Source organism: Paracoccus saliphilus (assembly GCF_028553805.1).
Lineage (GTDB): Bacteria > Pseudomonadota > Alphaproteobacteria > Rhodobacterales > Rhodobacteraceae > Paracoccus > Paracoccus saliphilus.
In genome coordinates this window covers 2213640-2270747 of sequence record NZ_CP067140.1, presented here as the reverse complement: position 1 = coordinate 2270747, position 57108 = coordinate 2213640, and the positions used below count along the sequence as shown (strand labels likewise).

Annotated in this window: 55 protein-coding genes and 2 pseudogenes (2 of these 57 running past the window's edge); 38 read left to right on the top strand and 19 right to left on the bottom strand. The window is 56.9% G+C overall.

The window, feature by feature from the left end; translation table 11 throughout:
* The 4 genes from JHX88_RS10910 to JHX88_RS10895 all read left to right on the top strand — a co-directional run.
* Positions 1-286: the 3' portion of an MOSC domain-containing protein gene (locus tag JHX88_RS10910; protein ID WP_076523881.1), read on the top strand. It extends 224 nt beyond the left edge of the window; 286 of the gene's 510 nt are visible here — the last part of the coding sequence; its start codon lies off the left edge, out of view; the stop codon is at positions 284-286.
* Complete coding sequence (locus JHX88_RS10905; RefSeq protein WP_076523883.1) at positions 283-1236, top strand: PDR/VanB family oxidoreductase; 954 nt, start codon at positions 283-285, stop codon at positions 1234-1236. Before JHX88_RS10910 ends, JHX88_RS10905 begins: the two co-directional genes overlap by 4 nt.
* A gap of 178 nt (positions 1237-1414) precedes the next feature.
* Positions 1415-1903, top strand: coding sequence for a helix-turn-helix domain-containing protein (locus JHX88_RS10900; protein WP_272847994.1), 489 nt, complete (start codon positions 1415-1417; stop codon positions 1901-1903).
* Positions 1904-2135: 232 nt separating this feature from the next.
* On the top strand, positions 2136-2315 hold the full coding sequence (locus JHX88_RS10895; RefSeq protein WP_076523887.1) for a hypothetical protein: 180 nt from the start codon (positions 2136-2138) through the stop codon (positions 2313-2315).
* 12 nt (positions 2316-2327) lie between these two features.
* Here the strand turns inward: JHX88_RS10895 and JHX88_RS10890 are convergent, their stop codons facing one another.
* Positions 2328-2558 (bottom strand): hypothetical protein, encoded by a 231-nt coding sequence (locus JHX88_RS10890; protein WP_141225767.1) that lies wholly within the window; start codon positions 2556-2558, stop codon positions 2328-2330.
* A gap of 107 nt (positions 2559-2665) precedes the next feature.
* On the opposite strand from JHX88_RS10890, the gene mdeB reads away from it, so the two are divergent.
* The 3 genes from mdeB to lpdA are packed head-to-tail and all read left to right on the top strand — an operon-like array spanning position 2666 to position 8342.
* The gene (mdeB, locus tag JHX88_RS10885; protein WP_076523889.1) at positions 2666-5332 is read left to right on the top strand and encodes an alpha-ketoglutarate dehydrogenase; all 2667 of its coding nucleotides are present in this window, start codon (positions 2666-2668) and stop codon (positions 5330-5332) included.
* An 11-nt stretch (positions 5333-5343) separates the two neighbouring features.
* Entirely contained in the window at positions 5344-6645 is a 1302-nt protein-coding gene (locus JHX88_RS10880; RefSeq protein ID WP_076523892.1) for a 2-oxo acid dehydrogenase subunit E2, read from the top strand.
* Between the two features lie 11 nt (positions 6646-6656).
* A complete protein-coding gene (gene lpdA, locus JHX88_RS10875) occupies positions 6657-8342 on the top strand; it encodes a dihydrolipoyl dehydrogenase (protein ID WP_076523894.1) in 1686 nt (561 codons plus the stop codon).
* Between the two features lie 116 nt (positions 8343-8458).
* Here the strand turns inward: lpdA and JHX88_RS10870 are convergent.
* Positions 8459-8964, bottom strand: a pseudogene (locus JHX88_RS10870) (transposase); the annotation flags it as partial.
* A gap of 73 nt (positions 8965-9037) precedes the next feature.
* Positions 9038-9970, bottom strand: coding sequence for an IS5 family transposase (locus JHX88_RS10865; protein ID WP_076523896.1), 933 nt, complete (start codon positions 9968-9970; stop codon positions 9038-9040).
* Positions 9971-10475: 505 nt separating this feature from the next.
* Here JHX88_RS10865 and JHX88_RS10860 point away from each other — a divergent pair.
* The 5 genes from JHX88_RS10860 (at position 10476) to tnpB (ending at position 15449) form a co-directional block, all read left to right on the top strand.
* On the top strand, positions 10476-11504 hold the full coding sequence (locus JHX88_RS10860) for an amino acid ABC transporter substrate-binding protein (RefSeq protein ID WP_076523897.1): 1029 nt from the start codon (positions 10476-10478) through the stop codon (positions 11502-11504).
* 116 nt (positions 11505-11620) lie between these two features.
* A complete protein-coding gene (locus tag JHX88_RS10855; RefSeq protein WP_076523898.1) occupies positions 11621-12889 on the top strand; it encodes an amino acid ABC transporter permease in 1269 nt (422 codons plus the stop codon).
* 1 nt (position 12890) lies between these two features.
* Complete coding sequence (locus tag JHX88_RS10850) at positions 12891-14198, top strand: amino acid ABC transporter permease (protein ID WP_076523900.1); 1308 nt, start codon at positions 12891-12893, stop codon at positions 14196-14198.
* A 9-nt stretch (positions 14199-14207) separates the two neighbouring features.
* Positions 14208-14999: an amino acid ABC transporter ATP-binding protein gene (locus tag JHX88_RS10845; protein WP_076523902.1), complete on the top strand. Its 792-nt coding sequence runs from the start codon at positions 14208-14210 to the stop codon at positions 14997-14999.
* Positions 15000-15290: 291 nt separating this feature from the next.
* Entirely contained in the window at positions 15291-15449 is a 159-nt protein-coding gene (gene tnpB / locus JHX88_RS22325; RefSeq protein WP_141225769.1) for an IS66 family insertion sequence element accessory protein TnpB, read from the top strand.
* A gap of 30 nt (positions 15450-15479) precedes the next feature.
* Here tnpB and JHX88_RS10840 read toward each other — a convergent pair whose 3' ends face one another.
* The 4 genes from JHX88_RS10840 to JHX88_RS10825 all read right to left on the bottom strand — a co-directional run bounded on the left by JHX88_RS10840 (position 15480) and on the right by JHX88_RS10825 (position 18651).
* Complete coding sequence (locus tag JHX88_RS10840) at positions 15480-16094, bottom strand: glutathione S-transferase family protein (RefSeq protein WP_076523906.1); 615 nt, start codon at positions 16092-16094, stop codon at positions 15480-15482.
* On the bottom strand, positions 16087-16731 hold the full coding sequence (locus JHX88_RS10835; RefSeq protein WP_076523908.1) for a glutathione S-transferase family protein: 645 nt from the start codon (positions 16729-16731) through the stop codon (positions 16087-16089). The genes JHX88_RS10840 and JHX88_RS10835 overlap by 8 nt, the downstream gene beginning before the upstream one ends.
* Before the next feature lie 85 nt (positions 16732-16816).
* Complete coding sequence (locus JHX88_RS10830; RefSeq protein ID WP_076523910.1) at positions 16817-18016, bottom strand: trans-sulfuration enzyme family protein; 1200 nt, start codon at positions 18014-18016, stop codon at positions 16817-16819.
* A 170-nt stretch (positions 18017-18186) separates the two neighbouring features.
* Positions 18187-18651, bottom strand: a complete 465-nt coding sequence (locus JHX88_RS10825; RefSeq protein WP_076523912.1) for an Lrp/AsnC family transcriptional regulator — start codon at positions 18649-18651, stop codon at positions 18187-18189.
* A gap of 418 nt (positions 18652-19069) precedes the next feature.
* Here JHX88_RS10825 and JHX88_RS10820 point away from each other — a divergent pair, with 418 nt between their 5' ends.
* From JHX88_RS10820 to JHX88_RS10810, 3 genes are all read left to right on the top strand, one after another.
* Positions 19070-19639, top strand: coding sequence for a helix-turn-helix domain-containing protein (locus tag JHX88_RS10820; RefSeq protein WP_076523914.1), 570 nt, complete (start codon positions 19070-19072; stop codon positions 19637-19639).
* 507 nt (positions 19640-20146) lie between these two features.
* The gene (locus JHX88_RS10815; protein WP_076523919.1) at positions 20147-20638 is read left to right on the top strand and encodes a helix-turn-helix domain-containing protein; all 492 of its coding nucleotides are present in this window, start codon (positions 20147-20149) and stop codon (positions 20636-20638) included.
* A gap of 39 nt (positions 20639-20677) precedes the next feature.
* Positions 20678-21508, top strand: a complete 831-nt coding sequence (locus JHX88_RS10810) for an SDR family NAD(P)-dependent oxidoreductase (RefSeq protein WP_076523921.1) — start codon at positions 20678-20680, stop codon at positions 21506-21508.
* A 234-nt stretch (positions 21509-21742) separates the two neighbouring features.
* On the opposite strand, the gene JHX88_RS10805 is transcribed toward JHX88_RS10810, so the two are convergent.
* A complete protein-coding gene (locus tag JHX88_RS10805; protein ID WP_176011408.1) occupies positions 21743-22627 on the bottom strand; it encodes a LysR substrate-binding domain-containing protein in 885 nt (294 codons plus the stop codon).
* A 173-nt stretch (positions 22628-22800) separates the two neighbouring features.
* Here JHX88_RS10805 and JHX88_RS10800 point away from each other — a divergent pair, with 173 nt between their 5' ends.
* From JHX88_RS10800 to JHX88_RS10755, 10 genes are all read left to right on the top strand, one after another.
* Positions 22801-23757, top strand: a complete 957-nt coding sequence (locus JHX88_RS10800) for a tripartite tricarboxylate transporter substrate binding protein (protein WP_076523925.1) — start codon at positions 22801-22803, stop codon at positions 23755-23757.
* Between the two features lie 154 nt (positions 23758-23911).
* The gene (locus JHX88_RS10795) at positions 23912-25111 is read left to right on the top strand and encodes an L-talarate/galactarate dehydratase (protein ID WP_076523927.1); all 1200 of its coding nucleotides are present in this window, start codon (positions 23912-23914) and stop codon (positions 25109-25111) included.
* A 92-nt stretch (positions 25112-25203) separates the two neighbouring features.
* Entirely contained in the window at positions 25204-25728 is a 525-nt protein-coding gene (locus JHX88_RS10790; protein WP_076523930.1) for a tripartite tricarboxylate transporter TctB family protein, read from the top strand.
* A gap of 10 nt (positions 25729-25738) precedes the next feature.
* Positions 25739-27238 (top strand): tripartite tricarboxylate transporter permease, encoded by a 1500-nt coding sequence (locus tag JHX88_RS10785; protein ID WP_076523933.1) that lies wholly within the window; start codon positions 25739-25741, stop codon positions 27236-27238.
* A 237-nt stretch (positions 27239-27475) separates the two neighbouring features.
* A complete protein-coding gene (locus JHX88_RS10780; RefSeq protein WP_076523935.1) occupies positions 27476-28456 on the top strand; it encodes a C4-dicarboxylate TRAP transporter substrate-binding protein in 981 nt (326 codons plus the stop codon).
* Between the two features lie 70 nt (positions 28457-28526).
* On the top strand, positions 28527-29015 hold the full coding sequence (locus JHX88_RS10775) for a TRAP transporter small permease (protein WP_076523938.1): 489 nt from the start codon (positions 28527-28529) through the stop codon (positions 29013-29015).
* The gene (locus tag JHX88_RS10770) at positions 29015-30301 is read left to right on the top strand and encodes a TRAP transporter large permease (RefSeq protein WP_076523940.1); all 1287 of its coding nucleotides are present in this window, start codon (positions 29015-29017) and stop codon (positions 30299-30301) included. The genes JHX88_RS10775 and JHX88_RS10770 overlap by 1 nt, the downstream gene beginning before the upstream one ends.
* A 1-nt stretch (position 30302) precedes the next feature.
* Positions 30303-31121, top strand: a complete 819-nt coding sequence (locus JHX88_RS10765; protein WP_076523943.1) for an NAD-dependent epimerase/dehydratase family protein — start codon at positions 30303-30305, stop codon at positions 31119-31121.
* On the top strand, positions 31118-32215 hold the full coding sequence (locus tag JHX88_RS10760) for a mandelate racemase/muconate lactonizing enzyme family protein (protein WP_076523945.1): 1098 nt from the start codon (positions 31118-31120) through the stop codon (positions 32213-32215). The genes JHX88_RS10765 and JHX88_RS10760 overlap by 4 nt, the downstream gene beginning before the upstream one ends.
* Positions 32216-32226: 11 nt before the next feature.
* On the top strand, positions 32227-33045 hold the full coding sequence (locus JHX88_RS10755) for an aldose epimerase family protein (protein WP_176011409.1): 819 nt from the start codon (positions 32227-32229) through the stop codon (positions 33043-33045).
* A 12-nt stretch (positions 33046-33057) separates the two neighbouring features.
* On the opposite strand, the gene JHX88_RS10750 is transcribed toward JHX88_RS10755, so the two are convergent.
* Together JHX88_RS10750 and JHX88_RS22320 are read right to left on the bottom strand one after the other, a co-directional pair.
* A complete protein-coding gene (locus JHX88_RS10750; protein ID WP_141225770.1) occupies positions 33058-34470 on the bottom strand; it encodes an IclR family transcriptional regulator domain-containing protein in 1413 nt (470 codons plus the stop codon).
* A 27-nt stretch (positions 34471-34497) separates the two neighbouring features.
* A pseudogene (locus JHX88_RS22320) lies at positions 34498-34554 on the bottom strand (hypothetical protein); the annotation flags it as partial.
* Between the two features lie 304 nt (positions 34555-34858).
* On the opposite strand from JHX88_RS22320, the gene JHX88_RS10745 reads away from it, so the two are divergent.
* Genes JHX88_RS10745 through JHX88_RS10730 form a run of 4 tightly spaced genes read left to right on the top strand, consistent with a single transcriptional unit; the run spans position 34859 to position 37937 of the window.
* Entirely contained in the window at positions 34859-35596 is a 738-nt protein-coding gene (locus JHX88_RS10745; RefSeq protein WP_076523951.1) for a ribonuclease activity regulator RraA, read from the top strand.
* Entirely contained in the window at positions 35593-36057 is a 465-nt protein-coding gene (locus tag JHX88_RS10740; protein ID WP_076523953.1) for a nuclear transport factor 2 family protein, read from the top strand. Before JHX88_RS10745 ends, JHX88_RS10740 begins: the two co-directional genes overlap by 4 nt.
* Entirely contained in the window at positions 36057-36359 is a 303-nt protein-coding gene (locus tag JHX88_RS10735) for a YciI family protein (RefSeq protein WP_076523955.1), read from the top strand. The genes JHX88_RS10740 and JHX88_RS10735 overlap by 1 nt, the downstream gene beginning before the upstream one ends.
* 42 nt (positions 36360-36401) lie before the next feature.
* Positions 36402-37937 (top strand): aldehyde dehydrogenase (NADP(+)), encoded by a 1536-nt coding sequence (locus tag JHX88_RS10730; protein ID WP_076523958.1) that lies wholly within the window; start codon positions 36402-36404, stop codon positions 37935-37937.
* 228 nt (positions 37938-38165) lie between these two features.
* On the opposite strand, the gene JHX88_RS10725 is transcribed toward JHX88_RS10730, so the two are convergent.
* The 8 genes from JHX88_RS10725 to JHX88_RS10690 form a co-directional block, all read right to left on the bottom strand.
* Complete coding sequence (locus JHX88_RS10725) at positions 38166-38813, bottom strand: 2-dehydro-3-deoxy-6-phosphogalactonate aldolase (RefSeq protein WP_084202911.1); 648 nt, start codon at positions 38811-38813, stop codon at positions 38166-38168.
* The gene (locus tag JHX88_RS10720; protein ID WP_076523960.1) at positions 38810-39739 is read right to left on the bottom strand and encodes a 2-dehydro-3-deoxygalactonokinase; all 930 of its coding nucleotides are present in this window, start codon (positions 39737-39739) and stop codon (positions 38810-38812) included. Before JHX88_RS10720 ends, JHX88_RS10725 begins: the two co-directional genes overlap by 4 nt.
* A 5-nt stretch (positions 39740-39744) precedes the next feature.
* The gene (locus tag JHX88_RS10715; protein WP_076523963.1) at positions 39745-40500 is read right to left on the bottom strand and encodes an SDR family oxidoreductase; all 756 of its coding nucleotides are present in this window, start codon (positions 40498-40500) and stop codon (positions 39745-39747) included.
* 37 nt (positions 40501-40537) lie between these two features.
* Complete coding sequence (locus JHX88_RS10710) at positions 40538-41725, bottom strand: enolase C-terminal domain-like protein (protein ID WP_076523966.1); 1188 nt, start codon at positions 41723-41725, stop codon at positions 40538-40540.
* Between the two features lie 64 nt (positions 41726-41789).
* Positions 41790-42806 carry a Zn-dependent oxidoreductase gene (locus JHX88_RS10705; RefSeq protein WP_076524496.1) on the bottom strand — a complete coding sequence of 339 codons (1017 nt, stop codon included), beginning with the start codon at positions 42804-42806 and terminating at the stop codon, positions 41790-41792.
* A 28-nt stretch (positions 42807-42834) separates the two neighbouring features.
* A complete protein-coding gene (locus JHX88_RS10700; protein ID WP_272848265.1) occupies positions 42835-44079 on the bottom strand; it encodes a TRAP transporter large permease in 1245 nt (414 codons plus the stop codon).
* 60 nt (positions 44080-44139) lie between these two features.
* Complete coding sequence (locus JHX88_RS10695; RefSeq protein ID WP_076523971.1) at positions 44140-44628, bottom strand: TRAP transporter small permease; 489 nt, start codon at positions 44626-44628, stop codon at positions 44140-44142.
* Between the two features lie 90 nt (positions 44629-44718).
* The gene (locus JHX88_RS10690) at positions 44719-45705 is read right to left on the bottom strand and encodes a C4-dicarboxylate TRAP transporter substrate-binding protein (RefSeq protein ID WP_076523974.1); all 987 of its coding nucleotides are present in this window, start codon (positions 45703-45705) and stop codon (positions 44719-44721) included.
* 211 nt (positions 45706-45916) lie between these two features.
* Between JHX88_RS10690 and JHX88_RS10685 the strand changes: the two genes are divergently transcribed.
* Together JHX88_RS10685 and JHX88_RS10680 are read left to right on the top strand one after the other, a co-directional pair.
* Positions 45917-46558, top strand: coding sequence for a GntR family transcriptional regulator (locus JHX88_RS10685; RefSeq protein WP_076523976.1), 642 nt, complete (start codon positions 45917-45919; stop codon positions 46556-46558).
* 113 nt (positions 46559-46671) lie between these two features.
* Entirely contained in the window at positions 46672-47973 is a 1302-nt protein-coding gene (locus JHX88_RS10680; protein WP_084202913.1) for an NAD(P)/FAD-dependent oxidoreductase, read from the top strand.
* A gap of 376 nt (positions 47974-48349) precedes the next feature.
* On the opposite strand, the gene JHX88_RS10675 is transcribed toward JHX88_RS10680, so the two are convergent.
* Positions 48350-48562 carry a hypothetical protein gene (locus tag JHX88_RS10675; RefSeq protein WP_076523979.1) on the bottom strand — a complete coding sequence of 71 codons (213 nt, stop codon included), beginning with the start codon at positions 48560-48562 and terminating at the stop codon, positions 48350-48352.
* Between the two features lie 390 nt (positions 48563-48952).
* Here JHX88_RS10675 and JHX88_RS10670 point away from each other — a divergent pair, with 390 nt between their 5' ends.
* From JHX88_RS10670 to JHX88_RS10640, 7 genes are all read left to right on the top strand, one after another.
* Positions 48953-50047: an ABC transporter ATP-binding protein gene (locus JHX88_RS10670; RefSeq protein WP_076523982.1), complete on the top strand. Its 1095-nt coding sequence runs from the start codon at positions 48953-48955 to the stop codon at positions 50045-50047.
* A 25-nt stretch (positions 50048-50072) separates the two neighbouring features.
* On the top strand, positions 50073-51110 hold the full coding sequence (locus tag JHX88_RS10665; RefSeq protein WP_076523984.1) for an ABC transporter substrate-binding protein: 1038 nt from the start codon (positions 50073-50075) through the stop codon (positions 51108-51110).
* A 106-nt stretch (positions 51111-51216) separates the two neighbouring features.
* The gene (locus JHX88_RS10660; protein WP_176011410.1) at positions 51217-52467 is read left to right on the top strand and encodes an ABC transporter permease; all 1251 of its coding nucleotides are present in this window, start codon (positions 51217-51219) and stop codon (positions 52465-52467) included.
* Complete coding sequence (locus JHX88_RS10655; protein ID WP_076523989.1) at positions 52467-53267, top strand: ABC transporter permease; 801 nt, start codon at positions 52467-52469, stop codon at positions 53265-53267. The genes JHX88_RS10660 and JHX88_RS10655 overlap by 1 nt, the downstream gene beginning before the upstream one ends.
* A 4-nt stretch (positions 53268-53271) precedes the next feature.
* Positions 53272-54639 carry an NAD(P)/FAD-dependent oxidoreductase gene (locus JHX88_RS10650; protein ID WP_084202917.1) on the top strand — a complete coding sequence of 456 codons (1368 nt, stop codon included), beginning with the start codon at positions 53272-53274 and terminating at the stop codon, positions 54637-54639.
* A 2-nt stretch (positions 54640-54641) separates the two neighbouring features.
* The gene (locus tag JHX88_RS10645; RefSeq protein WP_272847993.1) at positions 54642-55445 is read left to right on the top strand and encodes an IclR family transcriptional regulator; all 804 of its coding nucleotides are present in this window, start codon (positions 54642-54644) and stop codon (positions 55443-55445) included.
* Between the two features lie 204 nt (positions 55446-55649).
* Positions 55650-57108, top strand: the 5' portion of a protein-coding gene (locus tag JHX88_RS10640; RefSeq protein WP_076523993.1) for an aldehyde dehydrogenase. It continues 35 nt past the right edge of the window; the window shows 1459 of its 1494 coding nt (coding positions 1-1459); its start codon is at positions 55650-55652; its stop codon lies beyond the right edge, outside the window.

Sequence of the window (57108 nt, the reverse complement as noted above, 5' to 3'; positions counted from 1 at the left end):
CGAGGCGCTGGAAGCGATCAGGCGTGATTACGGCATCGAGATTGCTCCAATTGAGCATCGCCGGAATGTGACGGTCCGGGGTGTTCCCCTGAATCACCTCGTCTTCAAGAAATTCTGGCTGGGTGAGTGCCTGCTGGAGGCGACCCGCCTTTCCACGCCGTGCAAGCATATCGAGGAAATTCTGGGCAAGCCGGTCTTCGATCCGATGGTGCACAGATCCGGCCTGAACTGCCGCATCCTTCAGGGCGGCACAGTCAAGGTCGGCGACACGGTGAGGCCCGTATGACGCCAAAGCCAATTCGTACCGTCTCGACCGTAATCCGGCATACCAGCGAGCCTATCCCCGGCATCAGGGTTATGGTGTTACAGGATGAGGATGGTTGGGAACTCCCTCCATTTCGCCCCGGAGCGCACATCGATATTCATCTGGAGAAAAGGTTGGTGCGGACCTACTCTCTCTGCAATGCGCCACATGAGAACGATCGCTACGTTATCGCTGTCAAACGAGAAGAAATGGGGCGTGGCGGTTCCATTTTCGTTCACGACAGGCTTGCCGTCGGACAGCATTTGCAAGTCTCGCTTCCCCGCGGTGGCATGGAGGTTGATCCGCAAGAGATGAATATTTTCATCGCGGGCGGTATCGGCATCACTCCGTTTTGCTCGGTCATAAGGGATATGGAATATCGCGGTCTCGCCAACTACCGGCTCTACTGGTCGAGCAATGGTCCGGCCTGCCTACCGGAAATGATACAACCTGCCGTTGATGCGGGTCGGGTCGACATTGTGAACACGCTCACCGCACCGATTCCGGATATCAGCGAGCAACTCGCGCGGCATGAGAACGGCATTCGCGCCTTCTGCTGTGGGCCCGCTCCGATGCTCGACGCTTTCGACAAGGCTGTCTCTGACTGGCCCGAAGAACGATTTCATGTGGAGAGGTTTACGCCGGTCAGAATTGCGTCAGACCCGAACGCAAAGCCGTTCACCTTGGTGTTGGCGCGGAGCGGACGACAGCAGGTCGTGGAGCCTGGGGACAGCATCGTCGAAGCTCTCATCGATATGGACGCCGACATTTCCTTCTCTTGCGAAGGCGGCATCTGCGGCCTGTGTCGGACGCGCTGGATCGAAGGGCCTCCTGTTCATAATGATCGCATTCTAACAGCGGAGGAGCGTGCGCAGGACGTGATGATATGCGTCGCCGGCTGCAAAGGGCCGCGTCTGGTGATAGATGCATGATTGTGGATGTGGGTCGAAAATCTGGCTCACATAACTCGAAGGGTTCACTGGTCGGAGTGGAAGTGGTTGGACTTTCTCACCAATATGCGAATATATCGCGCACTCCAAGCGAATGGTCTGATCTCTAATGTCCCTACTTCTAAAAAAAGTTCGTCTTCAGCACGGTATGACGTTAGAGATGCTCGCCACCAAAACCGGCCTCACGAAGAGCTATCTTTCGAAGGTCGAGCGCGGTCTCTCTAAACCGTCGATCGAGGTCGCCCTCAAGATTGCCAAGGCATTGAACGTGTCGGTCGAGGCGCTTTTCTCTCATGATCACCAAGACGGAAAGTTCGGCATCCAGCGCGCTGTCAATGGTGTCTCTGGCGATCCCGAGAGTTATCTTTCGCTTGTCGGAGGGTTGCACCCTGCTTCCAGAACTAGGGTTTTCATCGTTCGACCGACGATTGCCTCGAGCCGCAATCGGCTTGTTAGCCATCACAGTGGGGAAGAGATACTCTTTGTTCTGAGGGGACAGGTTGAGGTCAAGATAAATGGTCAGACCGAAGTGCTGAGACCGGGTGACTGCGCCAGCCTCGATCCGGAAAGCCCCCACAAACTATCGCCTGTGAGTGATGTTCCGACAGAAGTTCTGGTCGTCGTTTCTTCGAGTGAAGAAGACAACTAATGCCGGAGAGATGTCAGTGCCTCAAGTCGTGCTCTTTGCAGATGCTGCGTCTCGCATAGCCTCACCGACGATGGTGTGACCTCTCTCTAAGAGCCTGATCTAAAATGATTCGGGTGAATTCAGCGGCTTATGATTCTGTTCGGTTGCAAAGCTGAACGGAGATCACAATGGCCTGGACTGAGCTCACCCGCCTCCAGCATGCCCGAACGGGAGACGTTTGCTGCGGCACGTGATGTTCCAGGCTGCGCTGGTCGCCACCCATCACAACCCGGTCCTGAAACCTTTTGCTGATCGCCTACGCAAGGCGGGCAAACCGCACAAGGTCATCATTACCGCCGTGGCCCGTAAACTCGTGACCATCGCGAATGCTCTGTGCAAATCACGCCAATCCTGGGCAGCACAAATCACCTGACAGATACAGTTGCTAAGGGAGGCCCTTCACTTGCCAGGTTCCATCAGAAAATTCCAGACCGGCTTGCAATGAATGGGCACTAGAGCTGGCTTGAAAGTCACGTGCCACAGCTGGCGTCAGAATCGAAAAACAAGTATGGGACAGTACGCTGACTTTGAAGAAAATAAGCCCGGCAATCCCCGCATCTCCCAACAGCAACCATAGGTATTCTTGATTGTTTCGAGCGGCGGTGGTCAGTTTCACGCCGACTTCCAGCAAAAATATTCCGCAGGGGGGCTCTAAAAGCCAGAAAAAAAGTGGCCCTCCGGACTATTTTGTTCCGGCTGATCGAAAACCGAGGGCGGAGAAAAATGCTGAAAAAGACATTCATAGACCAAGATGCAATCGAAACAGGTGAGTGGCTTGAAGCATTCGAAGCGTTGGCCCAGGAAGGGGGAGGTGAGCGTGCGAGGTTTGTGCTGGATCTCATTCAGGAGAAAGCCCGCCTTATTGGCGTCGCAACGAACAATCTTCCATATTCCGCCTATCGCAATACGATTCCCTTGCCGCAACAACCAAAATTTCCTGGCAACCTTGAGATGGAGGAGCGAATAACATCCATCATCCGCTGGAACGCATTGGCCATGGTCGTTCGGGCAAACAAAGCATATGGGGAGTTAGGTGGCCATATTGCGTCCTACGCTTCGGCGGCGGAAATCTTTGAGATGGGGTTCAACCATTTCTTTCGAGGACGTACCGAAACCTTCGACGGTGACTTGGTGTATTTTCAACCGCATTCAGCTCCGGGTGTTTATGCGCGTGCCTTTCTTGAAGGCCGACTGAGCGAGGTAGATATTTCCAGCTATCGTCAGGAATTTCCTGGCAAGGGGCTTTGTTCCTATCCGCACCCGTGGCTGATGAATGAATTCTGGCAGCTGCCAACAGGGTCCATGGGGATCGGGCCTTTGTCGGCGGTCTATCAGGCACGCTACATGCGGTATTTGCAGGCGCGTGGATTGGCGGACACACAGGAGCGCCATGTCTGGGGGGTGTTCGGTGATGGCGAAATGGATGAGCCTGAGTCGATTGCGGGTCTGACGCTAGCGGCGCGGGAAGGACTGGAAAACCTGACCTTCATTGTGAACTGCAATCTCCAGCGTCTGGACGGGCCGGTCCGCGGCAACGGCCAGATCATTCAGGAACTTGAGGCCCTGTTTGTCGGTGCGGGTTGGAACGTGATCAAGGTGCTTTGGGGATCGGAGTGGGACAGCATCTTCGCGCGCGATACCAACAACGTGCTGCTGCGCCGCTTCGCAGAAACCGTGGACGGGGAATACCAGAACCTCGGTTCCAAGGAGGGCGATTATAACCGCTCCAAATTCTTCGACGTCGACCCGGAAAGTGCGGCCCTAGTCAGCCATCTGTCTGACGATGAAATCCACAAGCTCAAGCGTGGAGGGCATGATTTCAAAAAGCTTTACGCAGCTTTCGCGACGGCGAAGGCCCATAAGGGCCGTCCGACTGTCATCCTGACCAAGACCAAGAAGGGTTATGGTATGGGCGGCAGCGGCGAAAGCCGAATGATGGCACATCAGGCCAAGAAGCTGGACGTTGATGCGCTGCTGGCGTTTCGGGACCGGTTCAACTTGCCGCTGACCGACAAGCAGGTTGAGGCGCTGGAATTCTACAAGCCTCCTGAGGACAGCCCGGAGCTGCGCTACTTGCAAGCCCGCCGTGCCGATCTCGGCGGCTATCTGCCGAGGCGTTTTCCAAACGCGGCCACAAGCGCGCCGAAGCGCCCTGAACTTGCGAAATACGCCAAGTTCGCTCTGGCAGCGGATGGCAAGGAGATGTCAACCACAATGGCTGCCGTGCGGATGCTCGGCGGCCTCCTGAAAGACAAGGAATTCGGTCCGCGTCTGGTCCCGATCGTGGCGGATGAGGCGCGTACATTCGGTATGGATAACCTATTCCGTCAGGTTGGCATCTACGCGCCCGAGGGACAGCTCTATGAGCCCGAGGACTCCGGCTCGATGATGTACTACAAGGAATCGACTGATGGTCAGCTGCTTGAAGAGGGTATCACCGAGGCCGGGGCGCTTTCCAGCTGGACTGCGGCGGCGACGTCATATTCGCTGCACAACACTGAGATGCTCCCGGTCTATATCTATTATTCGATGTTTGGCTTCCAGCGGGTTGGCGATCTGATCTGGGCGGCCGCCGACCAACGGGCACGGGGTTTCCTGCTTGGCGCGACGGCAGGACGCACAACGTTGTCGGGCGAGGGGCTTCAGCATCAGGATGGGTCAAGCCACATGATGGCGGCGTCCATTCCGAACTGTCGTGCCTATGACCCGGCATTCGCCTATGAGCTTGCCGTGATCATGGAGTACGGCATGGGCCGGATGCTCGATGAGAAACGGGATGAGTTCTTCTACATCACCGTAATGAACGAGAACTATGCCCAGCCGTCTTTGCCGGAAGGCGTCAAAGACGGGATCATCCGAGGCATGTACAAGTTCGTCAGCCGGGGTAAGACTAAGGCTCCGCATGTGCGCCTTGTCGGCTCGGGCACTATCATGATGGAGGTGCTGGCAGCGGCCGAGATCCTTGAAAAAGACTATGGGATCGCAAGCGACATCTATTCGGCGACATCGTTCACCGAACTTGCACGCGAGGCAGCCTTAGTGCAGCGGCAGAACCGTCTGGGGGCTGTGAAGAACCCGGCGAAGAGTCATGTGGAGACCTTGCTTTCAGGAACCGATGCGGTGATTGCCGCGAGCGATTATGTCCGCGCCTTTCCGCAGCAGATCGCGCCCTATATCGATGCGACCATGACAGTGCTCGGCACCGACGGGTTTGGCCGGTCGGCCAACCGCAAGTCGTTACGCCGCTTCTTCGAGGTGGATCGCCAGCATATCGCACTGGCCGCCATCGAGTCGTTGGTGCGTCAGGGGAAGCTGGACCATTCGTTTATCGGCAAGGCGATTTCCGAGCTTGAGGTTGACGTAGAGGCCGCAGCCTCCTGGACCGTATAACGGAGACGCACATGAACAATCTGATTGAAATCCGAGTACCGGATATTGGCGATTTTTCCGATGTCCCAGTGGTGGAAATCCCGGTTTCCGTCGGCGAGCAGCTTGCAGTGGATGACACGGTTATCGTTGTGGAAAGCGACAAGGCGACATTGGATGTGCCAACCACGCATGCCGGGCGGGTGGCTGAAATCAAGGTCGCCGTAGGGGACAGCGTCAGCAAGAACAGCTTGGTTCTGATCCTGGACGTGGAGGCTGAGACAGCGGCAACCTCGGAGGTGCCCCATGCACAGGCCGAAGCGCCAGCGCAAGCCGCCCCGACGGTGCCCGCTGCCGAGGCACCAAAACGACAGCCTGCGCCATTGGCTGTTGCGAGTGATGCACTTCAGGTTGCAACGGCTCCAGGCCATCTGATTTATGCGTCGCCTTCGATCCGCCGCTATGCACGCACGCTCGGGGTGCGCGTCGGTCGGGTGAAGGGTACCGGGCCGAAGGGCCGTATTCTGCGGGAAGATATTGAAGCCTTTGTCAAAGCCGCGATGAGCGCCCCGGCGCATACGTCGGCCGCGGGTGGTCAGATGATGATCGGACTTCCTGAATGGCCAAAGGTAGATTTTGCTAAGTTCGGAGAGGTCGAGCGCGTGCAACTCAGTCGGATCGCCAAGATTTCCGGTCCGGCGCTGGCGCGTAATTCGATGGTCATCCCGCATGTCACCAACTTCGACAAGGCAGACATCACTGAGCTGGAAAGTTTCCGCAAGATGCTGAACGGCGAGGCGGAGCAGGGCGACGGCAAGATCACCATGCTTGTATTCACCGTCAAAGCGGTGGTGGCGGCGCTAAAGGCCTACCCGAAGTTCAACTCGTCGCTGGATGACGGTGAACTGGTACTCAAGAAGTACTGGAATATCGGTGTCGCCGCGGACACGCCCGAAGGACTGGTCGTGCCGGTGATCAAGGAGGCCGACAAGAAAGGTATCCGCGGAATCGCTGCCGAAATGGCTGCGCTCGCGCTGGCCGCCCGCGAGGGCAAGCTGAAAGCGACAGATATACAGGGCGCCACTTTCACAATCTCATCCTTGGGCGGTATCGGCGGCACCAATTTCACGCCGATCATCAATGCACCGGAGGTGGCAATCCTTGGTATGACCCGTGCCGAGATGCAGCCGGTTTGGGATGGAGCGGGCTTCGCGCCGCGCCTTGTGCAGCCGATCAGCCTGAGCTGGGATCACCGCGTGGTTGATGGGGTCGCCGCCGCACACTTCCTTCAGCATGTGAGCCGCTCCTTGAGTGACTTCCGCCGCATTTCCGTCTGAAGGAGATCAAGATGACTCGTGACGTTATGCTTCCCGATATTGGGGACTTCAAGGAGGTGCCGGTGGTGGAGATCCCGGTGGCCGTGGGAGATCGACTGGCAGCCGAGAGCACGATTCTGGTGCTGGAAAGTGAGAAGGCAACGCTGGATATTCCCGCGCCCTTTGGCGGAACTGTGGTCGAAATTTTTGTTTCTGAGGGGGATTTGCTGAGCGAAGGCAGTCTTGTCCTGCGGATGGAGACCGAATTGGATGCGGCAGAAGCTACGTTCGAAGCGGCGCCGCAGGCTGCGCCGAATGCCAACTGTGGTGAAAATCACACGCAGATGCTGGTGATCGGTGCGGGGCCAGGAGGATATACTGCGGCCTTCCGCACGGCGGATCTGGGGCGCGAGGTGACTTTGGTCGATCCGCGGGCCACGCTTGGTGGTGTCTGTCTGAACGTTGGCTGCATACCGTCCAAGGCACTTTTGCATCTGGCGAAGGTTTGGGATGAGGCCGATGAGGCTGCTGCGCACGGACTGAAATTCGCGGCACCTGATGTGAATCTGGACGGCGTTCGCGATTTCAAGAACGGCGTGATAGCAAAGCTGACTGGCGGTTTGACCGCCCTGGCCAAGAAACGCAAAGTGCGCGTCATTCGCGGCATAGCGACATTCAGCGGCGCACATTCGGTCGAGATCACCGATGCCGACGGTTCCATACAGAACCTGACATTCGATCAAGCGATCGTTGCTGTCGGATCGGAGCCAGTATGGCTGCCGTTCCTGCCGGATGATCCGAGAATCATAGACAGCACCGGCGCGCTTGAGCTGGAGAGTATTCCCGAGCGTCTGCTGGTCATCGGTGGCGGTATAATCGGCTTGGAAATGGCGCAGATCTACGACTCGTTTGGTGCTCACGTGGAAATCGTCGAATTGGCAAATCAGATTATTCCGGGTGCGGACAAGGATGTCATTGCGCCGTTGGCCGAGCGGATTTCCAAAAGCTATGGCGCAGTGCGGACGGGAAGTAAGGTTACCTCGGTTTTGGCGGGCGACAAGCTTGTCGTGTCCTTTGAATGCGCCGAAGGTGTCGAAACTGCTGAATATGATCGCATCCTCGTTGCAGTTGGCCGGACTCCAAATGGCGCCAAGGTGGCCCCGGGGGTAGCGGGGATTGTCGTCGAAGGACCAGGGTTCTTGCCGGTGAATGCGCAAATGCAAACCAGTCAGCCCCATATCTTTGCCATTGGCGATGTTGTCGGCCAGCCGATGCTTGCTCATAAAGCCACCCATCAGGCCAAAGTGGCAGCGGAAGCCGCGGCGGACTTCAAAGTTACGTTCGAACCGGCCTGCATTCCGTCGGTCGCCTATACCGACCCGGAAGTTGCCTGGGTAGGGCTGACCGAGACCGAAGCCAAGATTAGGGGTATCAAGTTGAAGAGGGGCGGTTTCCCATGGATGGCCTCTGGCCGAGCCTTGTCGCTTGTGCGGGATGAAGGGGCCACCAAGCTGCTGTTTGATGACGCGACCGGCAAGGTGGTTGGTGGGGCAATCGTCGGACCAGGTGCCGGGGAGTTGATCGCCGAGGTTGCGCTTGCGATCGAGATGGGCGCAGACGCCCATGACATCGGCATGACCATTCACCCTCACCCGACGCTATCTGAAACAGTTGGATTCGCAGCGGAGGCGTTTCTGGGCACACTTACCGATCTTTAGAGTCGGCGCCCTGATCATGGGTTTGCACCGGTTTAGGGAGATCGTGCAAAGCGATTGATACCGCCGAGACAGGGCCTGGATGGTTGGTTTTTCCGGCCCCCCATATGGCGATGTTTCACAAGGCGGACTATAAGCGGAGAGTGCGTCCTTTGGCGGCTCGAAGTGAACTCGACTGCGGGCACATCGCCTGTGCCTACGTCCATGGGGATTGGGGGCTTACTCTATTGTTGTCGGCCTGACGGATCATCATTCCGTACCAACCATTCCCCATCACCACGGGTCTTGATGCCTGTACTATCCATCAGTAGGTTCAGAGGCTGTCCCGAGGCGCGATACGCGATTTGCACCGAGACGCGTGTCTGCCGGCGACACGGCATTGCATTGTAAGGAACCGGCGATTCTGGCCCCGCACCTGAGGCAGGCCTTCGAACAGTTCGAGTGTTTGGCGAAGAGGAGGACCGAGGAGCACTTTCGACGTCCGGCAGGCTTGGATAGCGGCATTCGAGAAGGTTCCAGGCCGTCTGCGTTTACCGGTTTTCCGAGCGTGCCAAACTATCTCGGGATCGAACCAGAATGAAAGTGGGCTCCGTTTGCACAGTGCTGCTTTGAGCTTGGACCAGATCGTCGTGTGATCGCTGGTCGGCTTTGTTGCGCAAAAGGTGCTTTGAGTATAGTTTCCCTTTCCCGGGACAGACTTATCCTACGGCCATTGTCACGGGCGTGCCGAGAGCGGTGTAATGGTTCATGACGGCGCAGCGGATTTGCAGCTCTGCGACCTGCCGGTCGAAGTCCCGCGCCATGAGGCTCTGACCAAGACGTTTTACACAATGCATCTTTGCCTCGACGCGGCTTCGGCGGTGATATTGGCTCCATCGTCGCCAGATCGCAGGGCCGAGATATTTGACGGCCCGGAGGATTTCGTTGCGGGCGTGCGCGCCGGCAGTTGTTGGCTTCCATGGTTTGGCATTCTTGCGCGGTGGGATGATCGCTTCTGCTCCTCGATCCGCAATCGCATCATGACACTTGCGCGTGTCGTAAGCCCCATCGCCGGTCACGGAGCCGATCTCCTGGTCGGGCGGGATCTGGCTGAGCAACTCCGGTAACATCGGCGCATCGCCAATATGGCTCCCGGTCGCCTCGACGGCCCGCACCTCCAGCGTTTCCTCATCGATCCCAATGTGAACCTTGCGCCAGATGCGCCGCTTGGGGCCTCCATGTTTGCGCGCATTCCACTCGCCTTCACCCTCCGCCTTGATGCCGGTGCTGTCGATCAACAAATGTAACGGGCCATTGCCACCTCGATAGGGAATATCCACCATCAGGGTCTTCTGACGGCGGCACAGCGTGCTGTAATCTGGAACCGCCCAGTTCAACCCCGCCAAACCGAGTAGGCTTTCGACAAAGCCCGTTACCTGCCGCAACGGCATGCCAAACTGTACCTTCAGCGTCAGGCAAACCTGGATGGCGGCATCGCTGTAAGCTTTCTGGCGGCCTCGTTTGCCGCTCGGAGGCGGAGACCAGATCATCGATGGATCAAACCAGACGGTCAGCGAGCCACGTCGCTTCAGGGCGTCGTTGTAGGACGACCAGTTCGTCGTCTTGTATTTCGTCGAGGTCCAGTTGCTCATGCCCAAAGGTATCACGCTGGATTCACAAGATGAATCCCGTCAACCTTTTGCGCAACAAAGCCTCGCTGGTCGGACAAGGCTCTCGCATGAAAGTGAACTAACCATCGAGATTCGCTCAAAGAACCTCACTACAATGTCCAGTCGATTGCGAAGCCCTAAACGGTAACATGTTCCGAATGAGCAGTAACTTCTATCGAATATGTCAAGATTTGCGCCTGAAGTAGCCAAACTTACTGTAAAATAAAACGCACAAAGACGAAAACTGTCGTCAGGGTTTGTATATCCTGCATTTGACGGAATGTCGCCCGGTCAGGCCGGCAAACGCAACCATTCAATACGCGAATGCGCAGAGAGCCGCCGCAGATCTCCCTTCGGGACTGACATGTGGCGGATATCGACGGGAGGAGTGCTTGGAGCATCTAAGAGTGCCTCAAGACCGCAAGTCGCACCATAAGTCGAAGCTTGCTTTCACATAGATGAGTGAGCAACAGGAGGAATATGAATAATGAGAAGAAACATAGAAAAAATCGCTGCGCTTTCGCTTCTGGCGGCGGTCGGTATTGCACAAGCAGCATCGGCTGAGGGTACGCTCGATCTTGTCAAGGAGCGGGGTAAGCTGATGTGCGGTGTGACCACCGGTGTGGTCGGATTTGCCGCCCCTGATGCCAATGGCGAATGGCGTGGGATTGATGTCGCGATCTGTCGAGCGGTTGCCGCGGCGGTCTTGAATGACCCACAAGCTATCGAATTCGTGCCGACGACGCCGAAAACGCGCTTTACCGCCTTGGCCTCGGGCGAGATTGATCTGCTGGCACGCAACACTACCTGGACGTTCAGCCGTGACGTCGACCTCAAGTTCGATTTCGTCGGTGTGAACTATTACGACGGCCAGGGTTTCATGGTGCGCAAAGAGTTGGGCGTGAAGTCTGCCACGGAACTCGACGGCGTCACGATTTGTTCGCTGGCCGGGACTACCCACGAGCTGAATCTTGCAGAGTATTTCCGCGTCAACGACATTGATTTTGAGCCGGTACCGATGGACAACAACGCTGAAACCCAGCAGCAATATCTGGCAGGCGCGTGCGACGTGTATTCGGCGGACGTATCCGCTCTTGTTGCGCAACGTTCATCCTTTGCCAACCCGAAGGAACATATGATCCTACCAGAGATCATCTCCAAGGAGCCGCTCGGGCCGCTTGTGCGTCATGGCGACAGCGAGTGGGCGGATGTCGTTCGCTGGACGCTGAATGCTCTTGTCGCTGCGGAAGAACTGGGTGTGACCTCCGAGAACCTAGACACTGTGACCGCAAGCTCTGAGAATCCGGAGATCAAGCGCCTTCTCGGTACTGATGGCAATCTCGGAGAGCAGCTTGGGCTCGAATCCGATTGGGCCAAGCGCGCCATCGCTGTCGCAGGGAACTATGGTGAGATTTTTGCCGCGAACATCGGGGAAGATACACCAATTGAACTGGCGCGTGGTCTGAACGACCTGTGGACTCGCGGCGGACTTATTTACTCCCCGCCGTTCCGTTAAGAAACGCAATATTGGGGCTCCCGGAGGCATCTGGGCGGCCCCATACCGTTTGCAGGCATATCCGGCGCAGATGCCACTAGCTTCTGGCAATGCCGCGCTGTTTATAGGACAATCCCATGACGACATCTATGAGCGCGCCGCAGAAGCCGTTCAGATTATCCATGCTCATCTACGATACCCGCTACAGATCGAAGACCATTCAGATCGCTGCATTAATCGGGTTCTTCTGTGGACTCGGCTGGCTGATTGACAATACGGTAACCAATCTTTCCGTCCTCGGCAAGGAGCCGAGCTTTCGCTTTTTGACTGAAGAAGCGGGATATAAAATCAACCAAAAGCTAATCGAGTATACCGCGCAGGATACTCATCTGCGGGCCGCCTTTGTCGGCTTGTTGAACACTCTTCTTGTTGCCGTTCTGGGCTGTTTCACCGCGACGGTCATCGGAGTGGTCGTCGGAGTGTTGCGCTTGTCTAAGAACTGGCTAATCGCTCGGTTGATGACGATTTATATTGAAGGTTTCCGCAATGTTCCGCTGTTATTGTGGATCGTTTTTATCATGGCCATTCTGGTGGAAACGTTGCCGGCCCCCTCGGCATTCCGTGGAGACAGTCCTGCGGCCTCGATGATCCTGGGTGACAGCGTCGCCATCTCAAATCGAGGCATCTATGTTCCCGAGGCGCTTTTCAGCCGGAGTCTGGGGGACATTTCGCTCTTCGAGGGGACGAGTCTCCAGTTTGAGGTGAGCCTTGATCTGGTGGCCATTCTGGCAGTTCTCGGACTCAGTATCTGGGCCGCGAAATGGCTTGGCACGCGTGCTGATCGTATTCAGGAAACGACTGGCAAGCGACCGACCACCTGGTACATCCAGATTCCGCTGATCGCTGCTCCGATCCTTTCGCTGCTTTTCACCCTTGGGTTTCACCTGGGCCTGCCGGAACTGAAAGGCTTCAACTTCAGCGGCGGCACCCATATTCGAAACTCGCTGCTAGCTCTGTGGCTTGCCCTTTCGCTCTATACGGGAGCTTTTATCGCCGAGATAGTGCGTGCTGGCATCATGGCGATTGATCATGGACAGACCGAAGCCGCCGCGGCACTCGGCCTGCGACCCAAACGGATCATGAGTCTTGTGATCATGCCACAGGCCCTGCGAGTGATCATCCCGCCCCTAATCTCGAACTATCTGAATATCATCAAAAACTCGTCTCTCGCGATTGCCGTTGGTTATCTGGATCTTACCGGCACGCTCATAGGCATCACTTTGAACCAGACCGGACGGGAACTGGAAACCCTTCTACTGGGTATGATGGTCTATTTGACGATCTCGCTTGGCATCTCATTTGCCATGAACTGGTACAACAAGCATGTCAAACTGGTGGAGCGGTAAAATGAGCGATACTTCCTTTGTCCGCCTGGAAATGCTCCCCGGACGGGAGCCGCCAGCCAACAAGACCGGCGTAATGCGCTGGCTTCAGGAAAACCTGTTTTCCAGTTGGCTGAACTCGGTCTTGACCATCTTATCGGCGGGGCTAATCATCTATTCGCTGAACTTCCTTTTGTCTTGGGCCATTTCGCCCACCTGGAATGCGACGTCGCTCGCGAATTGCCGGGAAATTCTGCACGATATTGGTCGAAACGGGCATTTTACAGGTGCCTGCTGGGGGGTGATCCGGGAGCGATGGATTCAGATCCTGTTCGGTTTCTACCCGTCCGAGCTGTACTGGCGACCAATCCTGACCCTTATGCTGCTGTTTGTTGCCCTGTCGCGCATCCTGTTTGCCGATAAGGTGCCGCATCAATTGATTTGGTTAACCGCAGTCTACCCGTTCTTGATGCCCTGGCTACTTTGGGGTGGCTCGATTTGGGTGCCGGTGTCCGTTGCCACCGGTCTGACTGCTGGGTTCTACACCTATGTCCTGGTCTCCCGGAACTCGAGCAGCTTTGCGGCCTTACTGGCCACAATTGCGGTGGCTTTGTTCTGGGTGATATGGGCGGGTGGCCAGTTTGCGGATGCTTTGTCGTCCCTGGTTCTGATCGAGCTTGAACCAGTTGCGAGCCGAAAGTTCGGCGGGATGATGCTTTCAGTCACGATCGGTGTCGTTGCCATCGGGTTCTCGCTGCCAATCGGAATCGTACTTGCGCTTGGGCGTCAGTCAAACCTATTGATCGTCAAGGCACTGTGCACAGGCTTCATCGAATTCATCCGGGGTGTTCCGCTGATCACCTTGCTATTCGTGGCTTCCACGCTGCTGAACATCTTCATGCCTCCGGGGACTGAGTTCGACATCATCATGCGGGTGATTATTATGGTCACGCTGTTTGCGTCAGCCTATATGGCTGAGACGATCCGAGGTGGTCTCGCCGCCCTACCGAGGGGCCAGTACGAAGGGGCAGACTCGCTGGGTCTCACCTATTGGCAATCGCGACGCCTGATCATCATGCCGCAGGCTCTGAAAATTTCGATCCCTGGTATCGTCAGCACGTTTATCAACCTTTTCAAAGACACAACTCTGGTATCCGTGATTGGTCTGCTTGATCCGCTCGGACTGAGTACGGCAATCCGGGCCGACGCAGACTGGAACGGTATCGTATGGGAGCTTTATGGCTTTATCGCCCTGCTGTTCTTCATCGCATGTTTCAGCATGTCCCGGTATTCGATGTATCTGGAGCGCCGCCTTCAGACTGGCCTCAAGTAAGGAAACGCAATGTCTGAAACTACTGTCAAAACGCAGAAAAATCGTGGCTTGGCGTCTGCTGATAATGACGTTGCCATCCGGATAGTCGGATTGAACAAGTGGTATGGTTCCTATCATGCGTTGCGGGATATCAATCTTTCCGTGAAACAGGGTGACCGAATTGTGATTTCCGGGCCCTCCGGCTCTGGAAAATCCACGATGATCCGCTGCATCAATGCGTTGGAGGAGCATCAGGAAGGCTCGATCATTGTTGACGGCACGGAACTGTCAAATGATTTAAAGAACATTGATAAAATTAGATCAGAGGTTGGGATGGTCTTTCAACATTTCAACTTGTTTCCGCATCTGACTATTCTGGAAAACTGTACGCTGGCGCAAATCTGGGTGCGTAAAACTCCGCTTAAGGAAGCCCGAGACAGGGCGATGCACTTTCTGGAGAAAGTGAAGATCCCGGATCAGGCCCAGAAATATCCGGGCCAGCTTTCAGGCGGACAGCAGCAACGGGTCGCCATCGCGCGTTCGCTCTGTATGATGCCGCGTATCATGCTGTTCGACGAGCCGACGTCGGCTCTTGATCCGGAGATGATCAAAGAAGTTCTGGATACAATGATCGAGTTGGCTGAGGAAGGCATGACTATGATCTGCGTGACCCATGAAATGGGTTTCGCGCGTCAGGTTGCGGACCGGGTGATTTTTATGGATAGGGGCCAGATTGTTGAACAGAATGAACCGCAGGCGTTCTTCGACACCCCTCAGAACGAGCGAACCAAATTGTTCCTGAGCCAGATTCTCGGGCATTGATCGAATCTCGGTCTGTGCTGACTTTGCCCTTTGCCAGGCCAGGCAAGTCGGATCGCGACCAATATGCGCCAGCGTACAGCACGGTGCGCTGGCAGTATCGTTTAGCAGCGTTTGAAAAGATCTTACGGTGCATATCGGGCCGAAGTCTTGCGGTGTAGACTTGGAACCGGTTGGGATTATCCCGCTGGTGCTTTCCGATATCGAAGAGGTCCAGCTCATCCGGACGATACTTGCAATCCGGCTGGTTTTTCATTGATCCTCCAGAATGGCGTTACGTGTCTACACTTGGCCATGCGCCCAATCGCCTTCAGTAGAAGCGTAGACGGCCTCTTGCTTACCGTTCAGGAATCTCTCGGCCTCGATCCGTTCAACGGTGCAGACTCTGTGTTCCGGGCGAAACGCACGGACCGGATCACGCACTCGATCATGCCGTTTTCCCGTGCAGCATGAGTTTTTGGGTCAACACATCACAGCCTTCGATTACAGGGCCGGTAACATCCCTTCCATGGGGTAGTAGCCGGGAATTGCGCGGATACGATCAATCCATGCTAGCACATTGGGATGATCATCCAGCGGTAGGTTGCCTTCGCGGGACAAAGCGACATATGGAAAAACCGCCAGGTCCGCGATCGTTGGTTTGCCCAGACACAGCCAATCACGCGTGCTCAGGATGCGGTCAAGCTGCGCCAGTACCTTGTGCCCGACAGCCTGTGCGCGTTCAAGGTCGATGTTCTCGTGGGGGTCCAGGAAACTCAGGCGCGACATCTGCGGCCCGTTCGAGGCTTCTTTTGCGCCATAGGACAGCCATTCATGGATCGCTGCCATGCCTTCGGGTGTCCGGTCTATCCAGTCGTGGCCATATTTCATAGCCATATACAGTAGAATGGCCTGGCTGTCCTGTACGATAATATCGCCATCTTTCAGCACCGGAATTTGCTGCATCGGGCTGATCTGATAGAAGTCTTCCGTCCGAGTTTCACCGTCGAGTACTTGCACATTTTTCAGCTCAAGAGGCAAACCAAGTATTGCGGCGAAGACTCTGATCTTATGGCAGTTTCCCGAGAGGTGAAAATCGTAGAGCAAAAGGTCAGGCATCTTGGGATCTCTTATTCTGAGGCAGTAGCGGGGACGACATTCCCGGCATCGGTTCGTAACCAGGGATCGTCGGAATGTGGTCGATCCAAGCGACGACGTTGTGGTGCTGATCCAGTGGCAGTCTGCCTTCCTTGGAGATCGCGACATAGGGAAAGACCGCTATAGCGGCGATGGTTGGGCGGGCAAGGCAACGCCAGTCACGATCTGCGAGAATGCGGTTGAGAAACCTCAATACATTGCGCCCGATCGCTTGTGCGCGCTCGATGTCGATTTCTTCTTGTGGATCGTAGAAATGAAGCCGCGCCATCTGAGGCCCGTTTGAGACTTTTTTTGCAGCATAAGAGAGCCATTCGTGGATGGCGGCCATCCCTTCGGACGTGGGATCAATCCATTCCCGTCCATATTTCAGAGCCAGATAGACCAATATGGCTTGGCTGTCCTGAACCTTGACGTCGCCGTCTATCAACACCGGAACTTGTTGGAGTGGATTGACCCGCGCGAAGGTCTTTGTCCGCGTTTCGCCTTCGATGGGCATGATCGGCCTCATTGTCAGGCGCAGGTTCGGGATGGAAGCAAAAAAACGGATCTTGAAGCAGTTTCCAGATCCGATTGCGTCATAAAGAACTAGGTCAACCATGCCGTCTCCTGTCGCAGCGTGTAGCGTTGATATGAGCATTTGACCAACGGCTCGCTTCCTGTCGTAACAAGGAGCGACCTCTGACTCAGTCGGAAACCTTCGTCAGACCCGTTTCGAGGTCTGCCCAGATGTCTTCCTGATCTTCAAGCCCGATGGAAAGGCGGATTAGATCTTCGTTGACTCCCTCGACCAACCGTGCTGCATCGGAGCGGATCGCCTGCCGCGCGCGCTTTAGACTGGCGGGATGCATGATCAGAGTCTCCGGTTCGCCAAGGCTGACCGCTATGGCAATCATGTTCAAACCATCCATCAATTCGCGGGCCCCGTCGAAGCCGGCGTGAAGGCCGAAAGACATCATACCCGAACCCGCCGACATCTGACACCGGGCGAGATCATAATGCTTATGGGAGGGCAGGAACGCATAACTGACCCAAGCCACCTTGGGGTGCGCTTGCAGTTTCTCTGCGATGTAGATTGCCGAATCGGCGTGCTGTTTCATCCGTAGAGGAAGAGTTTTCAGGCCCCGCATGATCAGCATTGCCGTCATCGGCGACAGCACAGCGCCGGTAATGTAGCGCAGCCCCCGATCACGCAAAATGTGGATGTGCTCCTTGCGGCCAAGAACAGCTCCGCCCAAGACATCGCCGTGGCCGCTGATGTATTTGGTCAGCGAGTGCATCACAAGATCCGCCCCTAATTCGATAGGGCGCTGAAGCCACGGCGAGGCAAATGTGCTATCCACGCAGACCAGAACGCCGCGGTGCTTTGCCGTCTCACTCACAGCCTTGATGTCGATAACCTCGCCCAATGGGTTCACGGGAGATTCGAAGAACACCAGCTTGGTCTTGTCGCTGATCGCTGCCTCCAGATTGACCTGATTGGTCAGATCTACCGGAGTCACCTTGATACCAAAACGCGGAAGCGCCTCGTCTATTAATGCCACGGTATTGGAATAAAGCGTTTCGTGCACGATAAGTTCGTCACCAGCGGACATGAGCGACAGAAACATCGTCCCGATCGCTGCCATTCCTGAAGCAAGCGCAATACAGTCCTCGGCTCCTTCAAGATTGGCCAGTCGTTTCTCAAGAAGATCCACCGTGGGATTGAATTCTCGCGCATAGAGCATACCTCCCTGAGCCGCGGCGCTTTCGTTGTCGGCAACTGTCGAAAACCCGTAGGTTGCATTAAAAAACACCGGCGGAGAAATTGCGCAATGAAAGTCCTGAGGGTTGTAGCCGAAATGGATAGCGCGGGTCCCAAAGGTGTGGTTGTTACTCTTTCCCATTTGTATCTTCCTTAACTGATCCGAGCGATAGGCTTGGCGTTTCGCACAGGGCTATCGTCGCGTTGAATTGTAAATTAGGTCAGGTCCACTATGATAAATCTTTAAAAGACACTTTGCGTCCAAAAAGACACTTTGTTAAATTGATTGATCATGAAGCGTTTCCTGACTTCTTACCAAAGGCGTGCGGTTTGGTTTTTTACACGCCGGATTGGAACGGAGGATTCAATCGAGGCAACGCCAGAAATCTTGGTCAGGCGGCCTGTCAGAAAGCGTTCGTATTCATTCAGATCGCGCACGGCAACTCGCAACAGATAATCGAAACCTCCGGTCATGAGCCAGCAATCCACGATTTCCGCACAGCAGTTAACTTCGCGCTCGAATTTCACCAATCGATCATCGATCTGTCGATCCAATCGGACAGAAATAAACACGCTGAAGCCGAAACCTATTTTTGCTTCATCGATATGCGCCGAATAACCAGTGATATAACCTAACTGTTCCACCTTTTTGACGCGCCGAGCGCAAGGGGAAGGGGAGAGGCTGATTCGCTCACTCAATTCCTGATGCGTGAGGCGGGCATCTTTCTGCAGTTCACGTAAAATTTTACGGTCTGTATCGTCGATTTCGATCTCCATAGTCTCCCCAGCATGAAACGAGCTTCTAAGCGATATCTTATCGATGGACTCAGGGCATAACGGCGACCAGTAACAATCAAGCTTCAGCATGACCAAGCTGTTGGCCTGCGGATCATGTAAGAAATTCCAGCGGAGCGGCGTGCATCCCCTCGATGTTCATTCGGCCTTCGAACGGATGGATCCGATATGAATGGCAAGCCAGCCAGGCACGCCACTTCAGACGCGCACATCCATAACGCTCCATCTGTGCCCATCGGCATACTCCGACAGTATATTCAAACCTATTCTGGAATTCACATGGCAGCCTCAGTCATCAAGTCGCCCTTTGGACAACAGGTTGTCCTATAGCAAGTTATTTGTCAACACTAGCTTGATGCACTACAGGAAACGTGCTGCTAGACTTGTGTTAGGGGGACCAGTGAAACAGGCTACAGATCTGTCGCATCCAGGTTTGCGGGCTAGAGTGTTGCGACGACAGCGAGGCAAGACTATCAGCCAAGTTGCAGAAGTTGCAAATCTTAGCAAGGCGCACCTATCCAGATTTGAGCGAGGCGAGAAGGCGCTTTCAGTTGCTTCGCTGCTTAGGCTTGCTTCTGCCTTGGAGATCAGTGTCGGGACCCTCATTGGCGAAGAAATAGGTACCGGAGAGGTACATTTGGTGCGTGCGAATCAAGAAATAGGGCCGGTAAGGCCTGACGATGGCGGAAGTTACTCTTTTTGCTCCATAGGCGGCCCGTCGATTGGCACCAACCACACGACCTTCTTATTAGAGCTTCAGGAAAAATACGAACATAATTCAGAAGCGTTTCATGGTGGGCGGGAGCTTCTGTATGTTCTGAGTGGAAGGGTAATAATCAAGGTTGGCAAAAGCGAATATACGGTTTCAGAAGGAGATTATATGGAGTTCCCAGGAACGATACCGCATGTGCTGAAAAGTACCTGTGGAGCGGCCAAGGTTTTGCTGGTGGTATTGGGGGCGACCCAGTAGGGCCAAGGCTCAGTAGCGGACTTATTTTGGTCAATACTCTCACTCAAAAATATTCGATTCGGTCGAAGCAGGCTCAGACTGCCCTCCCTCAAGCGCGGCCAGTTGCCAATTCAAAAGCGCTTCGTCTCGGGTTGGCGACCCGGGTATATTTGAAATTCAAAGGAAAGGTGCCGTCCGGAGCGCGTTCCAAGGTCGTGCTGGCGTGCAGAAGGGTATCACACTTCGCCGGTCAACGGATGGACGCCACAGGCATGTGGACCGCCTTGGTTTCGATTCGCATCTACTTGCTCCTCAGTTGTGATTGTGCGGGCGAGGTTGCATGGTTCGCACTGGTCACTATAACGATCTCAGTGGCCCAAGAAGCGAAAGTCAATATAATGACCGATGCGGCAACAGACACTGGACGAGAACTGGGAACAGCACTGGCCACGCGCCTTCGGCACCTCCGACAACACCACCTGCTAAGCCTCGATGCGTTGGCGCACTAGCCTATCAAAAGATACGTTTGTGGCCATTGAGCAGGGCAAAGCCAATCCCAGCATCGGTGTCCTGTGCCGGGTCGCGGCGGCGCTTTCGGTGTCGATTGGCGATCTACTAGTCGCCCCGGACCAGTCGCGCCCGGTCGCGCGGATGCGTCCCAAGACGCTCTGGGTGGGATCCAAGGGCGGCATGACGTGGCTTGACGTCTCGACCTCGGGGCAAAAAATGTTCGAGCTTTGGTCATGGACACTTATTCTCAGTAAGGTGTACCAAGCCGAGGCACATGGTCCAGGCACCCGTGAACTGATTTCCTTCCAGCTGGGTAAACTGCGCATCACCATTGGGACTGGATCCCTGACTCTGCAAAGCGGCGAAGCGACGCGCCTGCGCACGGATTGGCCCCATTTTTATGCAGGTCAAGTCGAAGGGGAGAACCGGTCCGTTTCACGATGGCGATGCAGGAGAGAAGCGGGGTCATGCACGCAAACTCATCACAGGTTATCTGCACATGTCGAGTAGCACTTCTGAGTGCTATCGGAAATCTTTTAGGAGGTATGAATGAAAGTCTGGTTCATCACAGGAATGTCGCGAGGTCTGGGTCTTTCTCTGGCCAAGGCTGCGCTCGGTAGCGGCGACAAAGTCGTCGGCACCGTGCGAAGCAACCCACCCAATCTCTCCGCCGAAGCGGATCGCCTGTGCATCCTCAGGGCGGACATGTCCGATCCAGAGAACGCTGTTCGCGTGGTGCACGACGCGTTCGCGGCCTTTGGCCGGCTTGATGTCATCGTCAACAATGCCGGATACGGGCTGCTTGGTGCGGCCGAGACATCGACCGATGCCGAGATGCAGCACCTATTTGAGGTGGATGTTTTCGCACCCATCCGGATCACCCGCACAGCCCTGGCCTATATGCGCAGGCAGGGATCCGGCCATGTCGTCAATATCACCTCGATCGCAGGCCGCGCTCCGGGTCCGGCGATCGCACTTTACGCTGCCGCCAAGCACGCACTTGAAGGGTTCTCGGTCTCCCTTGCCCAAGAAGTTGCGCCGCTTGGCATCAAGGTAACAGCTGTCGCCCCTGGCCAGTTTCGCACCGATTTCCTGGACGAAACTTCCGCACGTCTGGGTAACAGCGGGCAGGACGCATATGCCGAGACCGTCGGTGCTGCCTTAGCAGGGCTTCGACAGGTAAACCACAACCAGTTGGGTGACCCGGACCGCGCAGCGCAGGTTATTCTCGATGCAATCCGATCCGAAGATCCGCCACTTCATCTGTTGCTGGGATCAGACGCCTTGCGGCGCGCGCGAGAGAAGTTGGACGATCTTGTCCGGGAGATGGCAGGCTGGGAAGCAAGGACGGTCAGCACGGACCACACCGCGCCGGAATGAATGTCGCAGTATTGGCTATCCGCTCAGATGATCGCCGCGTGCGATGGGCCATGCCGCAGCGATGAATGACGGTTGCAACAAGAGAAAGCGGTCGTCGACAGCACCACGGGTATCATCGCACCTGGCAGTGGGCGGAGCGATTTCAGGGCCCGGCTCAGGTGTTTGTTTCCACCGGGACAGAATTACACTCCAGTCGCTTGTCCAAAGAGCCGTCGTGCCACGTCTGCCGATGCATCACCGAACTTTGGGTAACCTTTCATCCAATTCCAGGCGCCTACCAACGTCACAGATCAATTGAGATATCAGCTTGACCGCCGGCTTGCGCATATCGGCCCTGGTGATTTTGTGGGTGATGGCCTCATCGATCTTGAAGCCGGTCATGGGCCGGAAAACAAGGTTGTCCCTTGGCGCATGCCGCGCATGGCTGGAAACGATTGCAATGCCGAGGCCGACACCGACCAGAGAAAGGATGGCCTCGGCATGCGCCAGCGATTGCGTAATGCGTGGTGTGATGCCGTGTTGTGCGAAGATCGAGCGCTGTAGCGAGTTCAGGTAAGGACCCCCAGGTCCATAGGCGATGAAAGGCTGCTGGTGTAGGTCTTCGGGACGCAAGGTGGTTCGGGTCGTGAGCGGATGATCCTTGGGCAAGGCGACAAGAAGGGCCTCGCGCAAGGCGATCTGTGCGCGAAGCCCACTGGCCAGGACAGTCGGTCGGGCCAGCCCGATATCCAGCTCGCCGAAAGAGAATGCATCGATTTGCTGAGTCGCGTTGAGTTCCCGCAGTTCCATTTCGATACGGGGATAGACACGTGAAATCTCGACCATCAGGCTGGGCAACAGCCTGAAACATGCTGCCCCATAGAAGCCCAGACGGACTTTGCCTTCAGGTTCCTGTGCATTCTCGCGGACCAGCGCTTCCATATCTTCTACTTGTCGTAGAAGTGCCTGAGCTTCCGGCAGGAATTTTCTTCCAGCCGCCGTCAGAGCCACCGACTGGCTGGTCCGGTCAAACAGCTTAGATCCAAGATGTTCTTCCAGCAGGCGAATTTGCCGGCTCAATGGCGGTTGCGTCATGTTTAGACGTCGGGCGGCGCGGCTGAAATTCAGTTCGGCCGCCAATGCGACGAATGATCTAACATGAACCAGGTCCAGCATTTTAATTCCCATTTTGTATTGAAATAATATAAAATCAATATTGGATTTATATTAATCTCTTGTCTACAGCTCAACAATCAAAGTCACACCTAAATCGAACGCCGGAGGAGGGTCCGGTGAAATATGGAGGAGAGACAATGAGTGTCATGGGTTGCCTACGGGCCGGAGGCCTTGTGCTCGCGGCGATAAGTATCACTGCTGGTGTAACGACAGTGGAAGCGCAGCAGATCGATTATCCGGTCGATACTGTGCGTATTGTCGTTCCCGCCAATCCCGGAGGAGGAACGGATACGGATGCGCGCCTCTTTGCCGAATATCTCGGCAAATACACCGGTGCGAAGGTAGCCGTCGTGAACCAGTTCGCCGGGGGTGGCGTGGTTGCTGCGCAGACCGTTGCCAGCGGCAAACCCGATGGAAGTGAACTGCTTCTATATCACACCTCCGTTCATGTCGCGAACCTGACCGGAACCTGGCCCTTTGGCCACGAGGATTTCACCGCGCTCGCAACGATTGCCCAGTTTGACGACGTGATCGTCGCGCGGGTCGACGCGCCTTATGATACGCTGTCCGGCTTGATCAAGTATGCCAAGGACCATCCTGGAGAGGTGACTTTCGGATCGCAACTTGGTGGTACGACTGAGATCAAAGGCATGGCCATAGCAGTTGCGTCTGAGGATACCCTGCGTGTCGTGGATGCCGGATCGGAGTCCGATCGGACCACCGCACTTCTGGGTGAACAAGTCGATGCAATCCCGATGGGTGTCAACAATGCTCAGCAATATGTCGAAGCCGGACAATTGAAGGTGCTGGCTGTTTTGAACGAAACGGCAAACCCGTTTGCACCGGAATGGCCGACAGCATCATCGCAAGGCGTCGATTTGTCATTTCCTCTGGTGTTTGCCGTATATGGCCCGCCTGATCTCGATCAAGCGGCTATCGTCGCGATCGACCAGGTGATCGCTCGTATGAAGGAAGATCCTGATGCCGAAAAGGACTTCATGAGGGCAAAGCAGGTTTTAAGCCTTCGCGATAGCAAGGAGATCGGCCCCTTCCTTGAGAAAGAGCACGATTTCGTAAGTTCCTTCATCGAATGATGTAGTGTCGATTGCCCAACCGGCATGTTGGGCGAACACTCCGGCGATGGGCATGAGACCTGCCGGGCTTCTTTCGAGAAGCGGGCAGGCGGCCTGCGCCATGTGCCATATCCAGCTTCATGCAAAATCCAGCCCCTACGAATAGGTATATCCCATGAAAGACCTGACCGACGGAAAGCGCCTGCTTCCAGTCAATCCTCTCAATGCCGGCCTTCCTTCGGGTGAGGCGACCACTGATCGCATCTCGGGGATACGATTATCTCTCGTCTATCTGCCTCTGCATTCGGCGATTTCGGACGCAAAGGTTCTCGCAGGTCGTCAGAAACCTTTGACCGAAATCGCATTCCTGTTCTGTGAGATAAAGACTGAACAAGGGTATGAAGGCATAGGCTATTCCTATTCCAAGCGAGCAGGCGGGCCCGGCCAGTACAAACATGCTTGCGAGATCGCGGACTCCGCTATTGGCGAAGATCCCAATGACATCGGGCGCCTCTGGGAGAAGCTCGTCTGGGCAGGGGCGTCAGTCGGCCGGTCTGGTCTGTCGACGCAGGCGATCGCAGCTTTCGATATCGCGCTATGGGATCTCAAGGCGCGTCGGGCCGAATTGCCGCTCGCCAAGCTGCTGGGCGCACATCGTGACTCTGTGCGCTGCTATAATACCTCAGGCGGATATCTCTCGATGTCTATCGATGAGGTAAAAGAGCGCATCACTATGGCGCTCGAACAGGGGATCGGCGCGATCAAGCTCAAGGTGGGGCAGCCCGATCCGATGATCGATTTGAAGCGCATTGCAGCGGTGCGTGAGCATATCGGCGAGAATGTCCCTCTTGCCATTGATGCAAACCAGCAATGGGACCGCACGACCGCGCTGCGCTTCGGTCGGATCGCAGAACAGTTCAACTTGACGTGGATTGAAGAACCTCTGGATGCCTATGATTACGAAGGCCACGCTGCTCTTGCGCGTGATCTTGCTACCCCGATAGCGACTGGCGAGATGCTGACCTCGGTGGCGGAGCATTACGAACTCATCCGGCACGACTCCGTCGATTTCATTCAACCGGATGCGCCGCGCGTCGGGGGAATCACCCCGTTTCTCAAGATCTGCGCCCTGGCGGAGCACAAGAAACTGAAACTCGCCCCGCATTACTGCATGGAGATTCACCTGCACCTGACGGCGGCATATGGTTCGGAACCCTGGGTCGAACATTTCGAATGGTCCGAGGCGATGTTCGAGGATCGGCTGGAGGTCAATGAGGGGAGGATGATCGTGCCGAACCGGCCCGGGCTTGGACTGACGCTGTCCGAGCAGATGCGAGCCTGGACGAGCGAACACGTCGTCTTCGGACGTTTCTGAGTTTCCGCAGCGGAAGTTCGCACCTTAAGACCGGGGCAGGGGCTCATCCTGCCTCACAAGCGGTCGATGCACTGCAGGAAGGGAGGGAGTAAATGACTATAATTCCGAATTTGTTCTTCGTCGCTGTTGGTTCCTTGATCTTGCTGCAAATCGCGATTGCGCCCGCAGGTCGGCAGCTTCAGGCCGGAGACCCGGGGCCATGGGTTTTGCCGGCGTTTCTCGCCGTGTTGATGATATTACTGGGTGTAATCCAGATTTTGCGTGACCTGATCAGACGCCGGTCATCGGAAGCTCTGAGCACTCGCTCACAGGATGCGATCAAGAGTTCTCAGGCAGATATGTCCGACGCCGGGATGACCATGCTTCCCGCGCCAAACTGGCGTGCACGGATCATCTTCTCTAGCGCGCTGCTGGGATATGTGGCGTTGTTCACGACGCTCGGTTTCACGTTGAGCACGGCGGCATTCCTCGTGATTGGCATTTCCGCCTTTACCGGGCTGCGCGCCCGAGCGTTGGCCGTTGCCGCGGTAGTGGCGATCGTAGCCAGCCTTTGTCTCGGCTGGCTGTTGGCTGGTGTCATAGGCGTATCCTTGCCCGGCGTGATGCTTCTTTTGTGAGGATCCGATCATGATAGCCTTGTTCTTCGAGAATCTCGTTGCGCTTGCATCCCCCTCGACCCTTGCCTTCATGCTCGGAGGCCTGCTTTTCGGCTTGTTTTTTGGCGCCTTGCCGGGACTGTCAGCCGCCATGGCAGTGGCCATTCTGCTGCCGCTGACTTTCTCCCTCTCTCCGAATGTGGGGATGGCAATGCTGGTGGCAGCATATCTTGGCGGCATATCCGGTGGGCTGGTTTCTGCGACGCTATTGCGCATTCCGGGCACGCCATCGTCGATTGCAACTACTTTCGATGCCTATCCGCTTGCGCGATCCGGTCAACCAGTGAAGGCCTTGGCCACGGGCATCATCGCTTCGGCTGTCGGCGCCATTCTGTCGCTTGTCGTCCTGGTTCTGTGTGCGCCGATTATCGCCCGGTTCGCCATCAGGATCGGGGCACCAGAATATGCGACACTAACCTTGGCGGCAATGATGCTTGTGGTGATTCTGTCGCAGGCAAATCTGGCAAAGGGCCTGATGGCGACGGCTTTCGGGATTGCACTTGCCACAATCGGCTTCGCGCCCATCGGGGCCACGCCGCGCTTCGCATTCGGTTCAGTCGACCTGATGGCCGGCGTTTCAATCATCCCTTTCATGGTCGGACTGTTCGCAGTGTCCACGGTAATTTCCGCGCTGATGGAGCCATCCCTGAAATTACCCTCCAGGATGACGCTTGGAGGAAGGGGCATCGGGGTGACGATAGGCGAATTTCTGGCGAACGGCTGGAACATGGTGCGTTCGGCCGTCATCGGCATTTCGATCGGTGTGTTGCCCGGGATTGGGGGGACCGCTTCGAACTTGATCGCCTATGCCGCCGCGCGTCAGCAATCGAAAAGTCCCGAGAAATTCGGCAAAGGCTCACTAGAGGGGATTTACGCTTCTGAAACCGCCAATAATGCCTCGGTCGGTGGCGCGCTTTTACCCTTGCTGACACTGGGCATTCCCGGCGACGGAGTGACAGCAATTCTCATCGGCGGCTTCACCATCCATGGCTTGCAACCTGGGCCACTGCTTCTCAGCAAGGAGCCGAGCTTGGTGGCAATGATCTACGCGGCTTTCTTGATCAGCACCATATTGTTGCTGGCTATCCAGCTTGTCACGATCCGCATTTTTCCCAAGGTGCTGGGTGTTCCTCGCGACTACCTGTTACCCATGCTCGCGGTATTGATGGTGACGGGAACCTTCGTGTCTGACAATCGCCTCTTCGACGTGTGGTTGATGCTGGGCTTTGGTGTGGTTGGATACCTTTTCGAACGGGGCGGTTATCCACTCGGTCCGATGGTGCTGGGCTTCGTACTGTCACCGATCCTCGAGACCAATTTCCGCCGCGCACTCAGTTATTCCGAAGGTGATTGGTCCACCTTCGTAACCAGCCCGATCTCTGCGCTATTCCTCACACTGGCCGCCGTTCTCCTTTTGGCCGGATTGCGAAGTGCTTTCCGACGAAGCAGGCAGCCCACATTGGCCGAGTAGACCAAACAGGATTAACTGGCCCGTAGCTCCATTATTTGAGCAAGAAACGCCACTGGATGATGATCTTGATATTATCCTAAAATTCCCTCGATATGAATGGGACTTCTGTTTTTGCCCAGTGTTTTTTGCCCCATTCTCATGATGTGATAACCTCTGCGGGCTACCAATAGCCAGATGGAGCCCTGTCGGATATTTCTCCTCCATTGCGTTGAGTTTGGCTGCCCCAGGGAGGAAACCATGTTTGCCAGAATTCTAGCTGCGGCGACGCTTGTCGTATCTGCCGCCGCCATTGCCGCGCCTGCTATGGCGCAGGACTATACGATGCGGATCGGGTCGGTGCAGGCCGAAAGCGATCCGATCATCAAAGGCTTCAACAAGTTCAAGGAGCTTGTCGAAACCGGCACAGAGGGCTCCGTCGAAGTCATGGTCTATCCAAATGGTCAGTTGGGGAATACCCAGGACCTGATGGACCAGGCTCAGGCGGGCGCGAATGTCGCGGCATTTACGGATGCGATGCGACTAGCATCGTTTCTGCCGAAATTCGGGATCATCGGTGCGCCCTATGTGTTCGCGGATTACGATGAGGCGGATAAATTCACGTCTTCCGACGAGTTCTGGTCCTGGGCCGACGAGTTGAAGGAAAATAGTGGCTTCGTGACTCTGGCTTTCAACTGGTATCAAGGGCCTCGCAATCTTCTGACCAACACGAGGATCGAAAGCCGGGCAGATGTCGAGGGGTTGCGGATTCGCACACCAGGTGCGCCGGTCTGGGTGGCTGCGGGCCGCACATTGGGCGGAACGCCTACACCGCTTGACTGGGCCGAGATTTATTCGGCGATGCAGCTTGGTGCGATCGATGCGGTCGAGGCTCAGCCTGCCGGTATCGTCGGTTCTCGCTTCTACGAGGTTGCCGACTATCTGACACGGACCGAGCATATCCAGCTCATCACCGGGATTGTCGTCGGCGAAACCTGGTGGGACCAGCTTCCGTCAGAGCATCAGGATGTCATCCGCAACTCTGCCGTGGAGGCCGGGCGCTACATGTCGGATCTCGTCATTGAGCAGAGCAAGAAAGATTTCGCGACCATGGAGGAGAACGGCATGACCCTTTCCGACATCGATCTGAGCGAGTTCAAGGAGGTTGCGGCCAAAGAAATCGAGGCGCTTGATCTGACAGAGGCATATGAGAACGTCCGTGCGGTCGTCGACGGCGACTGAGCGGTATTTGAAACGAGTGCCGGTTCAGCAGTTTCTGCGCTGAGCCGGTCCCGCAACTTATGGAGGGCCCATGTCGCTCTATTCCTCGCTGCGTTGGGCTGAAGCTGTTGTCGCCGCACTTGTGTTGACTGGAGTTGTCGCGCTTGTTTCCTGGGCGACCGTCACCCGCTATCTGGGGCATCCGAATATCTGGGTGCTTGAGGTGACGCAGGTGCTGTTTGCCTGGACCTGCTTGCTCGCGGCGTCGATAGCCTTCCGGAGGTCCAGCCATTTCAGTGTCTCTTTACTGGAAGAACTTCTGCCACCGAAACTGCGCGGGCTCCTTCGGTTGCTCCAGCAGATCGTGATGCTGGTGTTGCTCGTGGTCCTTGGCTGGGTTGGTCTCGATTTCGTCGAGGTGGCGCATCGTCGTCCCTTGCCATTGACCGGAATCCGGTTCTCCTGGGTCGCCGTCACGATACCCGTAGCCTGCATGCTGATGGGGATCACCTGTATCGAGAATATCGTCCGCGAACTTCGCACACCAATCGAAACCGGTTCCGATGAGGAGACTTCCTGATGCTGTTACTTGGCATTCTGCTGTTCGTTCTGGCGGTGGTCATCGGGTTGCCGATCAGCTTTGCTCTCTTGCTGGCCAGTGCACCGACCTTTTTGACCGGGGACTATCTACCGACCTCCATCGCGGTCCAGAAGATGGTGCAGGTCACTCAATCCTATCCGCTGATGGCGATTCCATTCTTTGTGCTTGCCGGAAACATCATGACTGAGTCGGGCATTGCCAGACGGCTCGTCGATTTCTCGCGGGTGCTGGTCGGGTGGATGGTCGGCGGTCTGGCGCAGGTTTCGATCATTCTCAGCCTGCTGATGGGAGGAATCGCCGGGTCGGCCGTTGCCGATACCGCAATGCAGTCGCGACTTTTGGGCGGCCCGATGATCGCCAAAGGGTATAGCAAAGGTTTCACTGCGGGCGTTATCGCTTACTCCTCCATTATTACCGCGACAATTCCGCCCTCAATCGGTCTCATCGTTTTCGGCTTCATTGCCAATGTCTCGGTGGGCAAGTTGTTGCTGGCGGGGATCATTCCGGGCCTGATTCTGACCGTTGCGCTGATGGGATATACGTATCTGGCGGCGCGAAAGATGGGGTACGGTGCCGAAGATGTCGAATTACCGACATGGGGCGATGTCTACCGCTCGGGCAAGGCGGCATTCTGGGCGCTGATGTTTCCGATCATCCTGCTGGTCGGGTTCCGTTTCGGCTTCTTCACGGCGACGGAAGCAGGAGCCTTCGTGATAGTCTATGCGTTGGTTATTGGCGCTTTCGTCTATCGCGATCTCAAGTGGAGCAATCTCTGGTCGGCCCTGCAGCAATCGTTGAGCGATATCGGGATGATCATGCTGATCATCATCATGGCCGCGGTGCTCGGGCATGTGATCGTTCTGGAACAAGCTCCCACCCGTCTGGCAAGTGCTCTCGCAGTGCTCAGCGACGATCCGACCGTCACGCTGCTGCTGATTCTTGGTTTTCTGGTGGTTGCAGGAATGATCATGGAGGCCACGGTGAACGTGCTGTTGCTGACTCCGCTATTCTTGCCCATCCTTCAGGCGCAGGGGCATGATCCAATCCATTTCGGAGTCCTGATGGTGACCATCATCACCATGGGGGGCAACACTCCTCCAATTGGAGTGGGAATGTTTACCGTCTGCGGGATGCTGAAGGTCTCGATCAAGGATTACATCAAGGGTAGCACGCCGTTCCTGCTGGTCATGCTGTCTGCGTTTCTGTTCATGGCGCTCGTCCCGAATGTCGTGACATGGCTGCCCAATCAAATGATGGGGAAATAAAGTGAAACGGAAACTTCTTGTGACCGGCGCGGCGGGTATCGTGGGAACCGGGATCTGCCCTCTGCTCGCCGAGGACTTCGATTTGCGCCTTTCGATGCGGCGTGCCACGGAATCCACCCCTGAAGGGGCCGAGGTCGTGATCGGTGATATCGCTGATCCAGAGATTGTCGCTCGTGCTGTCGAGGGGTGTCATGGAGTGCTGCATCTGGCGGCTGTGCATGGCACAGAAATCGGCTTCGAGGAGACTCTGGATGTAAACTATCGCGGTGTCGTTGCGCTGATGGAAAAAGCGGTGGCAGCAGGTGTGTGCCACGTGATCTTTGCCAGTTCCAATCACGGGTGGGGTATGTGGCCGCGTGATGCCGCACCTCTGGCCGATACCGCTCCTCCGCGGCCCGATGGTTGGTATGGCGTGTCAAAAATATTCGGCGAATCCGTAATGGCATATTATGCCGACACGCGGGGCATCGCGACGACGAGCCTGCGCATAGGCAATTGTGGTTCATCGGTCGAGGATGAGCGCAGGCGTCACATGTGGATGAGTTTCCGGGACATGGCCGACGTGATCCGTCTGGCGTTGCGGCGCGAGACGCCCGGACATCGCGCAGTCTTCGCGACGGCGGATTGCAAAGCACCATTTTTCGACAATGCTGGACTTCGTGAGCTTGGTTTCGAGACGAGGGATCGGCCAGACGACCACCTGCACACCCCACAGGTGGCATCGGAGCAGCAGGCACCCGGAATGGCCGGCGCGGCGATCGGAGGTGCCTATGCAGAGGCGAATTTTTGCGCCGACCGAAAGGCCTGGGAAAAATCATGAAGATTGCCAATATTGAGACTATCCGGCTCGACATTCCCTTTGACGATGGTGGTAAGGGCGAGGGCCTGACGCCCGGACGATGGAACAATCTCGAAATGCTGCTTGTTCGTATTGACACGGACGCCGGATTGACCGGATGGGGAGAATGCTTTGGTTATTTCTGTGCCGATGCCGTTGAAGCTTTTCTCCACCGATCGGTAATTCCGCTCCTGAAGGGGGCTGATGCGACGGATCCGGCGGCGATCTCCTTGGAACTGCAGCGGCGGCTGGCGCTGTTTGGCCGCTACGGCATTTCGATTTTCGCGCTTTCCGGGATCGATATCGCGCTGTGGGATTTGCGAGGCAAGGCCGAAGGAAAGCCGCTTCACATTCTGCTGGGCGGTGCCGGGCAAGATGGAAGTGTGCAGGCTTATGCAAGCCTCGTGCGTTATGGTGATCCCGATCTGGCGGCAAAGTTCACCGCGCGGGCTTATGCCGAGGGCTACAGGCACATCAAGCTGCACGAGATCAACCGCCGTGACATCGCAGCTTGCAATGCCACTCGCGGTGACGCCGAATTGATGGTCGATGTCAATTGCGCCTGGGATCAGGCAGAAGCAATCGAAATGGCACATTGGCTGGAGTCACTGGGCACGTTCTGGCTGGAAGAACCGACTTTTCCGCCTGAAGACAATGGGCAGTTGTCGCGACTGAAATCCGCCGTGCCAGGACTGGCGCTTTCCGGAGGCGAGAACCTGTGCACGGCCTGGCAATTCCAATTACTCATCGAGTCCGGTGCTATTCGTTATCCGCAGCCAAGCGTGACCAAGCTTGGTGGCATATCGGAATTTCTCAAGGTGATGAAAGCTGCGGAGGATGCCGGGCTTGGGGTAATGCCGCATTCGCCCTATTTCGGCCCCGGGTATTTGGCGACCTTGCAGCTATGCGCGGTACTCGGAGAAGGTAGCTTGTTTGAATATCTCTATGTCAGACCGGATGCATGGCTGTTTGACGGCATGCCAGTGCCTGATGCCGGGCGTATCGCCGTGCCTGATGGGCCGGGATTGGGGTTCGATCCGGATCCGGAAGTGATTGCACGGTATCGCGCGGCATGAATGGCGCGATTTTGACACTGAATGAAGGTCCCTGGCAAGCCGAAGCCCGGCCAGAGCAGGGCGGAAGGTTGGCCCGGCTGGTATATGACGGGCAATCGTTGCTCGTGCCGATGGGGCAGGGGGAGTTTGATCCCGTGAATTGGTCGAAAGCCGGGGCCTATCCACTGATCCCGTTTCACAACCGCGTGCCCGGTGCGCAGTTCACCTGGCGCGGAAGAGATGTACGATTGCCTGTGCATCCCTCCAGCGTTCCAAACGCATTGCACGGACACGGCTCACGGATGGTCTGGCAGGGGAAGGCCTCGAAAGCCGAACTGCGCATGACATTTGAGAATTCGGTAGCTGCGTATTGGCCTTGGCGTTTTCGGGCACTGCAAAGTTATCGCTTTTTCCGCAACCGGATGGAACTTGACCTCGAAATTACCAACCTCGACGATGCGGCAATGCCCGCGGGTCTGGGCTGGCATCCCTATTTCCAGGGTGGAACCAGGTTGTCCGACGACGCAAGTCATGGCTGGCATGTGGGCTCGGACCGTCTGTCTCAGGGAAAACGTGTCACGCGCGATGCCGTTTCAGGCGAGACCCTTTACCTGACGGGATGGACGACAGTCTTCGCTGCGGTGCCGTCTGGCCTCAATCTGCGGATAACTGCTTCGAAAGCGCTGCAGCACCTGGTAATTTATGCCCCCGATGGCGCTGGTTTTGCCTGTGCCGAACCGGTCAGCCACCCTGTGGCGGCGATGGCTGCCGGTCCAGGCGGTGGCATGCACGAACTTCCACCCGGGGCTTCACTCGCGGCCCGGATCACTCTGGCTGTTGAAACCATGTGACTCGGTCGGGCCTCAGTCCGCAAGGCGGAGAGTGTGACCCGAAAGTGGAGCATTGGTTAGATCGTTACGATCCAGCCCATAGCGCTCGGTCGTGACATAGAGATCGGTGCCAGTTTCTCCTCCGAAACATAATCCGGTCGGATTGGGCGTCGGCACAGGCACCCGCTCGGCGATCTCGCCGATCTCGTCCAGGCGTGCCAAACTCCAGCCATGCGCCAGAGCCACCCACACCCGACCTTGCATATCCACCGCGCAGGATACCGGGCTTCCGGCCGCCTGAGGGATGCGCGACAATACCCGACTTTTCTCCGTCGCGAGATCCAGCCGGGTTACGGTTCCGCTGGTGCGCGAGGCGATGAATGCAGTTCCTTCGTCCGAAGAAATACAAAACCCGGACGCAGGTCCTGTTACAATTGCTTTCTCCGACAGTTTGCCGGTGGGGAGCATCCTGCGAAGCTGTACACCATTTTCACCATGCCGGAACATCACGAGAATCTCGTCATTGCTTCGCATAGTTGCTGCGGCGATGACCGGCTCGGGAAGGTCGAATCTTGCCGAGTCGCGCAGACGCAGCGCGGTATGGCCGGTGAAGACGAACGGTCCGAACCCGCGCGTCAGGGCCAGCGCGTCAATGCGGTTGTCGAATTCCTGAACGAGCTGCGTGCCATTTTGGTCGCTTTCGAACAGGGCGGGGGCAAGATGATCAATCCAGAATAGAGAGTTTCGTTTCGCATCCCACTGTGGAGCCCCGCCGATGAAGGCCGCCTGTTTCGATACAGGTTGGAAATCTGCACCGCGTGGTCGTTTGCGTGTTTCGGGATTTACCTGGGCACCAATGATTCGAGCGGCCTCGGCGACCTCCTTGGCGAGGAATTTCACTCGTTCGATCGTGACTCGGAAAGTGGGGCCGGCAATCGAGATCGCCGCAATCGCCGTTCCATCACTACCGAGAATAGGAGCCCCGACACAACGTGTGCCCAACACGATCTCTTCATCATCCACGGCATAGCCGCGATTGCGAATGGCGCTCAATTCGGCTTCGAGAGCCGAATGCTCAGTAATGGTTTTTTCGGTTCGCCGATCCAGTGGTTGAGCCATGAATTTGGCACGCTGTCTTTCCGGCAGAAAGGCAAGCAATGCCTTGCCCTGGCTTGTGCAATGCATCGGTTTGATCGAGCCCAACTCGGCCGATGAGCGCCGTGAGTGCGGCCCTTGGAAACGTCCGATGGAAAGCACGCCGTCCCCCTCGGGAACGGCCAGATAGGTTGTTTCCCCCGTAATGTCGCGTAATCGTCGCAACTCTCCGGCGCTGATCGCCGAGAGGTTCGAGGAAGACCAGACCTGCTGTGCAATATCAAGTGTGCGAAAGCCGATCTGGTAGCTATGGCTGACGGGATCGCATCGGACGATCCCGCGTGCGGTCATTGCCGACAGGATACGGTAAAGTGTTGGCCGCGCTATACCCGTCGCATCGGCGATGTCGCGCGCGTTTGCTTGACCCTGCTGCAATGCGATCTCGTCCAGTATATCGAAGGCCTTGGTGAGGACTCCGGTTCCCTGAGGTGCGGTCTTCTCGGCTTTCCAGCTCGTTTCATTCGGCAAGGGGATACTCTTCAGTGGTGGCAGTTCATATTCGTCATACTGTAGCTGGCTTCGGGCTATAATGGCGATTTTCTTATCCGGATTATCGCATTGTGAGATTACCGACGGCGCCGGATTTGCGCACCAGATTCCCGAAAGCTAGCGTTCATCTTGAAGTTTGGCAGCCATATCCGGTTCTGGCACGGCTGCAATTCCTGAATGGAGCGCATAGATGACTGAGAGTGTCGACGTATCACAAGCGACCTTGGACAAGCTGAAGAAATGTGGGCAGGGCACAATCACCACACAGCTCTTCAAACGTGGCTATCGCCAGCAATTCCTTGTGGGCGTAGCTCCGCTCAACAAGGATTGCGAGGCCTTTGCCGGTGAGGCTTTCACTCTGCGCTTTATCCCGTCTCGCGAGGACAAGGATTGGGATTTGGGCGATCTGAAACAGCGTGGCGAAGATAATGTGCAATGGGAAGCCGTCGAGGCGATCCAAGCCGGACAAGTGTTGATGATCGACAGTCGAAACGATCCGCGGGCCGCATCCGCAGGTAACATGCTGATGACACGGATGATGCGCAAAGGCTGTGCCGCCGCAATAACGGACGGCGCCTTTCGCGACGGATCCGAGATTTCGCACATGCCCTTCCCGGCCTATTGTCGTGGTAATACGGCAACGACACGACCCGCATATCACCGTGCCATTGCTATGCAGGAGCCGATCGGTTGCGCCGAGGTTGCGGTTTATCCTGGTGATATCGTTGTCGGAGACGCAGATGGCGTTACGGTCATACCTCGCCATCTTGCCGAAGAGGTTGCGAAGGACAGCTATGAACAGGAGCTCCGCGAGAAGTTTCTATTCACCAAAATCGATGCCGGCGCTTCGCTCTTTGGCACTTATCCCGCCGGTCCCGAAACGCTCGAGGAATACGAGGCCTGGCTGGCAAAGGGGAACGATCTATGAGCACTCCAGCAGAAAAGGCCGAAGCGTTAATCCGCCATTATTTCGACATGTGTAACGCCGGTGACCGACGGGGGTTGATCGATTGTTTTACTCCTGATGGTACGCATTACTTCCCGCCCGGCCTGCCTGGCGCGCCCTGGCGCGGAGCCGAGGCCGTAGCTGACGGTTGGGTGCGTTGCGTCGAAACTCTGGGTTCCAAGTGGACCATCGAGAAGGTGCTCTGCGCCGCCGACGGCCACGAGGCAGTGATTGAATGGACGCATTGGAAAACTGGCATCGGCGAAGCGCTGCGCGGCGACGAGTGGTATGTCTTCAACGACGACATCACCAGGATCCGCGAAATCCGTGCCTATTACGCCAGCCCAGTGGACAAGTCGCAACCGGTGAACAAGCTTTACGACTTTGATTACGAAGGGCGCGGCTACCACATGGCACCGCCCGTGGTTAAGGGGCGCGACTGATGCCTGATTACGCTCTGATCTGTCGCGATGCACCCGGGGTCCTAGAGCGGCGGCTCGCCGCCCGAAATGAGCACATGGCCGGCCTCAAGGTCGAGAAGGCTGCGGGTCACATTATTGACGGTGGCGCGATCCTGGATGCTGCGGGCAATATGGCCGGATCAGTCGTGCTTTGCCGCTTCGATGATCGCGCGGCGCTGGAGGCCTATCTCGCGCGCGAGATCTATGTCCGAGAGGGGATCTGGGGCGATATTGAGGTGATCGAGATGCGTTTTGTCGATTGGCCAAAGCTGATGAACGGCTAACAGCCGTTCCACGAAACGCAAGATTTACCTAAAGGACCTGACATGGACAGCAAGACTCCGACCTTCATCCCTCGCGGCAAGCATCTTATCGCAGGCGAATGGGTGGCAGGCGAGACCACTTTCATCTCCGAACCGGCGCATGCGCCAAGGCACGAATTCCCGGTTGGCACCCCGGCGCTGGTTGATGCCGCTTGCAGGGCCGCCGAAGAGGCATTCTGGACCTATGGCTACACCAGGCGCGAGACCCGCGCAGAATTCCTCAACGCTATCGCCGACGAGATAGAGGCGCGCGGCAATGCCATCACCGAGATCGGAACACAGGAGACCGGTCTAGCCGAGGCGCGGCTGCAGGGTGAACGCGGACGCACCACGGGCCAACTGCGACTCTTCGCGGAGCACATCCTCAAGGGCGACTACCTTGACCATCGCCACGATAGGGCGCTGCCAGACCGTAGGCCGCTGCCGCGCCCGGATATCTGGCTTGTGCAACGTCCGATCGGCCCGGTCGCCGTTTTCGGAGCCTCGAACTTCCCGCTCGCCTTCTCCACCGCCGGCGGCGACACCGCCGCGGCGTTGGCCGCCGGCTGCCCGGTGGTCGTAAAGGGCCACGGCGCGCATCCCGGCACCAGTGAGCTCGTCGCCGAGGCGATCCTCGCCGCTATCGAGAACACCGGCATGCCCAAGGGTGTTTTCTCTTTAGTACAAGGTGGCAAACGCGACGTCGGCCAAGCTCTGGTGCAACACCCGTTGATCAACGCAGTGGGTTTCACCGGCTCGCTCGGCGGTGGACGCGCTCTTTTTGATCTCTGCGCGCAGCGCGATGTGCCGATCCCCTTCTTCGGAGAGCTGGGTTCGGTCAATCCGATGTTTCTGCTTCCCGCAGCGGTCAAAGCGCGCGGCCCCGAGATCGGCACCGACTGGGCAGGCTCGCTTACGATGGGTGCCGGCCAATTTTGCACCAACCCCGGCATTGCCGTGGTGGAGAGGGGCTCTGACGGAGACGCCTTCATCGCCGCCGCCGCCGCGGCGCTGAAAGGCGTGACCGCTCAGTGCATGCTCACAGACGGCATCGCGAAAGCATATAGGGGCGGCAAGGCCCGCTTCGATGAGCGCAATACAGTAAAGCCGGTGCTGAGCACCGAAAGCGAGGGACGGAACGCACTGCCGAATCTCTTCGAAACCGATGCCGCCAATTATCTGCGTGACCCAGCGCTCGGCGAAGAGGTCTTCGGCCCGCTCGGTCTCGTGGTGCGGGTGAGCGGCCAGGACGAGATGATGGGACTGGCGCAAGGCTTCGAGGGTCAACTTACCGCCACTATTCATTTGGACGAGAGTGACACGGCGCTGGCGCAGCGTCTGATGCCGGTCCTCGAACGCAAGGCGGGCCGCGTGCTGGTCAACGGTTTCCCGACTGGGGTCGAGGTTTGCGATGCGATGGTCCATGGCGGACCTTATCCTGCCTCGACAAATTTCGGTGCTACATCTGTCGGCACGATGGCCATCCGGCGTTTTCTGCGGCCTGTGAGCTATCAGAATATGCCGCTTTCACTGTTACCCGTGGACATAACGACTGGCTAGACACCCCAGACGAAGGCCGGTCGGCAAACGGACGCTTTCTTCTTGAGCCGCAATATCAAATACTCCTTCAATGACACAGAATCACGAGCTACTCCGGCCATTGTCAGGATACGCCTCAGTACCGTGAGCCGGCCTGCGCGCCGACCCGGATCACAAACGAAACCAGCTTTGTGATCGCCGTGATCAAGATCAGGCGGGCATACGCATCAAGCGCAAACATCCCCAGCTTCATCGGCGAAGCTGGTCCGTCGCGACATCATAGGCTGTAATTATTGCGCGGGCACGGTTGCCCAATTCGGTACGATCCATGCCAGGTTTGTAAAGCGAGGAGCCCAGTCCGAAGATCTTGATACCTCTTGCAAGATAGGCATCAAAATTTTGCTCCGACGCTCCGCCTACGGCTGCGACAGGGGCTTCGGATGGTAGTACCGTCCGAATTGCCGCGATACCATCGGGACCAAGGATCCCGGCGGGAAAGAATTTCAGTGCCGAGGCGCCATGTCTCCAGGCAAGAAGTGCTTCGGTGGCCGTGGAGACACCCGGCATTGTCACCATACCGCAACTAACCGACCGATCGATCACATTGGTGTCGGTGTTGGGCGTCACCACGAGGCGCGCACCAAGATCGGCCAGCCTGTCGACATCCGACCTGTCCAACACCGTGCCCGCGCCCAGCAGCACATGATCACCGAATTCGCGCACCGCCGCACCGATCGAAGCAAATGGCTCGGGTGAGTTCAACGGCACCTCGATTGCCTCGAATTCGGCAGTGATCAAGGTTTCAATCAGAGGCAGTGCCTCCTGCGTGGTCAGACCGCGCAGGATGGCGACGAGGGGTCGCTTGAAGCTGTGCAAGGGTACGCGCTTGGTTATCATTCAGTCCATCCGAGGTTTCGAGCCGCCAGGAAGAGTCCGCGGCGGGTAGCGGACTCGGCATCATCAAGGGTGAATGCAATCCCGGCGCGGCTCAACGCTGCGCCATAGAGCTTTGCAGCTGTGCCCGAGGCCAGGAGGCGAACATGAGTCTTGTGATAGCGGCGTCGGACGAGGGCGATTTCGGCACCGATGAGCAAGGCCGAAAGTGTTGCCCGTGCCGCTTCGGGGCTCGTCAGGCCCAGGACACCACCCGCGCGCAGGGCGAAGAGCTCTTCCAGCACCACAGCAGGATCTGCAAGTGTGCGGTCCATTGCCTTCAGATAGGTGGGCGTGTCGGGAACAAACTCCGCGTCAGGCGAAATCAATGGGCCGAGTGTGGATTTCGAGCTGATCAGGGAGAACAACTCGCCCGTCAACTGGGTTGAAAAACGCGTGATCGTGTGCCCATCGGTTTCGATCCATTTGCTGTGGGTTCCCGGCTGCGCGACAACCGCTGCGGTTCCATCCATGATGCCGAGGATGAGCGTCTCTTCGCCACGCATGATATCGGGCGGTCCGTCCCGGCGCTGTGCGACGCCTGGAAGTATCATCACCTTCCGCGCGGGATGAGGCGCCTGCACCGCTTGTCCGGACAAACCTGAAAGCGGAGTGCCGGTTTCGGCATAGGGCGCTTCGATCCAACCCTGGCGCGCTCCGACCATGCCGCAACAGAGGACCGGTAATGAAGGTGAAACCGAAAGCGCGGCAAGATGCGCATCCAGGACGGCCTGGAATCCCGTGACCTCCGCGCAGCGGATCATGCCTTCATCGCTGCGTCGCTCCGCAAGCACCTGCCCGCTCGCGCCGAGAACCCAAAGACGAAAGCTGGAGGTGCCCCAGTCGACCGCAGCGAACCGGGCGGCTACATGGTTATGTGAGGTCGTCATCCTGGTCAGGTCCGGGTATAGAAGTTGTTGTGTAGCGGGCTCATCACGAGCTGATTGATGCACATGCGTGACGGGGCGGTGGTGATGAAGGCCACCGTTTCGCCGATATCCGAAGCTTGCAACATGCGGGCCCGTGCTTCCGGGGAAGGCGGGTTCGGCCGGGTGTCTAACACATCAGTGGCGGCCTCGGCGGGCATCAGGCAGGTCGCACGGATACCATTGTGGCCTTCTTCGATATTGATCGTCTCGCAGAGAGCGGGAAGCGCATGTTTCGTTGCCGAATAAGATGCCCCGGCCACCGGCTCCATCCGCCAGCCCGCCCAGGAAGAGATGATGACAATGGTGCCTGCACTCCGCGCCCGCATCTCCGGCAGCACTGCCTGCACGCAGTGAAGTGCACCAGAAAGATTCACCTCGACGATCCGGTCCCAGTCGCGACCGTCGAGATCGCAGAGCGACCGCCGTGGCACATTGGTGCCCGAACTGTAGACCAGGATATCGACTGGTCCGATCGCCTCGGCGGAGGCGGCGATTGCATCGCGGTCTATCACGTCGAGCCTGTGGCAATCAGCCTGCCCCCCGGCTTCGATCACGCGCGCGGCGACGCGCTCCAGCGCATCAGCTCGACGTCCGGACAGTACGACCCGCGCGCCACGTGCGGCAAGTGCCTCGGCGGAGGCGGCGCCGAGACCGCTGCCCCCACCAAGGATCCATGCGGTCTTGCCGGAAAGTGTCCGGTTCGTTGAAGTTGCGTTGCTCATGTGACTTCCTTCCAATCTTGGTAGTTTAGGATGCGCGTCAGTCGGACCAGTCGGAAAGGTCCGGCACCGCATCCGTGTTGATCCGCAGCCCGATGCCCGGTTCTGTCGGCATGCCGGGGCGTCCGTTGTGGACTTCGGGCTCACCCAGAAACAGCGAGTTGACTCGCTGGTCGAGGCCCCACCAGGAGGGGTTGGTCAGATGTTCGATCCAGGTGCAGTTCGGTTGCGACAGGACTGCGTGAAGCGTAGCGGCGGAATAGACATGCGGGGTCACCTCGATCCCGGCGCCGGAGGCCATCTGCGCCACGCGGCGGAATTCGGTTAACCCGCCAACGCGGTGGACATCGGGTTGCAGGATATCGGCTGCACCAGCATCCAGAAGCTGCTGGAAGCCGTAGCGTGAAAATTCGTGCTCGCCCGTGGCGATCGGCACGAAATGCTGCCCACGCAGCATCGCATGACCGGAGATATCGTCAGGGATCAGCGGTTCTTCAACCCAGCGCAGCGAGAACGGGCGCAGCTCCCGTATCATCTCCAGCGCGAAAGGGCGGTTCCAGCCCATATAGGCATCGGCCATGAGATCCACGTCATCACCGATTTCCTCGCGTATGGCCGCAATGTACCGGATGTTTTTCATCAAGCCTTCACGCCCGTCAGCAGGACCATACGGAAAATTCGCCTTGATTGCCTGATAGCCGCGCTCGAGGTAATCGCGCGCCATGCGCTTGACAACCGAGAGATCGTCATCGGGTTGCACCTTCGAGGCATAGGCCCGCACGTCCTTCGCGTGATGGCCGCCCAGCAACTGATAGACCGGCCGGCCGACAGATTTACCGAGCGCATCCCAGATCGCGATGTCGATGGCCGAGATCGCCAGCAGCGCCGCTCCCTTGCGTCCGTAGACGATCGAGGCGCGGTACATCTGCTCCCAAATACCTTCGGTCGACCACGCATCGAGACCGGTTGCCAGGCTGGCCAAGTGAGCGTTGACCATCAGCGTTGCCACGCCAATCCCGTCCTCGGCATAACCCAGCCCGGTCGTACCGTCGTCCAGCGTGATACGGACCACGGTGATGCCTTGTGGCCAGGTATACCAGGACCATCCCTCGCCGCGGCGGGCGAACTCGTTCATCGGGCTGGGGCCGCGGACACTTTTCTGCTGCTGCCAGAAATTGCCCCACATGGATTGAGGGACATGGCGGGCTTCAACCTTGGTGATTTTCATCGGGATCTCCTTTGAACCGGCGCGGACCGGGAAATGCGGAATGACATGGGTTCGACGGTGCACTTCAGTTGAAGTCGAGCAGCACCTTACAGCACGCGATCGGATGCCCTTCGAGCAGGGCGAAGGCTTCGTGCACGGCGGTTGCGGGGAAGCTGTGGCTGATAAAACGTTCAGGTTCGATCTGCTTGTGAGACATCCAACCAATCACCTCGGGAAATTTGCGGTTGTTCAATCGCGAGGCATAGAGCGTGAGTTCTTTGGCGTTCAGCTTGCGCTGCGGGATCGCGCTGGCCTCACTCGAGAACCCCATAAGGCCGATGCGCGCTGCGGGAGAGGCCAAGTCGAGAGCTTCTTCGACAATCGAGGGGTGGCAGGCCGCGTCGATGATCAGGCTGGGACTCAGGCCTGCTTCGGCAAGTGTGCCTGCCAGTGATTGGCGAGTGGTGTTGACGACTATGCTCGCGCCCGATGTGCGCGCCCAATCCAAGCGGCTGTCGATCCGGTCAGCGACGATCAGGCGGTCCAGCCCGTGAACGCCGCTTAGCGCCTGGATCACGGTCATCCCGATCGGTCCCGCGCCGTAGACCAGCGCCGTATCCTCGGCCATGACCTCGGTGCGTGACAGCATGTTGGCTGCGATGGAAAACGGCTCGACCGTCGCTGCCGCACGATCATCGACCTCGTCCGGCACCGGTACGGCACATTGGGCGGGTACACAGCAATATTCGGCGAAACCGCCTTCGCGATGGACGCCGACAACCTGCAGGTTGAGGCACACATTCGGGCGTCCGGCCCGGCAGGGATAGCATTGCCCGCAGTTGACAACCGGGTTAACGGCCACGCGCGTTCCCTCCAGCGCAGGATCGACGCCGTCGCCGACCGCATCGATATGTCCGGCAAATTCGTGGCCGATCACGCGGGGAAATTGCACATAGGGATGGTTGCCATGGAAGATATGCAGGTCCGAGCCACAGATTCCGGCATGGCGGACACGGATACGGACCTCGCCCGGTGTCGGATCGGGGATCGGCAGGTCGACGATAGACATGCGCCGCGGGGCTTCGACGAGTATGCTTTTCATGAGATCGGTGATGCTTTCGGATTTGGATTCAGCGGTACAGGAGGTCAACCAGCCATGTGGAGATCTGCGGTACGAAGGTGACGAGCAGCAGGCAAAGCAGCATCTGCGCAAAGTAAGGGATACTCTCGGTTAGAAAGGCGCGAATGCGGCAGCCGGTAATGCCGCAGGTTACGAACATCAGCGTTCCCAGCGGAGGAGTGATCGCCCCGATCGCGAGGTTGAAGATGAAGATGAAGGCGAAATGGATGTCATCAATGCCGAATGCCCGGGCGATTGGCACGAGAAGCGGCACCAGGACAATCATCGCGGCATTGCCTTCAATGAACATGCCGACGACCAGCAGGAAGATGTTCACGATGATCAGAAACAGGTATTTGCTCGCGACCGCATCGACCATCCATGCTGTCAGGCCTTGTGGGATACGCTCGCGTGTCAGCACCCAGGCAAGGGCGGAGGCCGCGCCGACAATCAGCATGATGACCGCCGTGGTCAGGACAGTCTCCTTGAGGCACAGTGACAGCTTGGAAGGAGATAGTTCCTGATAGGCGATACCAAGACCCAGCGCATAAACGACCGCGACTGCGCCGGCCTCGGTCGGCGTAAAGACGCCCAGGCGGATGCCGCCCAGCACGATGAGCGGCAGACATAGCGGAAATGCCGCAGACAGGAATGCCTTGCCGATGGGAACTGCGACATAATCATCGGCTGCTTTGAGGGGCGCATAGTTGCGGCGTCGAGCCACCCAGGACGTCATGACCATCATCGTCACGCAAGTCAGCAGACCGACGGAGATCCCGCCCATGAAGAGCTGTCCAATCGAGACATTGGCGGTAGCGCCGTAAATGATCATACCGATGCCAGGCGGGATGAGTGGCGTGATTGTCGAGGAGAAGGCAGTGATCACTGTGGAAAATGGCTTGGACATGCCGCGGCGCTCCATCTCGGGGACCAGCATTTTGGCCGTCATGGCGGCATCGGCGAGGCTTGAGCCCGACATCCCGCCCATCAAGGTGGACAGGAGAATATTGACCTGGGCCAGACCGCCCCAAATTGCAGCGGTGAGCGCGGCGCAGAAGGTCATTATGCGCCGCGTGATGCCCGAGTGATTCATGAATACTCCGGCGCACACGAAAAAGGGCACGGCCAGAAGGGGAACGCTTTCGAGCCCGGATACGAAGCGCTGCACGAGCAGAAGCGGATTCGCATGGCCTGCTGCGAGGAAATAGAGTGCGGTTCCGGCCAGAATGGCGATGAAGACCGGTACACGGATCATCAATGCGATGAACAGAATGATGATCGAGAGGGTAAGTATCGTGGACACCGTAGCCGCCTTTCAATCGTCCGACGGCAAGCGCGCGAGACGCGGCAGCAGATCGGAGCAAACAAAGCTGAGCATCATGAGACTCGCACCAATCGGAACCGCGAGATAGGCGATGCCATAAGGAATATGCAGGACGTCAGTGGTTCGGTTGGCGCCGAATTGGAACTGGATGAAGGCGAACCCGGTCCAAACAACGAGCCCAAGGACCGCCAGCACGACCAGCGCAACGACATTGTCCAGGATGCGGCGCGCTGTGGGCGGTAACATTTCGCATATGGCATCGATAGCGACATGCGCAAACTCCCGGAACGCGACGCTGCCGCCGAACATGACCAGCCAGACGATGAGGATCATCTGCACCTCTTCCAGCCAGGTGAGCGGCGCTCCGAGGGAATAGCGCATGATCACACCCAGGACTGTGATCAAAACCAGCGCAATCGTGGAGATATAGGAAACCGTCAAGTCGATGGCGCGTATCAGCGCCAGGGCCGTGCTGAGCATCGGTGCACCTCGGGCAGCAGCAGGATTGCGGGGTTCTCAAGTAACCATGGAGGGGGGCGTCGTTGCGCCGCCCTTCGATTAGAGACGTGTTCAGTCGCGGCCGATCAGGCCAAGCACCTTCTTGTGCAGATCCGGTGACCAGCCCGAAAAGGCGGGATCTTCAAAGAAGCTCACGGCGGCCCGCGAGAACTCGTCATGTTCGGCTTCGGTGACGGTGACGCCCTCGGCCTTCAGCTTTTCAAGCAATTCGGCATCGGTTTTGGTCATCAACTCGTTCTGGAAATTGCCGGCATCCCGCGCGGTTTCCGCAAGCACATTCTGCTGTTCGGGTGGCAGACTGTCCCACAGGGTGGTGCTGCAGGCCATCAGGTTAACTGTTCGCATGTGATTGTCGAGCAGCAGATATTTGGCCGTCTCGTGGTACTTGCCGCCCCAAATCACCGAAAGCGGGTTTTCAAGGCCGTCAATGACCCCTTGCTGGAGCGAGGTATAGACCTCGCCAAGCGCCATTGGCGTGGGGGAGGCGCCGAGATGTTCGAATGTCTTGACATAGATGGTTGATTGCGGAGCTCGGATCTTCATACCAGAGAAATCCTCCGGATGTTCGACCTTGCGTGTGGTCAGGGTCTGGCGCGCGCCGTAGCGCCAGTTGTTTGCGATGATCTTGACGCCGTTTTCAGCCAACTGATCTTCCAGGCCCGCCCACCAGTCCGAGGCGAAAAGCAGGTCGGCCTCCTCCCAGTTCCTGAAGAGAAATGGCGCCTGGACGATGCTCATATCCGGCACGCCGAGTTCAGCAAAGAAGGACGCATCAGTCGAGTAGCAGATGGGTTCACCCAGAAGCATCTGGTCGATCACCTGCCTGCCTGAGCCGAGCTGATCGGAGGGGAAAAGCTCAAGCGTCATCTGCCCGCCGGAATTTTCCTCCAGTAGCCTTTTCCATTCGGCGTGACCCTTGCCATAGGGGGTGTCCATGACGGGGCCGAAACCGACCGAGATGGTCGTATCCTGCGCCGCGACAGGCGGCGCGAGGGAGGTGACGGCAAGCATGGCGAGAGAAAATGTGAAAAACTTCATGGGCTTCCTCCTGAATCTTCGGTGCAAACAGATGGTGCGACGTGTTTCGATTCGGCCCGCACCTCCTTGCGGGATGTGCTGCTATTAGCATGCAATACAACCGATGCGCAACCAATATATTGGTTGAATTTCGGTTTTGACTCGTCTAACTGAAGGAGGGGGCGCAGGGATATGAACGGCGAGATGCCGGTGGCAGCAGGTAAGCAAGAGTATGGCCAGCACGAAGAGTGATATCGCTTACGAGGCGATCAAGACAAAAATCCTGGAAGGGGAGCTCGCCCCTGGATGTGATATCTCTGAAGAGACATTGGAAAGGGAGATGAGCCTGAGCCGGACACCAATCCGCGAGGCCTGTCAGCGCCTCTCCAAGGAGGGCTTTGTGCAGATTTATCCCAGTAAGGGGATGATCGTTGCGGATATCACAACGGATCTGATCCGCGATATTTACGAGATGCGGCTGCTCAACGAGCCATTCATTGTGGTGCAGGCGTGTCGGCTTAATACCGGGCGGGAATGGCTGGAAGAGATTCGTGAGCAGTTGCTGTCACCGGAACTCGACCAACCGGAAGCCCACCAGCGTCGCCACTACATTGCATTGGACCGGGCTCTCCACGATGGGTTTCTTAGAAACTCCAGGAACCGTTTTCTGCTGTCGACCATGCAGATGGTGTTGGACCACAACCACCGCATCCGCATCAAGGTGTCACGACCCTATAGCCCGGATGATCGGTCGATCACCGAGCATCTCGATATCATTGATGCATTTTTCGCGCGCGATGAGAAGCGGCTGGAAGCAAGCGTTCGCAGCCATATCGAAGCGTCGCGCAAAATCACTTTCGATTATTTCCTCTAATGCAGGACAGGTTCCCGAGCCCGCCATTGGTCTTGGATCACCATGAAACACCACACGGATGGAGCGGTCACGATATAGAATAGATACCGCAAATTTAACTGGGGATATCCGCTATGAAACATCGCATCGTCATTGTCGGAGCGGGATTCGCCGGCTTGACGGTTGTGCAGGGCCTGAAGGGTGTTGATTGCGACATTACCGTGATCGACCAGCGCAATCATCATCTGTTTCAACCGCTGCTTTACCAGGTTGCGACAAGCATGCTCGCCACCTCCGACATCGCCTGGCCGATCCGGTCGCTGCTACGGGATCGAAAGGATGTGACGACCTTGCTGGGCAAGGTGGATGGTGTTGACCGTGATGCCCGCGAAGTAATTCTGCGTCACGGTACCCGGGTTCCCTATGACAGCTTGGTCATCGCAACTGGTGTGCGCCACGCATATTTCGGCAAGGATCACTGGGAAGAGTATGCACCAGGGCTGAAGACACTTGAGGACGCGACAACCATCCGGCGCAGGCTTCTTCTGGCGTTCGAGCGCGCGGAAATGAGCGAGAATGAAGCGGAACGCGACGCACAGTTGACCTTTGCGGTTATCGGAGCGGGGCCGACGGGCGTCGAACTGGTCGGGATAATCGCCGAATTGGCCCATCGCATCCTTCCCGGTGAATTCCGCCGCAGCGACACGCGTCGTGCAAAGGTGATGTTGATTGAAGCGGGGGCACGCATTCTCCCGGCCTTCGGCGACAAGTTGTCGGCCTACGCGAAGCATGCGCTCTCGCGGAGGGGCGTTGAGGTCAGGACGGGCACGCCGGTGACTGAATGCACAAGCGATGGAATCGTACTCGGAGAGGAATTCATACCAACGCATACGGTGATCTGGGCAGCTGGTGTCCAGGCGTCACAGGCCAAGGACTGGTTGCATGCGAAGGCAGATCATGCTGGCCGTGTGATCGTGAATGACGACCTGACACTGCCTGGTGATCCCTCGATTTTCGTGCTGGGTGATACTGCGCATGTCGAAAGCGACGGTCAGCAGGTTCCCGGCGTCGCTCCCGCAGCCAAGCAACAAGGCAGCCATACCGCCCGTACAATCCGTGCGCGGCTGACAGGCGCGGAGCCACCTGGTCGTTTTCGATATCGCAACATGGGAAATCTTGCCACCGTCGGACGGAATGCAGCAGTGATCGAATACGGCCGCTTTCAGATGAAAGGGTGGCTTGCGTGGTGGGTTTGGGGAATTGCTCATATCTATTTTCTGATCGGAGCGCGGTCGCGTTTGTTCGTGTCCCTGAATTGGCTCTGGAGTTTCCTGTCGGGACAAAATTCCGCACGGCTGATCACCCAAAAGGAGCACAGTCCATCATCCGGCCAATCCATCGAGGACGATGGCTTCGCGAGACGAGACCGAGATTGAGCGATGTTCAAGTTTATGCAGCATTTATGGGTCTGGTATAGCTGGAACCATGTCCGCCTGGAACAGGGTGACCCGTCTCACGGTATGAAAGTTCAAGGTTTGCGCTGGGTATTCTGGCGCAGAGTGTGGATCGGATTTCTAGGTGGAACCCGTCCACGTTTGTTGTTTCAATAGCTTGTGGCGCTTATCGTAAGCGTTTGCCAATAGCCGCGGCAATGCAGGCTGGAGGGTTTCGGGCTGAGCCTTTCAATTCCAGGGCAGAAGTTCATACTCGCCGAGATGGGCATGTCAGGCGACCCACTGTTCGCCGCGCGTGAGCCGGAAAAGCCAAAATTTTCTGACCAAAGCAACGCCACACAGGGTGCGTTCGGCCGAATTACTCGTCAGACAGCTTGGGCAGGAAGCGATCTTTTTCCGCGTGCGCAAGATCCTCGAGTGCATTCCAGAATAGATGACATTCAATGAAATATGGCACGATCTGGATCTCAAACCCGCTGTTCAATCCCTTCAAATGACCTGCGGGCGCAAGCACGATGGACTTTTTCGCCGTCTTCTTGCCTCCGTCAAAGCCCCCGTCGATCCGCGACAATTGTGATGCCGACTGGTTGCACGATGACCTCAGGGGGTGCGGCATCCGTCCCTACATGCTTGGTTGGCGTTGCACGGATGAAAGTTCGCTGTGGCGAACTGCGAAGCGTACACTTTCCATACCTTCGGCGATGTTCACTTCCGGACCTTTGCAAGCGAATCACTCTTACACCACGAACTCACCACCAACTGACGCTTTGTCAGAAGAGTACTTGTAGAGTTTTGATGGTGTAAGGGCCAGTAGTGGTTTGAAACAAAATCATAAAAAACCTCACAAGATGCCAGAGTCATGATCGTAGCAGTAAATCCTTGACGGGTGGTGCACGATCTCGCATCATTCTCGAATAATAACATGTGATCTCGATAATCGAGACAAAATAGGGAGATCGACATGCTCGACGTCACGCCGGGCGGCCACGGACACGTGGTGCTGTCCGCTATCACGAAAAGCTACGATGGCCGCCACCTCGTTGTGCGCGATTTGAACCTTTCGATCCGCAAGGGCGAATTTCTGACCTTGCTGGGTCCATCCGGATCAGGCAAAACAACGACGTTGATGATGCTGGCCGGATTCGAATATCCGACGTCCGGAGAAATTCGCATCGACGGCGCGCCTGTTCATGCCATGCCACCCGAGAAGCGAAACATCGGCATGGTTTTCCAGAACTATGCGCTGTTTCCACATATGACCGTGGCCGAAAACATAGGCTACGGTTTGAAGGTCCGGCGCGTTTCCAAAACCGAGATCGATCGCAGGGTTCGAGCGGTTCTTGAAACTGTCCATCTTGCGGAACTGGCGGATCGCCGACCCGGGATGCTTTCTGGAGGTCAGCAACAGCGTGTAGCGCTTGCGCGGGCACTGGTATTCGAGCCGAGTATCGTTCTGATGGATGAGCCGCTGGGAGCGTTGGATAAAAAGCTGCGAGAACATCTGCAGTTCGAGATCCGCCAGATCGCACAGCGCTTCAACTTGACGGTGATCTACGTCACCCATGACCAGTATGAGGCGCTCACCATGTCGGACCGGATCGCCATTTTCAACGATGGCCAGGTTCAGCAACTCGGTTCAGCCGAGGAGATTTACGCACGTCCAGTGAACCGTTTCGTCGCGGAATTCGTAGGGGACAACAATTGCCTGCGCGGTCGCGTAACCGCAGTTCAGGACGAACGCGCATCGCTTAAACTCGAGAACGGCACGATCATTTACGCCCGCACGACGGAACATGTCAGACCGGGTTCCATGTCCACCTCTGTTATCCGACCTGAGGCCTTGCGGATGTCGGACCAGCCCTTTGAGGGCGCAATGGAGGCGATTGTGTCAGATTCGATCTTCTGCGGCGATCAGACCCGCACGGTTGTGGAACTGGCTGGGAAGGAAAGCCTCGTGGTGAAAAGCGCTGCCCATTCGGAGGCAATTCACCCGATCAAGGGTCAAACGGTCCATGTGGGCTGGGCTTGGGAAGACGCCTGGGCACTGGACGCCTGAGAATCATTCAACAGGGAGAACGGAAATGAAAATGAAAACTGCACTGCTTTCGGCATCGGCTATTGCCCTTCTGACCGGCCCGGTCTTCGCTCAGGAGCTGACCGTCGTATCCTGGGGCGGAGCGCTGCAAGAGGCGCAGACGAAGGCGTTCATGAAACCCTACGCAGAAACCACGGGCACGAAGATCGTGCAAGACACCTGGAGCGGCGAACTGGCGAAATTGCGCGCCATGGTCGACAGCGGCAACGTGGTTTGGGACGCTGTGGACGTGGATCCGCAGACGGGCGCCATTGCCTGCGAACAGGGGCTGCTGGAGCCTATCGGCTCGGAAGAGGTTTTCCAAGCGTTGGATCTGGTCGAAGGAGCATTGTTGGATTGTGCCGTGGGCACCAGCACCTATGCGACGATCCTCGCCTTTAAAAAGGACGCCTTTGCTGACGGTCCCAAGAGTCTGGTGGACATTTTCGACACAGCCAGATTTCCAGGTAAGCGCTCCTTCCGAAAAAGCCCCGTAGATACTTTGGAGGCGGCGCTTCTGGCCGATGGTGTGGCCCCTACCGAGATCTATTCGGTTTTGTCAACGCCGGAGGGCGTGGACCGCGCTTTTGCCAAGCTCGACACCATCAAGGACGATATCGTCTGGTGGGAAGCCGGTGCGCAACCGGCCCAGTTGCTGATGTCCGGCGAGGTAGCAATGGCGCTGGCCTGGAACGGCCGGATCGCGGATGTGAACGCGAACGAAAATGCCGACTTGGGCATAGCCTGGTCAAATCAGATTCGTGGCTTCGACATGTGGACGATCCCGGTTGGTGCCAAGAATGGTGATGCGGCGCGCGATTTTATCCTGACCACCCTCCAGCCCGCAACCAACGCTGAAATATCCAAATATATCGCTTACGGTCCTACAGTTGTCGCAGCGGCCGATTCGATTGATGCCGAAACGCTGGAAAACTTGCCTTCGGCACCACAGAATAGCGAGGGCGCGCTGGCGCAGGACGGTGCGTTCTGGGCGAAGAACGGGGATGCATTGAACGCGAAATTCTCGGCCTGGATCGCCCGATAGGTGAACCTTCCTGGAAAGTCTTAGGCGACAACAACGTCGCCTATTTCCGACACCCTGGTGGCTGCGATCCAGTCATCAGCTCTTGTCGATTATGTGCGAGCCTTCCATGACACTGACCGTCCTTCCTGAATCGCCGATGCCCCAGGCAAAAAAAGCCGAATCGAATCGTCGCATGGCCATGATCCGGCGCAAGCTGGGCGCAGTTCTTCCTGCAGTGCCGTTGATAGTATTCTTGGCGATGTTTCTGGTGGTCCCGCTTGCGATCATCATCAAGACTGCCATTCAAGATCGGGAAATTGTTGCCGCCTTGCCTGCAACGGTTGAACATCTGGCCACCTCCGGATCGGACGACCAAGCATTTGCGTTGCTGGTCGACGATCTGATCATCGCAAAAAAATCGGGGCTTCTGCGGCCTTTGGCCCGAAGGATGGAATATGGAGTGGAGGGTGGATCGACTGCTGTCATGGACGTTGCGCGTATCGCTGGGGACGACCTGATAGCGAAGCAGCCTGGCCAGATCCGTCAAGCCGTGATCGAGAGCAATTCTGCATGGGGAGAGAGCGGTGTTTGGAATGCGATCAATGCCGGCTCACGTTCGTATTCGTTGTTTTACCTCAAGTGGGCCCTGGGTTTGGATGTGAAGCACCGTGCAGACGGGCAGTTCACTTCAGAGATAAGTTACAATTTTCCTGCAATTTATCTGCGCACCATTGTCATCAGCGTCGCCGTTACTGCCTTGACGGTTCTGATCGGCTACCCCATGGCCTACGTCGTCTCGACCTCTTCGGGATTTGTCGGAAAGATACTGATATTCCTTGTTCTTCTACCGTTTTGGACCTCGCTTCTTGTCCGCACAATGTCATGGATCGTGGTGCTTCAGAGGAATGGGGTAATGAACGATCTGCTCATGACAAGCGGCCTGATATCCGAACCCGCACCCCTACTCTATACCCGATTTGCTACGGTGTTAGCGATGGTGCAGATTCAGCTTCCCTTTACGGTTCTGCCTATGATCAGCGTAATGCGTGTCATCCCGCCAAGCCATGTTCGAGCTGCGCGCAGCATGGGAGCCTCACCTTTGGCGGCACATTTTTCGGTGTTTATGCCACAAGCAGTTCCAGGTATAGCCGCGGGCGCGCTCCTGACATTCGTCCTGTGCCTGGGTTTTTATCTCACGCCTGCGCTTGTGGGTGGTCCCGGCGATCAGATGGTGAGCTTCTTCATCGCGCGCTTTACGAATGAGCAGCTTAATTGGGGGCTTGCGTCGGCCTTGAGTCTTGTCCTGATAGGGGGTGCGACCGTCATCGCCCTTCCACTCTCTCGCTACATTTCCACGCATTCTTCAGGGAGGTTCTGATGTCGACCCGCCGCTATGCAGACTTGCCTCTGTCGATTCGTTTCCCGCTCTATCTCTTCGTCGGCATTTCGCTTGCGCTCCTTATACTGCCGCTTGCGGCGGCCTTGCCGATTTCATTCAATTCGGCGCCTTGGTTTACGTACCCGTTTCCGGACCTGTCGCTGCGCTGGTTCAAGGCGCTCTTCGGTTCGGAGATATGGATTGGCGCGCTGTTAAATAGCGTAGGGATCGCGCTTGCCACGACATTCCTGGCCACGACGCTGGGGACGCTAGCCTCGATCGGCCTGGTCAATTCCAACTTTCCTCTGCGACGGTTCGTGATGGCGCTAGCCATTTCGCCGATGCTGATGCCCGTAGTGGTTTTGGGCCTGGCCCTGTTTATCTTCTATTCCTCGCTCGGGCTGAACTATACCTTCATGGGGGTCGTAATTGCACACACTCTCATGGCGACGCCTTTTGTCGTTATTACTGTCACCGCGACGCTGACCCGCTTCGACTTCACGTTGATGCGGGCAGCCGCAAATCTCGGTGCAGGAAAGGTAGCAGCCTTTAAGGATATCATGCTGCCTCTAATTGCTCCTGGCGTTGGTGCGGGTGCGGTCTTTGCCTTTGCAACCTCATTTGACGAAGTGGTGATAGTGCTTTTCATCGCCGGCCCTGGACAGCGAACCCTGCCCAAACAGATGTTTACGGGTCTGCGAGAGCAACTGGATCCGACGATCATCGCAGCTGCGGTCACCATGGTCCTGATTACCAGTCTCTTGATGCTCGTAGCCTTGGCTGTCGCAAGGAAAAGGTGACGGAATGCTTTTCTCCAACTCCGCGATTGCCCAGCTCAATCATCATGGAAGGTCTAATCTCGTGAGTATATTCGCTCCCGATTACCGTGAAGAGCCTTACTGGTGGATGGCCGCGCCGCCGTCCGGAGAAGATGTCACGGCCTCTGTGCCAGGGCCGGTGAAAGCCGACGTGGCGATCGTCGGAGGCGGTATCACTGGCTTGACGGCAGCACTCTTTCTTGCGCGCGGAGGGGCGGACGTGATCGTTGTCGACTCCGGCGAGATCGGCGGCGGTGCGGCACGCATGAACGCAGGCTTTCTCGGACGCACGTTGAAGAGGTCAATCGGATGGCTGGATAAGCACGTCGGTTCCGAGTATGCGGTTCGAGTCTATCGTGAGTTAGACGAGGCGCTGAAGGGTATCGAAAGCCTGGTCAACAGCGAGCAGATTGAATGCCATCGTCGCACCTGTGGCCGGCTTATATCGGCCAATTCCGAGCCGCACCTGCGACACCTGATCAAAGACATGGAAGAGATGAAGCACCGCCTTGGCTTTGATTATGAGGTGGTTAGCAAATCGGACCTGCATTCGGAGCTGGCTTCCGATTGTTATTTCGGCGGTGTAGTCGTTCCTGATCTCGGATCGATCCATCCGGGACTCTACCATTCCGGCTTGCTAAAACGGGGCAAAGAGGCGGGTGTGCGCTTCCTGGAGCGCGCCGCGGTGCTCACAATAGACTCCAACGGCGGACGCAAGAGCGTACGGACCGAGAGGGGAGAAATTTCTGCGACGCAGGTCATCGTTGCAACCAATGGCTACACCCCTCGAAACTTGAAATGGTTCGCGAGGCGACTGGTTCCCTTCCGAGGCTTCATTACGGCGACGGAAATTCTGCCATCTGAACTGATCGACAAAGTGCTGCCCAAACGCCGGACATATCTCGATACAAAAATGGGGATCGATTTCATCCGGTCCGCGCCGGATTCTGAACGCATCCTATTCGGGGGCCTGACTGGTCGACTCAACTCAACTTCCACCTCCCTCGTTCCCGCCCTTTATCGGCGTATGACAAGGATCATGCCGGATTTGGAAGGTGTCAAGATCAGCCGATCCTGGACCGGATTCTGTGCTGGCACGTTTGATTTTATGCCGCATATGGGAATACATGACGGTATCCACTATGCGCTTGGCTACAACTTTGCCGGTGTGCCCCTCGGCACGCATTTCGGGCGCAAACTAGCCTCCCGCATCCTGGGAAAGGGCGGCGGAAGTTCTGCTTTCGACATTGAAAAATTTCCGACACTGCCACTTTTCAACGGAACAGGGTTGGTCGCACCCCTCGCGATGCAGTATTTCAACCTTCACGACCGATGGATAACCAAGGGGAAATGAACGTGAAGCACCAATCCGGCGAGCTGGGGAGGGTGGCCGAGAAGCCACTGGAACGATATGTCCGTGCCCTGGAAGTCATCTCCGGCTTTCCCGAAGGCATCTCGCCTACGGCCATCGCAGAGATGCTCAACCTCCCGAAGGCCACCGCGTATCGGTTGATTCGGAGCCTGGCAGAAGTTGGTCTTGTCGAGATGACTGCGCCGCCTTCGGCCTCCTGTCGGCTGGGCGCGCGGCTGGAGCGTTTACTCTTTGCTGGGGCAAGTGACGGATGGCTGCGGATAGTCGCTCGACCGATCTTGTCTGAGCTGACCGAACAGACGGGCGAAGCCTGCTTCATGGCGCGCTTTGGAGGGGAAAAGGTAAGGAGCGTCGAAATGGTGGCCCCGGACAACCACCTTCGCGCTTATATTGTTCCAGGACAGGAGATTACGCCTCATACCGGAGCATCCGCAAAAGCGATATTGGCATTCCAGCCCAAGGAAGTAAGGGAGGCCGCTCTATCGGGCGATCTGCCGCGTTTCACTGCTCAGACAAAAACGGACCGAAAGGAATTGTTATCCGAACTCGCAGAAGTGCGGAAAGCTGGTATAGCTTTGTGCATTGGTGAGGATGTGGACGGATTCGCTGGAATTGCCGTTCCCATCATCGTTCCGGGTTTTGACGTGCAGCTCAGTATCTGTGTCACCGGGACAATCAGCGCCCTGACAGAACGAAAGAGGTCTCTGATTGAGACTGAATTGAAGAACTCTGCGAGCCGCCTTGTAAATTTACTCGAGCATCGAGCGAGCCTCCCGCTTCAGAGCTGAAACTCTGGGTTCTTTCGCCTCGGTAAATGGCGAGAAAATTGAATTGATGGCCGTCCCTCTGCATATCGCTTAGGGGATGATGATATATATTCAATATTATTTCAAATAATACAATGGCTTACGAGGATATTTTTGATTGACAGACTGCGAATCTCTGCCATTATTATCACTTAATGATCTTTATTATCAAAAAGTGAGACTAATATGACGGTCAATCAATCAAAATGGCACGATGCGGCCAAGGCGCATCGGTTCGTTGGTAAATCTTTGATCGGCGGAAAGCTGGTTGATGCGCAATCGGGTAAGACTTTCGGCACCATCAATCCGGCGACCGGCCAAGTTCTTACCGAAGTGGCGTCTCTGGACGTCGCCGACGTGGACGCAGCGGTTCGGTCGGCGCGGGCCGCTTTCGAAAGTGGAAGCTGGTCGCGTCGCGCACCTGCCGAACGCAAGAAGATCCTGCAACGCTTTGCTGAATTGATGCACGAGCACGCGGAAGAACTGGCGCTTCTCGAGACGCTGGACATGGGCAAACCAATTTCCGATGCTCTGTCGGTGGACGTGCCTGGGTCGGCAAATACCATTTCCTGGTATGCCGAGGCAGTGGACAAGCTCTATGACGAGATTGCCCCGACGCCTGACAATGTGCTCGCAATGATCACGCGCGAGCCGCTTGGTGTCGTTGCTGCGGTGGTGCCCTGGAACTTCCCGCTTCTCATGGCGTCGTGGAAGCTGGGCCCAGCACTGGCGGCTGGGAACTCGGTTATCCTGAAACCAGCCGAACAGTCGCCGCTTTCTGCTGTTCGCCTAGGTCAACTTGCGCTGGAAGCGGGCATCCCCGAAGGCGTGTTAAATGTGGTGACCGGGTTCGGCGAAACAGCGGGCAAAGCGCTTGGACTGCATATGGACGTGGATGCGGTGACCTTCACCGGCTCGACGCAGGTGGGCAAATTCTTCCTCGGCTATTCCGCGCAATCCAATATGAAACGCATCGCGCTGGAATGCGGGGGTAAGACGCCGCATATCGTCATGGCCGATTGCGGCAATTTGGACGAGGCTGCGACGGCGGCCGCCTTTGGGATCTTCTTCAACCAGGGCGAGGTCTGCAATGCCGGATCGCGCCTTCTGGTGCAGGAGAGCATCAAGGACGAATTCATCGAAAAAGTCATTGCGGTAGGCAAGACACTCGAACCCGGCGACCCGTTGGATCCATCGATTAAGTTGGGCGCCATCGTCACCGAAGAACAGATGAATCGCGTTCTTGGCTATATCGGCATCGGAAAGGAAGAAGGCGCCAGACTGATCGCTGGAGGACAGCGTGTCCGTACGGAAAGCGGCGGTTACTTCGTTGAACCGACTGTGTTCGATGATGTTAAAAACGACATGCGCATCGCGCAGGAGGAAATTTTCGGTCCTGTCCTTGCCACGATCACCTTCAAGGACCCCGAGGATGCTGTGCGGATCGCCAATGATTCGATCTACGGCCTTGCGGCAGCGGTCTGGACCGACAACATCAACACCGCGCTGAACACCGCGCGCCGGCTGCGGGCGGGCTCGGTCTGGGTTAACAACTTCGATGAAAGCAACGTCACCGTGCCTTTCGGGGGCTACAAGCAGTCGGGCATCGGCCGGGACAAATCGTTGCACGCAATCGAGAAATACA

Coding starts and splice junctions, on each gene's coding strand:
- JHX88_RS10865 (WP_076523896.1), bottom strand. CDS start 9,970: ATGAGCAACTGGACCTCGACGAAATACAAGACGACGAACTGGTCGTCC.
- JHX88_RS10650 (WP_084202917.1), top strand. CDS start 53,272: ATGCTTTTCTCCAACTCCGCGATTGCCCAGCTCAATCATCATGGAAGG.
- JHX88_RS10720 (WP_076523960.1), bottom strand. CDS start 39,739: ATGACGACCTCACATAACCATGTAGCCGCCCGGTTCGCTGCGGTCGAC.
- lpdA (WP_076523894.1), top strand. CDS start 6,657: ATGACTCGTGACGTTATGCTTCCCGATATTGGGGACTTCAAGGAGGTG.
- JHX88_RS10855 (WP_076523898.1), top strand. CDS start 11,621: ATGACGACATCTATGAGCGCGCCGCAGAAGCCGTTCAGATTATCCATG.
- JHX88_RS10690 (WP_076523974.1), bottom strand. CDS start 45,705: ATGAAGTTTTTCACATTTTCTCTCGCCATGCTTGCCGTCACCTCCCTC.
- JHX88_RS10660 (WP_176011410.1), top strand. CDS start 51,217: ATGACACTGACCGTCCTTCCTGAATCGCCGATGCCCCAGGCAAAAAAA.
- JHX88_RS10670 (WP_076523982.1), top strand. CDS start 48,953: ATGCTCGACGTCACGCCGGGCGGCCACGGACACGTGGTGCTGTCCGCT.
- JHX88_RS10810 (WP_076523921.1), top strand. CDS start 20,678: ATGAAAGTCTGGTTCATCACAGGAATGTCGCGAGGTCTGGGTCTTTCT.
- JHX88_RS10705 (WP_076524496.1), bottom strand. CDS start 42,806: ATGAAAAGCATACTCGTCGAAGCCCCGCGGCGCATGTCTATCGTCGAC.
- JHX88_RS10715 (WP_076523963.1), bottom strand. CDS start 40,500: ATGAGCAACGCAACTTCAACGAACCGGACACTTTCCGGCAAGACCGCA.
- JHX88_RS10780 (WP_076523935.1), top strand. CDS start 27,476: ATGTTTGCCAGAATTCTAGCTGCGGCGACGCTTGTCGTATCTGCCGCC.
- JHX88_RS10740 (WP_076523953.1), top strand. CDS start 35,593: ATGAGCACTCCAGCAGAAAAGGCCGAAGCGTTAATCCGCCATTATTTC.
- JHX88_RS10700 (WP_272848265.1), bottom strand. CDS start 44,079: ATGATCCGTGTACCGGTCTTCATCGCCATTCTGGCCGGAACCGCACTC.
- JHX88_RS10760 (WP_076523945.1), top strand. CDS start 31,118: ATGAAGATTGCCAATATTGAGACTATCCGGCTCGACATTCCCTTTGAC.
- JHX88_RS10905 (WP_076523883.1), top strand. CDS start 283: ATGACGCCAAAGCCAATTCGTACCGTCTCGACCGTAATCCGGCATACC.
- tnpB (WP_141225769.1), top strand. CDS start 15,291: ATGCGCCCAATCGCCTTCAGTAGAAGCGTAGACGGCCTCTTGCTTACC.
- JHX88_RS10655 (WP_076523989.1), top strand. CDS start 52,467: ATGTCGACCCGCCGCTATGCAGACTTGCCTCTGTCGATTCGTTTCCCG.
- JHX88_RS10775 (WP_076523938.1), top strand. CDS start 28,527: ATGTCGCTCTATTCCTCGCTGCGTTGGGCTGAAGCTGTTGTCGCCGCA.
- JHX88_RS10830 (WP_076523910.1), bottom strand. CDS start 18,016: ATGGGAAAGAGTAACAACCACACCTTTGGGACCCGCGCTATCCATTTC.
- JHX88_RS10790 (WP_076523930.1), top strand. CDS start 25,204: ATGACTATAATTCCGAATTTGTTCTTCGTCGCTGTTGGTTCCTTGATC.
- JHX88_RS10695 (WP_076523971.1), bottom strand. CDS start 44,628: ATGCTCAGCACGGCCCTGGCGCTGATACGCGCCATCGACTTGACGGTT.
- JHX88_RS10685 (WP_076523976.1), top strand. CDS start 45,917: ATGGCCAGCACGAAGAGTGATATCGCTTACGAGGCGATCAAGACAAAA.
- JHX88_RS10880 (WP_076523892.1), top strand. CDS start 5,344: ATGAACAATCTGATTGAAATCCGAGTACCGGATATTGGCGATTTTTCC.
- JHX88_RS10710 (WP_076523966.1), bottom strand. CDS start 41,725: ATGAAAATCACCAAGGTTGAAGCCCGCCATGTCCCTCAATCCATGTGG.
- JHX88_RS10840 (WP_076523906.1), bottom strand. CDS start 16,094: ATGCCTGACCTTTTGCTCTACGATTTTCACCTCTCGGGAAACTGCCAT.
- JHX88_RS10895 (WP_076523887.1), top strand. CDS start 2,136: ATGTTCCAGGCTGCGCTGGTCGCCACCCATCACAACCCGGTCCTGAAA.
- JHX88_RS10900 (WP_272847994.1), top strand. CDS start 1,415: ATGCTCGCCACCAAAACCGGCCTCACGAAGAGCTATCTTTCGAAGGTC.
- JHX88_RS10665 (WP_076523984.1), top strand. CDS start 50,073: ATGAAAATGAAAACTGCACTGCTTTCGGCATCGGCTATTGCCCTTCTG.
- JHX88_RS10850 (WP_076523900.1), top strand. CDS start 12,891: ATGAGCGATACTTCCTTTGTCCGCCTGGAAATGCTCCCCGGACGGGAG.
- JHX88_RS10795 (WP_076523927.1), top strand. CDS start 23,912: ATGAAAGACCTGACCGACGGAAAGCGCCTGCTTCCAGTCAATCCTCTC.
- JHX88_RS10785 (WP_076523933.1), top strand. CDS start 25,739: ATGATAGCCTTGTTCTTCGAGAATCTCGTTGCGCTTGCATCCCCCTCG.
- JHX88_RS10730 (WP_076523958.1), top strand. CDS start 36,402: ATGGACAGCAAGACTCCGACCTTCATCCCTCGCGGCAAGCATCTTATC.
- JHX88_RS10860 (WP_076523897.1), top strand. CDS start 10,476: ATGAGAAGAAACATAGAAAAAATCGCTGCGCTTTCGCTTCTGGCGGCG.
- mdeB (WP_076523889.1), top strand. CDS start 2,666: ATGCTGAAAAAGACATTCATAGACCAAGATGCAATCGAAACAGGTGAG.
- JHX88_RS10725 (WP_084202911.1), bottom strand. CDS start 38,813: ATGATAACCAAGCGCGTACCCTTGCACAGCTTCAAGCGACCCCTCGTC.
- JHX88_RS10825 (WP_076523912.1), bottom strand. CDS start 18,651: ATGGAGATCGAAATCGACGATACAGACCGTAAAATTTTACGTGAACTG.
- JHX88_RS10770 (WP_076523940.1), top strand. CDS start 29,015: ATGCTGTTACTTGGCATTCTGCTGTTCGTTCTGGCGGTGGTCATCGGG.
- JHX88_RS10680 (WP_084202913.1), top strand. CDS start 46,672: ATGAAACATCGCATCGTCATTGTCGGAGCGGGATTCGCCGGCTTGACG.
- JHX88_RS10845 (WP_076523902.1), top strand. CDS start 14,208: ATGTCTGAAACTACTGTCAAAACGCAGAAAAATCGTGGCTTGGCGTCT.
- JHX88_RS10735 (WP_076523955.1), top strand. CDS start 36,057: ATGCCTGATTACGCTCTGATCTGTCGCGATGCACCCGGGGTCCTAGAG.
- JHX88_RS10835 (WP_076523908.1), bottom strand. CDS start 16,731: ATGGTTGACCTAGTTCTTTATGACGCAATCGGATCTGGAAACTGCTTC.
- JHX88_RS10745 (WP_076523951.1), top strand. CDS start 34,859: ATGACTGAGAGTGTCGACGTATCACAAGCGACCTTGGACAAGCTGAAG.
- JHX88_RS10800 (WP_076523925.1), top strand. CDS start 22,801: ATGAGTGTCATGGGTTGCCTACGGGCCGGAGGCCTTGTGCTCGCGGCG.
- JHX88_RS10750 (WP_141225770.1), bottom strand. CDS start 34,470: ATGACCGCACGCGGGATCGTCCGATGCGATCCCGTCAGCCATAGCTAC.